49 protein-coding genes and 1 pseudogene are annotated in these 57,671 nt (G+C 49.6%); 39 read left to right on the top strand and 11 right to left on the bottom strand.

The window, feature by feature from the left end; translation table 11 throughout:
• The first annotated feature begins 176 nt into the window (after positions 1-176).
• The 7 genes from EYB31_RS32280 (at position 177) to EYB31_RS32250 (ending at position 10,606) form a co-directional block, all read left to right on the top strand.
• Positions 177-818 (top strand): GGDEF domain-containing protein, encoded by a 642-nt coding sequence (locus EYB31_RS32280; RefSeq protein WP_131017621.1) that lies wholly within the window; start codon positions 177-179, stop codon positions 816-818.
• 410 nt (positions 819-1,228) lie between these two features.
• A complete protein-coding gene (locus EYB31_RS32275) occupies positions 1,229-3,055 on the top strand; it encodes a sensor histidine kinase (RefSeq protein ID WP_131017620.1) in 1,827 nt (608 codons plus the stop codon).
• A complete protein-coding gene (locus EYB31_RS32270) occupies positions 3,048-4,100 on the top strand; it encodes a response regulator transcription factor (RefSeq protein ID WP_131017619.1) in 1,053 nt (350 codons plus the stop codon). The genes EYB31_RS32275 and EYB31_RS32270 overlap by 8 nt, the downstream gene beginning before the upstream one ends.
• Positions 4,101-4,285: 185 nt before the next feature.
• The gene (locus tag EYB31_RS32265) at positions 4,286-5,248 is read left to right on the top strand and encodes an ABC transporter permease (protein ID WP_240763113.1); all 963 of its coding nucleotides are present in this window, start codon (positions 4,286-4,288) and stop codon (positions 5,246-5,248) included.
• A gap of 21 nt (positions 5,249-5,269) precedes the next feature.
• Complete coding sequence (locus EYB31_RS32260) at positions 5,270-6,139, top strand: carbohydrate ABC transporter permease (RefSeq protein ID WP_338120001.1); 870 nt, start codon at positions 5,270-5,272, stop codon at positions 6,137-6,139.
• A 33-nt stretch (positions 6,140-6,172) separates the two neighbouring features.
• Positions 6,173-7,726, top strand: a complete 1,554-nt coding sequence (locus EYB31_RS32255) for an extracellular solute-binding protein (protein WP_131017618.1) — start codon at positions 6,173-6,175, stop codon at positions 7,724-7,726.
• 153 nt (positions 7,727-7,879) lie between these two features.
• On the top strand, positions 7,880-10,606 hold the full coding sequence (locus EYB31_RS32250; RefSeq protein WP_165452730.1) for an MGH1-like glycoside hydrolase domain-containing protein: 2,727 nt from the start codon (positions 7,880-7,882) through the stop codon (positions 10,604-10,606).
• 215 nt (positions 10,607-10,821) lie between these two features.
• On the opposite strand, the gene EYB31_RS32245 is transcribed toward EYB31_RS32250, so the two are convergent.
• On the bottom strand, positions 10,822-11,574 hold the full coding sequence (locus EYB31_RS32245) for an IS1 family transposase (RefSeq protein ID WP_165452729.1): 753 nt from the start codon (positions 11,572-11,574) through the stop codon (positions 10,822-10,824).
• A gap of 356 nt (positions 11,575-11,930) precedes the next feature.
• On the opposite strand from EYB31_RS32245, the gene EYB31_RS32240 reads away from it, so the two are divergent.
• The 11 genes and pseudogenes from EYB31_RS32240 to EYB31_RS32195 all read left to right on the top strand — a co-directional run bounded on the left by EYB31_RS32240 (position 11,931) and on the right by EYB31_RS32195 (position 24,267).
• Positions 11,931-12,521 carry a hypothetical protein gene (locus tag EYB31_RS32240; protein WP_131017615.1) on the top strand — a complete coding sequence of 197 codons (591 nt, stop codon included), beginning with the start codon at positions 11,931-11,933 and terminating at the stop codon, positions 12,519-12,521.
• Positions 12,522-12,587: 66 nt separating this feature from the next.
• Positions 12,588-14,096, top strand: a complete 1,509-nt coding sequence (locus tag EYB31_RS32235; protein WP_131017614.1) for a TIGR02677 family protein — start codon at positions 12,588-12,590, stop codon at positions 14,094-14,096.
• Positions 14,089-15,327 (top strand): TIGR02678 family protein, encoded by a 1,239-nt coding sequence (locus EYB31_RS32230; protein WP_131017613.1) that lies wholly within the window; start codon positions 14,089-14,091, stop codon positions 15,325-15,327. The genes EYB31_RS32235 and EYB31_RS32230 overlap by 8 nt, the downstream gene beginning before the upstream one ends.
• A gap of 8 nt (positions 15,328-15,335) precedes the next feature.
• Complete coding sequence (locus EYB31_RS32225; protein WP_131017641.1) at positions 15,336-19,475, top strand: TIGR02680 family protein; 4,140 nt, start codon at positions 15,336-15,338, stop codon at positions 19,473-19,475.
• Positions 19,476-19,477: 2 nt separating this feature from the next.
• Positions 19,478-20,851 (top strand): TIGR02679 domain-containing protein, encoded by a 1,374-nt coding sequence (locus tag EYB31_RS32220; RefSeq protein ID WP_131017612.1) that lies wholly within the window; start codon positions 19,478-19,480, stop codon positions 20,849-20,851.
• 266 nt (positions 20,852-21,117) lie between these two features.
• On the top strand, positions 21,118-21,459 hold the full coding sequence (locus EYB31_RS32215) for a helix-turn-helix domain-containing protein (protein ID WP_131017611.1): 342 nt from the start codon (positions 21,118-21,120) through the stop codon (positions 21,457-21,459).
• A 223-nt stretch (positions 21,460-21,682) separates the two neighbouring features.
• Positions 21,683-22,066 (top strand): annotated as a pseudogene (locus EYB31_RS32210) (ImmA/IrrE family metallo-endopeptidase); the annotation flags it as partial.
• 99 nt (positions 22,067-22,165) lie between these two features.
• Positions 22,166-22,333 (top strand): PIN domain-containing protein, encoded by a 168-nt coding sequence (locus EYB31_RS40455; protein WP_165452728.1) that lies wholly within the window; start codon positions 22,166-22,168, stop codon positions 22,331-22,333.
• Between the two features lie 163 nt (positions 22,334-22,496).
• Positions 22,497-22,775, top strand: a complete 279-nt coding sequence (locus EYB31_RS32205) for an autorepressor SdpR family transcription factor (RefSeq protein WP_131017609.1) — start codon at positions 22,497-22,499, stop codon at positions 22,773-22,775.
• Positions 22,772-23,419: an SdpI family protein gene (locus EYB31_RS32200; protein WP_131017608.1), complete on the top strand. Its 648-nt coding sequence runs from the start codon at positions 22,772-22,774 to the stop codon at positions 23,417-23,419. Before EYB31_RS32205 ends, EYB31_RS32200 begins: the two co-directional genes overlap by 4 nt.
• Positions 23,420-23,463: 44 nt before the next feature.
• Entirely contained in the window at positions 23,464-24,267 is an 804-nt protein-coding gene (locus tag EYB31_RS32195) for a YhfC family intramembrane metalloprotease (protein ID WP_131017607.1), read from the top strand.
• A gap of 326 nt (positions 24,268-24,593) precedes the next feature.
• Here EYB31_RS32195 and EYB31_RS32190 read toward each other — a convergent pair whose 3' ends face one another.
• The 4 genes from EYB31_RS32190 to EYB31_RS32175 are packed head-to-tail and all read right to left on the bottom strand — an operon-like array spanning position 24,594 to position 28,444.
• Complete coding sequence (locus EYB31_RS32190; protein WP_131017606.1) at positions 24,594-25,331, bottom strand: HAD family hydrolase; 738 nt, start codon at positions 25,329-25,331, stop codon at positions 24,594-24,596.
• A 34-nt stretch (positions 25,332-25,365) separates the two neighbouring features.
• Complete coding sequence (locus EYB31_RS32185) at positions 25,366-26,166, bottom strand: carbohydrate ABC transporter permease (protein ID WP_240763110.1); 801 nt, start codon at positions 26,164-26,166, stop codon at positions 25,366-25,368.
• Between the two features lie 10 nt (positions 26,167-26,176).
• The gene (locus EYB31_RS32180; protein ID WP_131017604.1) at positions 26,177-27,070 is read right to left on the bottom strand and encodes a carbohydrate ABC transporter permease; all 894 of its coding nucleotides are present in this window, start codon (positions 27,068-27,070) and stop codon (positions 26,177-26,179) included.
• 27 nt (positions 27,071-27,097) lie between these two features.
• Complete coding sequence (locus EYB31_RS32175) at positions 27,098-28,444, bottom strand: ABC transporter substrate-binding protein (RefSeq protein ID WP_131017640.1); 1,347 nt, start codon at positions 28,442-28,444, stop codon at positions 27,098-27,100.
• Between the two features lie 360 nt (positions 28,445-28,804).
• Here EYB31_RS32175 and EYB31_RS32170 point away from each other — a divergent pair, with 360 nt between their 5' ends.
• The 4 genes from EYB31_RS32170 to EYB31_RS32155 all read left to right on the top strand — a co-directional run bounded on the left by EYB31_RS32170 (position 28,805) and on the right by EYB31_RS32155 (position 32,143).
• Entirely contained in the window at positions 28,805-29,554 is a 750-nt protein-coding gene (locus EYB31_RS32170; protein WP_131017603.1) for a DUF975 family protein, read from the top strand.
• A 130-nt stretch (positions 29,555-29,684) separates the two neighbouring features.
• A complete protein-coding gene (locus tag EYB31_RS32165) occupies positions 29,685-30,242 on the top strand; it encodes an RNA polymerase sigma factor (RefSeq protein ID WP_131017602.1) in 558 nt (185 codons plus the stop codon).
• Positions 30,199-31,848, top strand: a complete 1,650-nt coding sequence (locus EYB31_RS32160) for a DUF4179 domain-containing protein (protein ID WP_165452727.1) — start codon at positions 30,199-30,201, stop codon at positions 31,846-31,848. Before EYB31_RS32165 ends, EYB31_RS32160 begins: the two co-directional genes overlap by 44 nt.
• Positions 31,849-31,870: 22 nt before the next feature.
• Positions 31,871-32,143 (top strand): hypothetical protein, encoded by a 273-nt coding sequence (locus tag EYB31_RS32155; protein WP_131017600.1) that lies wholly within the window; start codon positions 31,871-31,873, stop codon positions 32,141-32,143.
• Here the strand turns inward: EYB31_RS32155 and argC are convergent.
• Positions 32,116-33,066, bottom strand: coding sequence for an N-acetyl-gamma-glutamyl-phosphate reductase (argC, locus tag EYB31_RS32150; protein WP_131017599.1), 951 nt, complete (start codon positions 33,064-33,066; stop codon positions 32,116-32,118). The two genes, EYB31_RS32155 and argC, sit on opposite strands and share 28 nt — an antisense overlap.
• Positions 33,067-33,261: 195 nt before the next feature.
• Between argC and EYB31_RS32145 the strand changes: the two genes are divergently transcribed.
• Positions 33,262-33,681 carry a GNAT family N-acetyltransferase gene (locus EYB31_RS32145; RefSeq protein ID WP_131017598.1) on the top strand — a complete coding sequence of 140 codons (420 nt, stop codon included), beginning with the start codon at positions 33,262-33,264 and terminating at the stop codon, positions 33,679-33,681.
• A gap of 13 nt (positions 33,682-33,694) precedes the next feature.
• Here EYB31_RS32145 and EYB31_RS32140 read toward each other — a convergent pair whose 3' ends face one another.
• Positions 33,695-34,192 (bottom strand): NUDIX domain-containing protein, encoded by a 498-nt coding sequence (locus EYB31_RS32140; RefSeq protein WP_131017597.1) that lies wholly within the window; start codon positions 34,190-34,192, stop codon positions 33,695-33,697.
• Positions 34,193-34,842: 650 nt separating this feature from the next.
• On the opposite strand from EYB31_RS32140, the gene EYB31_RS32135 reads away from it, so the two are divergent.
• The 5 genes from EYB31_RS32135 (at position 34,843) to EYB31_RS32115 (ending at position 41,366) form a co-directional block, all read left to right on the top strand.
• Entirely contained in the window at positions 34,843-35,202 is a 360-nt protein-coding gene (locus EYB31_RS32135) for an MmcQ/YjbR family DNA-binding protein (protein ID WP_131017596.1), read from the top strand.
• 190 nt (positions 35,203-35,392) lie between these two features.
• Positions 35,393-37,126 (top strand): Rieske (2Fe-2S) protein, encoded by a 1,734-nt coding sequence (locus tag EYB31_RS32130; protein ID WP_131017595.1) that lies wholly within the window; start codon positions 35,393-35,395, stop codon positions 37,124-37,126.
• Between the two features lie 230 nt (positions 37,127-37,356).
• Positions 37,357-38,226 (top strand): YitT family protein, encoded by an 870-nt coding sequence (locus tag EYB31_RS32125; protein ID WP_131017594.1) that lies wholly within the window; start codon positions 37,357-37,359, stop codon positions 38,224-38,226.
• A gap of 186 nt (positions 38,227-38,412) precedes the next feature.
• Positions 38,413-39,357: a glutaminase A gene (gene glsA / locus EYB31_RS32120; protein WP_131017593.1), complete on the top strand. Its 945-nt coding sequence runs from the start codon at positions 38,413-38,415 to the stop codon at positions 39,355-39,357.
• 131 nt (positions 39,358-39,488) lie between these two features.
• Positions 39,489-41,366: a bifunctional metallophosphatase/5'-nucleotidase gene (locus EYB31_RS32115; protein ID WP_131017592.1), complete on the top strand. Its 1,878-nt coding sequence runs from the start codon at positions 39,489-39,491 to the stop codon at positions 41,364-41,366.
• A 361-nt stretch (positions 41,367-41,727) separates the two neighbouring features.
• Here EYB31_RS32115 and EYB31_RS32110 read toward each other — a convergent pair whose 3' ends face one another.
• From EYB31_RS32110 to EYB31_RS32100, 3 genes are all read right to left on the bottom strand, one after another.
• On the bottom strand, positions 41,728-42,642 hold the full coding sequence (locus tag EYB31_RS32110; protein WP_131017591.1) for a hypothetical protein: 915 nt from the start codon (positions 42,640-42,642) through the stop codon (positions 41,728-41,730).
• A 287-nt stretch (positions 42,643-42,929) separates the two neighbouring features.
• Positions 42,930-45,710 (bottom strand): TrlF family AAA-like ATPase, encoded by a 2,781-nt coding sequence (locus tag EYB31_RS32105; RefSeq protein WP_165452726.1) that lies wholly within the window; start codon positions 45,708-45,710, stop codon positions 42,930-42,932.
• Between the two features lie 626 nt (positions 45,711-46,336).
• A complete protein-coding gene (locus tag EYB31_RS32100; protein ID WP_240763106.1) occupies positions 46,337-46,573 on the bottom strand; it encodes a helix-turn-helix domain-containing protein in 237 nt (78 codons plus the stop codon).
• Positions 46,574-46,716: 143 nt separating this feature from the next.
• Here EYB31_RS32100 and EYB31_RS32095 point away from each other — a divergent pair, with 143 nt between their 5' ends.
• The 5 genes from EYB31_RS32095 (at position 46,717) to EYB31_RS40710 (ending at position 49,252) form a co-directional block, all read left to right on the top strand.
• On the top strand, positions 46,717-46,893 hold the full coding sequence (locus EYB31_RS32095; RefSeq protein WP_165452725.1) for an aspartyl-phosphate phosphatase Spo0E family protein: 177 nt from the start codon (positions 46,717-46,719) through the stop codon (positions 46,891-46,893).
• Between the two features lie 132 nt (positions 46,894-47,025).
• Complete coding sequence (locus EYB31_RS32090; protein WP_131017588.1) at positions 47,026-47,433, top strand: DUF6075 family protein; 408 nt, start codon at positions 47,026-47,028, stop codon at positions 47,431-47,433.
• Positions 47,434-47,470: 37 nt separating this feature from the next.
• On the top strand, positions 47,471-47,659 hold the full coding sequence (locus EYB31_RS32085; RefSeq protein WP_131017587.1) for a hypothetical protein: 189 nt from the start codon (positions 47,471-47,473) through the stop codon (positions 47,657-47,659).
• Between the two features lie 116 nt (positions 47,660-47,775).
• Positions 47,776-48,474, top strand: coding sequence for a recombinase family protein (locus tag EYB31_RS40715; protein ID WP_206105514.1), 699 nt, complete (start codon positions 47,776-47,778; stop codon positions 48,472-48,474).
• The gene (locus EYB31_RS40710; RefSeq protein WP_206105513.1) at positions 48,407-49,252 is read left to right on the top strand and encodes a DUF4368 domain-containing protein; all 846 of its coding nucleotides are present in this window, start codon (positions 48,407-48,409) and stop codon (positions 49,250-49,252) included. Before EYB31_RS40715 ends, EYB31_RS40710 begins: the two co-directional genes overlap by 68 nt.
• Before the next feature lie 66 nt (positions 49,253-49,318).
• On the opposite strand, the gene EYB31_RS32075 is transcribed toward EYB31_RS40710, so the two are convergent.
• Positions 49,319-50,257, bottom strand: coding sequence for an aldo/keto reductase (locus tag EYB31_RS32075; RefSeq protein WP_338120000.1), 939 nt, complete (start codon positions 50,255-50,257; stop codon positions 49,319-49,321).
• Positions 50,258-50,549: 292 nt separating this feature from the next.
• On the opposite strand from EYB31_RS32075, the gene iolG reads away from it, so the two are divergent.
• The 6 genes from iolG (at position 50,550) to EYB31_RS32045 (ending at position 57,462) form a co-directional block, all read left to right on the top strand.
• Complete coding sequence (iolG, locus tag EYB31_RS32070; protein ID WP_131017586.1) at positions 50,550-51,563, top strand: inositol 2-dehydrogenase; 1,014 nt, start codon at positions 50,550-50,552, stop codon at positions 51,561-51,563.
• A gap of 39 nt (positions 51,564-51,602) precedes the next feature.
• On the top strand, positions 51,603-52,424 hold the full coding sequence (gene iolB, locus EYB31_RS32065; RefSeq protein ID WP_131017585.1) for a 5-deoxy-glucuronate isomerase: 822 nt from the start codon (positions 51,603-51,605) through the stop codon (positions 52,422-52,424).
• Between the two features lie 122 nt (positions 52,425-52,546).
• Positions 52,547-53,545 carry a 5-dehydro-2-deoxygluconokinase gene (gene iolC, locus EYB31_RS32060; protein ID WP_131017584.1) on the top strand — a complete coding sequence of 333 codons (999 nt, stop codon included), beginning with the start codon at positions 52,547-52,549 and terminating at the stop codon, positions 53,543-53,545.
• A gap of 142 nt (positions 53,546-53,687) precedes the next feature.
• Entirely contained in the window at positions 53,688-55,136 is a 1,449-nt protein-coding gene (locus EYB31_RS32055) for a CoA-acylating methylmalonate-semialdehyde dehydrogenase (protein WP_131017583.1), read from the top strand.
• 134 nt (positions 55,137-55,270) lie between these two features.
• Entirely contained in the window at positions 55,271-56,308 is a 1,038-nt protein-coding gene (locus EYB31_RS32050; RefSeq protein WP_131017582.1) for a zinc-dependent alcohol dehydrogenase, read from the top strand.
• A 14-nt stretch (positions 56,309-56,322) separates the two neighbouring features.
• The gene (locus EYB31_RS32045; RefSeq protein WP_131017581.1) at positions 56,323-57,462 is read left to right on the top strand and encodes a GNAT family N-acetyltransferase; all 1,140 of its coding nucleotides are present in this window, start codon (positions 56,323-56,325) and stop codon (positions 57,460-57,462) included.
• The last annotated feature ends 209 nt before the right edge of the window (positions 57,463-57,671 follow it).

Genomic DNA, 57,671 nt, shown 5'->3' with positions numbered 1-57,671 from the left:
ATGTCGGCCGTTAATCGTGAATTCACTCTAAATTGGTAAGTTAAACCTGAATCTGATGTTGTCAGATCAGGTTTTTTTTGTGATATAATGAAGTGACAGGGTGTTAAGTTTATTGACAAATGTAGCGATTCGAAGTCCCGCCAGCACTAAACCAACCCAGAGAGTGGAGACTGACCATGAAATATACGGGAAGAATCGTTATTATGTCTGTCTTTTTGGTGTTGTATGGGATCGTTAGAGTCTACGGAAATGTATACTATAATTTTCCCTACACTAGATTTCCTTATCTGGGCATTATCGCTTTAGCGATATGCTGGTGGATGGGCGGTCAATACGATAAGGTAAAGTTTTACTCCGAAAAAGATGTTCTTACAGGAATTTGTAACAGAAGACATGTTATCCAAATTTTCCCTAAAATTATCGAGCGAATCGGTAAACGCGACGGAATCTTAAATTTGTTTCTTATCGATGTAGATAACTTTAAGAAGATTAACGATACGTACGGACATGAAACGGGGGATAAGGTCCTCCAATATACTTCCAATATTTTGTTGTCGAATACCGCTAAAACGGATATTGTCGCCCGCTGGGCAGGGGATGAATTTCTAATCATTTCTCCGTATTCAGATGCAAGCAGCGGGGATGCGACCATCCATCGAATCGACCATGCGTTAAAAAAATTATCAGCAGAGATGCGGTTTGAAGTTTCCGTTTCCATTGGAGTTGCAATGTACCCCAATGACGCCAAAACATTGGATGCCCTGCTTCATGTTGCAGATTGTAACATGTACGAAATAAAGTCCAAACAAAAAGCATAACGATAAGCACGTGTTTACAAGAAAGTTGCGGTTTGCAAAAGAAGCGGATGGCGAAGCGGCCTTTGAGCTGAATAAGCAGTTGTCACAGGGATTTTTCTGAGACGGCTGCTTTTTTCTTTGCCTTTCTATGTAAGTTGAACACATGTTTTGGAAGCTCGTTCCATTCCGAAAGGGATTGCCTGGCCGGCTCAAACATCTTGTTTTAAATTCCTTTTATTAAATGGGCCTTCGGATGGCAGGAATTCAAAGCCACAACTCGTCTGCAAGGCAATTCCCTTTCTCCACTGCACTTCGGTTTTTCCCTGAAGTTCTTTTGTTCAACTTATATAGGCGGTTTTTTTAAGCAGGATCTTTCCATCTTAGATCCTTTCATGCTACTTTAGTTAATAATCCGCAGATGAGGGGTGAAAATGTTGTTTTACAGGAAAACGCTTTCAATTAAAGCGAAGCTGGCGAGACTTATTTTATTTATTTTATGTGTGCCGCTTCTCATTTTTGGGACTTTGTGGTATGTCAAAGCTTCAGAAAGTATCGAACGTAATGCAGTCGATTATAACGAGCAATTGATAGGCCAAATCAATTCCCAACTGGACGGTTATTTCACCGATCTGGAGCGGATCACGTATCCGCTGCTGCTGCATCCGCAAATTCAATCGTTTATGAAGTTGTCTCCCGACGAGCAGTACGACCGGTTTTTGATCAGCAAAAAAATATCCGACGAGTTGTTTCCGAGCATTACGTTTGGCCGCCCCGATATTTATGGGTTGTCGATCGTTTCGAACAACGGCATTGCAACCTCCAGCTACAGCGCAGCTGTCGGCAAAGGGAGCTACGAGCAGTATAAAAATGCGGTGCTTGGAGACCGAAATTACCGGATCGCGGGAATTGAATACATGGATTCGATTCCGGTGCTGACGATTGCGCGCACATTTTTGGATACAGTCTCTTATCAATCCAGCGGGATTCTTCTGGTTTACGTACGGCTGAGCGAGATTATCAAAATATGCGAGAAAATCAAGCTGGGGGATACCGGATTTATATGGATTATGGATGCGGAAGGCCGCGTCGTGTACCACCCGCAGAAGGATAAGTGGGGAAAGCAGGCGCTGACGCCGGAACTCAGCGCCAAGCTGACTCATGAAAACGGCCACTATGTGGAAAAGGCGGGGCAGGATAAGCGGCTTATTATTTATGAAAGGTCCGCCAAGACCGGCTGGACGCTGATTTCGGAAGTTTCGCTGAAAGAATTGAACCGGGAAATGATCAGTCTGCGAAATATCACCATCTGGGTTGGTCTTCTTGTGGTTGGGATTGCATTAATTGTTACTGGCGGATTTTCGTTATATTTAACGCAATCGCTGCTTCAACTGCAGCGGCTTATGCGCCGGGCTGAAGAAGGAGATCTCAGCGTCAAAGCTCCTGAACGGAGAAATGATGAACTGGGTGCATTAAATCGCGGGTTTAACCGGATGGTCGGCGAAATCGGCCGTCTTCTCGAAGAGGTGCAAACTTCCCGCATGAAGGAGCAGGAAATGGAAATCCGCCAGCGCGAATCGGCGCTGCAAGCGATGCAATCGCAAATAAATCCGCATTTTTTATACAACACGCTGGAAATTATTAATTCTTATGCCATTATCGAAAACGTCCGGCCGATTAGCCGGATGGCTACGTCACTCGCGGACATTTTTCGTTACAGCGTCGGGAATCCGGGGCAAGCGGTCACGCTGCTGGAGGAAATCCGTTATATTCGGACGTATTTAGAAATCCAGCAGGAGCGGTTTCAAGCTTTGCAGGTCGAGATTGTCACAGATGAAGCGCATCTTCCCAAAGTTCAAGCGGTTCGGTTGATGATTCAGCCGCTTGTGGAAAATGTGTTTAAGCATGGTTATCAGGCGTATAAGCAAAAGCCGAGTTATATCGGCATTTCGGGCATGGTGCGGGACGGAGATTACATTTTACGGATTGAGGATTGGGGGCAAGGCATGGACAGCGGGCTGAAAGAACGCTACAATGCCGCAATTGCAGCGGATGACCGGGAAATGCCGCCACAAACTCAGGAGGTTGGAGGCATGTTTGACGCCATTGGCCTTTGGAATGTACACCAACGCATCCGCATTCATTTTGGACATCCTTATGGCTTGTTTATTGCAAAGTCCGATGAGACGGGCACCATGATCGAAATGCGGCTGAAATTCGTTGCAGGGTCACTTGAGAAGGGGGCGGAAAACGATGTATAACGTATTGATTGTGGACGATGAAATTATGATCAAACGCAGCTTAACCAAGCTGATTAATGAAAGCCCGTACGGGTTTCGCGTCAACGGGGAAGCGGAGGATGGCCGCGAAGCGCTTAGGCTGTGGGAGCAGATGAAGCCGGACTTGATCATTACGGATATCAGCATGCCGGTGATGGACGGTCTGGAGCTGATTGCGGAAATCAGCAAACGGGAAGAGGACAAGGAGATTGTTATTTTGTCCGGTTATGACGATTTCCAGTATGCCCGGCAAGCGATGCAATACGGCGTCATGGATTATGTGCTCAAGCCGGTTAAGCAAGAGCAGCTCGATGAGCTGCTGGGAAAAACGGCAGCCCGTTTGGAGTATAAAAAGCGAACCCGTCAGGAGCGGGGGCAGCGGTTGTGGGAATGCCGGAGCGTTGCGGCCTTGCTAGCAGAGCACTTGTGGATGGTCCGCGAGCCGGAGGCTTTGGAGGTGGCGGCGGACTATCAACAGCAGTTGCTGCACCGCGGATTAAGTGTTGCGAAGTGCTCGGAGCAGCTGGAGGATGTGCTGGCTATGGCGGAAGCGGAGCTGATCGCCCGCAGCGGGGGAAAGCTGCAAGAGCTTCCGAAGCAGCGGCAGCCGGTTTCGTCAGCGGATGAGCTGCTGCTTCGCGTGCGGTATACCATTGCGGCTTTTGCCGGGCAAGTCCGTTTGATCCGCAGTTGGGGACAACATCAGGCGATTATGAAGGCGGTGCAATATATCGGAGCGCATTACACAAACGAGCGGCTGTCACTTTCTCAAGCGGCCAATGAAGCCGGCATGTCGGACTCTTATTTCAGCAGATGTTTTAAAGAGGAGCTGGGAATCGGCTTTACCGAATATGTCATCAAGCTGCGCATGGAAAAAGCGAAAGTATTGCTGGAAGAGCCGGAAAGCAAAACGTATGAGGTTGCCCATGTAGTCGGCTACAGCGACTACCCGCATTTTTCCAAATCATTTAAAAAATACTTCGGTGTTGCCCCCAACGATTATAAAAGGCGGACTACCGGCAAATAAGCCGAGGCTCTATTTTCGTCATCCGGTAGCGTAGATTAGGCGAAAACAGCTGCGAAATTACGGAGGGACCGGCAGCGCGCTTATTTTGATTTAGTCAAAAAAGCACAAGAAGTCACGATGGAACACATGGATGCCGCTATTGAAACCGATTACAATAAAATTCAGGCACAGGAGGGAGAGATAAGATGGAGTTAGGGAGCAAGGGCGCTGTACCGAACCAAACAGCTTCTATTCCAGGGACAGCCGCCAAGCGGAAGCCCTATTGGTTAAAACATTGGCAAATTTATACGATGGTGCTTCCCGGGCTGATTTTTTTTCTGCTATTTAAGTATATCCCGTTAACGGGTATCGTTATTGCGTTCCAGGATTATACGGTGTTCACCGGCATTTTTGGCAGCAATTTTGTAGGTTTCAAACACTTTTACAATTTGTTTACGTACCCTGAATTCCTTCGGGTCTTAAAAAACACGCTGCTCATCAGCATTTATCAAATCGTTCTGGGGTTTCCAGCGCCCATCGCGTTGGCGATGTTAATGAATGAAGTGCGCAAACTGTTCTTCAAACGGGCGGTACAAACCGTGTTGTATCTTCCGCATTTCTTGTCTTGGGTCATTGTGGGGGGGCTTGTCATCAACTTTTTATCGCCAAGCTCGGGCATGGTTAACGATGTGCTCAGGTGGCTGGGCAAGGAGCCGATCTTCTTCATGCAGGAGCCAAATTATTTCCGCTCGATTGTTGTGATCTCGGGGATATGGAAAGAGGTTGGCTGGGGCACGATCATTTATCTTGCCGCCTTGGCGGGCATTAACCCGGAACTGTACGAAGCGGCCGAGGTGGATGGAGCCGGCAAGCTGAAGCAAGCGTTCAGCATTACACTGCCATCGCTGCTGCCGACGATTATGGTGCTGCTGCTGCTGCGGATCGGCAATGTGCTTGATCTTGGTTTTGAGCAGATCTACATGCTGCTGAACCCGCTTGTGACGGAAACGGGCGAAGTGATGGATACCTACATTTACCGCATCGGTCTCTTAGGCGGGCAGTACAGTTACACGACGGCCATCGGACTGTTTAAATCGCTTGTCGGCGTCATTCTTGTTGTCGGCGCCAACCAGTTAAGCAAAAGAACAACCGGAAATTCGATTTACTGATTCGGAAAGGAGAACGGTCATTTGATCAAAGAACATACCTCCAGGCGCATCTTTATATACGGCAACTATTTGTTCTTGACGTTAACGAGCCTTGTGATGCTGCTGCCGTTTTTGCATATTTTTGCAGGTTCTTTAAGCAGCGGAAGCGCCATTTCCCAAGGGAGAGTCAGCGTGATCCCCGTTGATTGGACCTTCATCAATTATCAAGCCGTTCTGAAAAACGCGGCAATCTGGAAATCCTTCGGCGTAACCGTGCTGCTAACGGTAGGCGGAACGGCGTTTAATCTGTTTTTTACCTCGCTGATGGCATACGGCTTATCTAAAAACGAATTAAAGGGCCGTTCTTTAATTCTCATGCTGATTGTATTTACGATGATTTTTCAAGTGCCGCTGATTCCCGGGTATTTGCTGGTTAAAGCTTTGGGCATGCTGAATACGCTGTGGGCGCTTATTATTCCGGGCACGATCAGCGCGTTTAACCTGATTATTATGGTTTCATTTTTTCGGCAAATTCCCGAAGGGCTGGTGGAAGCCGCACGGATCGACGGCTGCGATGAATACCGGACCTGGTGGCGCATCGTGCTGCCATTATCGCTGCCCTCGCTTAGCACGATTGGCTTGTTTTATGCGGTTGGCCACTGGAACGGATATTTCAGCGCAATCATGTATATCCGCGATCCCTCATTATTTCCGCTTCAGGTCAAACTTCGCCAGCTGCTTGTGGAAAGCGATACGGAATCGCTGATGCAAAGCGTAAACGTAACGCTGCAATCGATGGAAGGTATCAAAATGGCGACCATTATGGTGGCGACTATTCCCATCCTGTTGATTTACCCGCTGCTCCAGAAACATTTTATAAAAGGCGCGATGTTGGGGTCAGTGAAAGGTTAATATACTATAACACGTATAAAGGAGACGGGTCACATGAGTAAAAAAATGACGTTGCTTGCATTATCTACGGCGCTTGCTGCAGGGGCTTTGGCAGGATGTTCGTCCGGAGGCGATGCTCAAGGACAAGCCGGTACAAAGGCGGCGGACAGCAAGCCGGTGAAGCTGAAAGTCGGCATCGGCACGGAAGGGCTTCAATATATTGAAGGCTCTGCGAATATTAATGAAGACAAATACACCAAGAAGCTGCGTGAAATGTCCAAAACCGACGTGACACTGGAGTTAATTCCGCACGCTCAGTATGATCAGAAGCTCACGTTATTGTTTGCCGGCGGCGAACTTCCCGATCTGCTGCAAACCCACGGCATTAATAAGCCGGAGGTAGCCCCGGCGGTCGACTCGGGTGTCTTGATCCCGCTGAATGACCTGATCGACAAATACGGCCCGAATTTGAAGAAAAATATTTCCAAGGAAGCATGGGATTTCGCATCGGTCAGCAAAGGCGGCAAAATTTACGGCATTCCTAGCGTAAATGCCACTCCGAACGGCAATGTCATGATGGTCCGTAAGGATTGGCTGGATAAGCTTGGCATGAAGCCGCCGAAAACCGTCGATGAATATATCGAGATGCTGAAGGCGTTTAAAGAGAAGGATCCGAACGGCAACGGCAAACAAGATGAAATTCCGTTCTCCGGGCGCGAGAAGCTGGCTTTTACCGAGGCTTTCTTTGGAGCTTACGATGCGATGCCGGCCGACTGGAAATTTGAAAACGGACAGCTGATCCCCAACATGATCCGCCCGCAAATGAAAGACGCCTTAACGGTATACAAAAGGCTTTATGAACAAAAGCTGCTTGATAATGAAGTGTTCGTGCAAAAACCGAAAGATTGGGATGCCAAAATCAAAGGCCAGGGTATCGTCGGTTTATGGATTCATGGCCCAAGATTAGCTGACAAATGGGCTGCGGAAGTGAAGACCGGGACACCTACCTCGCAGCTTGATATTATTCCGGCTCCGGTCGGGCCTGACGGCAAAGGCGGTCTTAGTATTGGCAGCTCTGTAGGCGGTAATGTATGGGTTATTCCGAAAACGACCAAAAATCCGGAAAACGCGATTAAGTTCCTGGATTGGTTTTATTCCGACGAAGCCCAGAAGTTCCTTACTTATGGGATCGAAGGGGACGATTACACGGTTGAGAGCGGCAAGATCAAGTACAAATATCCGGAGAAACAGGAGGACATTTATCGAGAGGAGATGCATTTGACGTGGCTCCGCCTGATCGGTCCTTCCCACTTGACGGATACGGAATTTATGAAAAACCGTCCGTCCGGCGATCTTGTGCTGAAGGCGATGGATGTGGCTTCCAAGGAAGGCCGGAAAAACGATGGCTTGGGCATGCCGGCGCTGCCGACTCTGCAAGCGCGTCCCGAACTGGGAAGGGACGGTCTCTGGCTGGAGCTTGCGGCGAAAATCGTCACCGGCAAGGAATCGCCCGACGCCTTCGAGAAGTTCGTGGATGATTGGAAGAAACGCGGCGGGGACCAGGTGATCAAAGAAGCTACGGATTGGTATAAAAGCACTCATAAATAATAGCCACACATCATTAAAAAAAGTGCACATCAATATAAAAAATCAGGCAGTTTGAGGCATTGCATTGTGCAATGCCTTCTTCTCTGCATGTTATACTCAAGATGAAGCAAGAAAGCCGGCTTTTCGCATATGTAGAAGGAGCGGATGATAAGCATGGAACAGTTGAGGGGAACACATGATTTAAAGCAGCTGCCCTTATGGGGGCCATACACGAAAAAATATATCGGTATTTCGCATATTGCCGATGCCACACGAGGTTTGCGCTTCGATTTGAGCTTATTTCCCGGCTTTTACCGCAGGAAAGTGGACGTTCCGAATACGATGTGGGAATCGGGATATCATCCGTGGGAAGCCGCACCCGATTTAAGCTGGTACACGCACCGGCATGAGCTGGAATGGAAAGATCAGGTTTACGCGGACATTACCTATGCCGAAAGTTCCAGCAGCTCCAGGTTGATCCGGTGCGAGCTGGTTAATCGGACGCAAGCCAGCCAAAACGTAGTGCTGCATTATATGGCGTCCCTGCATTTCCCTCAGGTGCGAGGGCACGGGGAACGGCTGCGAACCGTTCGTCCCGAACTTCCGAAGGAAGGGGCGTTATGGAAGGATGCGCTGGACTATGAGACGTTGTCGTTTGCAACGCCGCGTCCGAGCGATAATCTGGTTTACGACGGCTTTTTTCGCGGAGAAGAGAGAGTGCAGGATTTCGTGCAAGGTTCGGCCCTTCGATTAGGCAAGGAAACAGGGGATCGGGTATCTTATACGTTCGAATTGGCGGAGCCGCTGAAGCAAGCCGCTCTGCTGCTGCGTTACCGGATGACGGACGGGCAGCGCCTGTGTCTGGAAATCGGCGGGGTGCCGGACACTTCCGTACATTTAGAGGGCACGGGTAAGCCGGAGGCGGCGATTGCGGTATTGGGAGCTTTGCCGGCCGGGCGGCATGAAATTGTATTTATGGCTGCCGAGTCCGATGAGTTCACCACAGACGGCGGCAGCGGTTCCGGCTCGGCAGAGCTGGACGGTTTTGTCATTGCCGAGAAGGATGATCTGGAGCATGTTCGGTTTGAGACAGAGGCAGCTGAGGCGCATCCGCAGCGGTTTGCGGGGCCCGTTCCGAACAGTCTGCTGCTTAAATATGAAGGTATCGATACTTATTATGGACTGCTTTGGGCTTATGAAGACTATGAAATAAGGGAGTTTCATTGCGACGAGCTGGACCGTTTTATGCGGCATAATGTGCATCATCATGTGAATTCGGTATTTCATGGCGATGGGGAAGGCCATTTCACCAATGTATATTTACGGCCGATTCCGTTGGCTCCGCAATCCAGCAGCGTCCTATATGGGCTGGTTTGCAGCGGGACAAGGGATGAGGTGGAGCGGCAGCTGGCTCAATTTAAACCTGACGCCGAGCTGTGCGAAGCGGCTTTTGTGTCGTTGAAGCAAAAATCGCAGGCGAAGCCGTTTAATTCATCCGGGGCGCCATATCGTCTCAGCCAGCAGTTGATGGAGGCCACCTTATGTACCAATGTTGTTTATCCGGTTTATACGAGACGGTCGTATATCCGCCACAATACTCCGGGACGGTGGTGGGACAGCTTATACACGTGGGATTCCGGTTTTATCGGAATCGGATTGGCTGAGCTTAATATCCAGCGCGCTGTAGAGTGCTTGAATGCTTATGTGACAGAACCGGGAGATCCTCATGCGGCGTTTATTCATCACGGTAGTATGGTGCCGGTGCAGCACTATTTATTCCTGGAACTGTGGAACAAAACGCAGTCACGGGAGCTGCTGAACTATTTTTACCCCAGATTGAAGCAATATTACCGGTTTTATGCAGGCAAGCTGGGCAGTTCCACCACGGCGGCTCTTTCTTCACATTTGCTGAAGACGTGGGATTATTTCTACAACTCCGGAGGCTGGGACGATTATCCGCCCCAAGTTGAAGTGCACCGCAGCGGGTTGACCGCTGAAGCGGCGCCTGTCTCCAATACATGCCATGCCATACGAATCGCCAAAATATTAAAAATGGCGGCGTCTGCCATTGGCGGTCTGGAGCAGGACATTGCCGAATATGACGATGATATAACTCGTCTAGGTATTGCCGTTCAGAAGTATGCCTGGGATGAGGAAAGCGGTTATTTTGGTTATGTTTTGCATGATCAGATGGGTAATCCAAAAGATCTGCTCCGGCATGAAAGCGGCCAAAACTACAATATGGGGCTTGATGGAGCTTACCCGCTCGTAGCCGGTATCTGTACATCCGCACAGGAACGGCGTTTATTAGCGTATATAAGCGACGAGAAAAGGCTGTGGAGCCCCATCGGTCTATCGACGGTCGACCAAAGCGCCGCTTATTTTAGAAAAGATGGGTATTGGAACGGCGCGGTTTGGATGCCGCATCAATGGTTTTATTGGAAAATGCTGCTCGGCTTGGGTTGCAGCGAGCCGGCTCACCGCATCGCCCGCACCGCGCTGGATTTATGGCGAACCGAAACAGAGGCTACTTACAATTGCTATGAGCATTTTATTGTGCAATCCGGAAGAGGCGCAGGCTGGCATCATTTCGGCGGGTTATCCGCCCCGGTGCTGAGCTGGTTTGCCGCTTATTACCGGCCGGGTACACTCACATGCGGTTACGATGTTTGGCTGGAGAAGGCGGATTTTAACGACGACAACACGGAGCTGTCGGTCGATCTTCGTTATTTTGGGGCGGAAGGCAAGGAACATGCGGCGCTGGTCTGCATGAAGGCAGGCCGGACGTACCGGGTTGCATGGAACGGGAAGGCCATACATGCAGTAACGAATGGCGACGGATTGTTGGACATCCATTTGCCTGGGGAAAGCAGAGGCAAGCTGACCGTTACCCCGGTGTAACGGCGAGGAGCGAATGCGGAGGCAGCTAATTTTACACTACGCTGTGGTGAACATTACTGCAATGACAAATGTAAAACGGAATGGACCAACACTATTATTGCGCAGATCGGAACGACATTGTGCCCATTGGACGGTAATTGAACAAGCAGTTGTCACAGAGTATCCTTCTGAGACGGCTGCTTGTTCTTTAACGAGTAACTATAGTTAATGATTGATTATATTAATCTTTTTAATAGCCTATTGGATCGTGATAAACGATCCTTATCGAGGCAAAGTTTGAACAATTCATAAGGCATAATAACAGGATTTATGGCTTCCATAAGTTTTAACATGCGAAAAAAGGTCAAATGCATAAAGAGATTTCGGAAAGCAATCCCGCGTTTTTTGGAATTATATGCTCGAAATTCCTGTATTACCTTTGTTAAGGCTTCCGTTTGTGAGGGAGCAGCTTTCAAGGCAACATTGCTTCCAGTGTCTTGATGGATTGTGAAGAGGATATGACTTGGGTTTTCTCGGTTAACAGCTATTGTTACTGGAATAGTAACTGTAGAATTGCTCTCCGCATCATCGGAACTCTCAGGAAACTGACTTTTTTGCCGCAGGGTGTTTCCCTTATCTGTAAGGCTAACCGTGATGGTTGCGCTGTCATGAGAACTTTGGTCTGACTGTTGGAATTGTTTGTTTGGTAGGTAAAGTGCGAAGAATGCCGAAAGCTTCTTATTCCACGTATAAATCGTATTGATATGTAGCTCCAGTTTGGCTGCAATTTGTTTGGCCGGAAGCTTTTCGACCATAACATATTGAATGAATAACGGCCATTTTTGAATGTTGCGGCTGCGATGAAAAAGCGTACGAGTTAGATCGCTAAATACACGTTTACATTGCCGACAACGATATCGCTGCCAATGGGTACCGTTTACAAGTCCAAAGCGAACATAGCTACAAACCATTTTCCCGGTTTCTTGCATGCAGTGAGGACAAAACACTCCTTTTATAAACCGTTCTCGTCTGATGGACTCACAATCCAAATGGAGGAGCTGGTGCGCTTCTGTCAGTAACTCTTGACGTGGGTCACTCTGGTGCTTATTCATCTGAGAGTAGTTTGTTTCAACTTGGGGTCTCATAAAAGTTACACCTCACTGCAGCCCTTTGGGCTTACTATTCAATAAAATTATACAAGAACATCTGTTTCTATGCAATCAGATCAATCATTAACTGTTATTAATTTTACGGCAGGACATGACTGCAGTTGAAAAACTATCCGTTCTGTGGCTAATCTTATATCAATGACAAGTTTTTAAGCTGCGAGGAGGAGAGACGTGCTGTGAAGTGTCCATCTCTTTACCATTTTTACCGTGCATATTATGGAGGAGCAGGTCAAGGAAAAGCGCATTTTGCAAGGGCTATTATTGAGGCTGGAAAACAGTTGGAAAGAATATTTGAAACGCATGATTGGGAGGGATATCATCGTTACGCCTCCCAGCAGTATGCACTTTCTTTGACGAAAGGCTTTCTTCGCAAATTTTATGAACTTGCTGAACAGCACTATGGAGAAGAGCTTTTTGATGAACTGCAATGGTTGAATAATCGAATTATTTTACCGAAAGAGGCTTTAGGGAAAGCTGAAGTGTACATTCCTTTTTCGTTTTGTTTTGCAGCAAAAGAGAAAAGATTTATTTTCATGGAATACGGGAAATTGGATGATGCCGAAAAATGGTTGCCGATTTTTAAAACACTTGTAGAATCGTTTGTAGTGGGCGCCTCACTTCCAGAAGCTGAAATGGTCACATATTGGGATCTGATGAAGGGGACTACCATTGAATTATCGTATCCAGATTCTTTCCTCGCACCTCGGGAACGGGTGCTCCAAACTGCAAGAAGACTTGCTGAACAAGCTAAAAAAGGACGTAGGTAAATTTTAAAGGTTTTCTCACCTAATCACATATCTGTTAAACTATAAGGGTTGAAGGAGGCGTATAACTTGGACCCGATTATAACCCCGGCAGGGCTGCGAGCAGTGCCGGAGCTCAGTTATTTAACTGCAATTAATGTAGCCCGTTACCGCGCAATTATGAAATTTATCTATATGGAATATCAGCGATTGAAGTATTGGCTGCGGCCGGAAGAAATTTACGAGGGAATTGAGGCTTGGGGGGTTCTGGAGGGCTATACGCAGGAACAATGCATTTCCGATTTGGAAAGCTTGAAGGGATGGGGCAATCTGGCCTCTCGCCATGACGGGGGACGCGCGCTGTCAGTGGAAGAATACATGAGGAAGAAAAGCCAGTATTTGCTCACGCCATATGCCATCGAAATTGAACGGATGCTGGAGTCTTTGGAGAAGGTGAAGGGATACGGCGGTTCCTTGGAAACGACGTACTTTGACACGATTGCAGGTTGTGTCCATGAGATTCGAAGCCGGTCAATGGATTTTGAACCGGGGAAGGCGCTGCAAATTTGGGAGAAGCTTTATGAGGCATTTAAGACGATGCATGAGAACGCCGCGGATTTCATCGCCAGCATTCACTCCATTCAGGCAGAAGAAATGATGGCAACGGAAGGGTTTCTTGCATTAAAAGACAACCTGGTCAACTACTTGCAGCATTTTGTAAAGGCCCTGCAACGCAGCGCTTACAGAATTGAAGGTCAACTGCAGCAGATCGGAGCCGGTTTAAGGGATTATTATCTGGAGAAAGTGCTGGCGGACGAACTCGCCAAACCGAGGCTGGAAGAAGGGAAATCGTCGGAAGAACTGTGGCTGGAGCTGCAGCAGGGCTGGAATAATCTGAAACGGTGGTTTGTCGGCGACGAGCAGCAGTTTAGCGAGCTGACGCTGCTCGAAAGAGCGACCAAAGAAGCCATTGCGAAAGTTGTTCGAAGCGCGGTTCGTCTGCAGGAACGGCGGCGTGGCGGCGTAAGCAGGAGGGGAGATTTGGAGGAGCTTGGGCGCAGATTCGCTTGGATCAATAACCTCAATGAAGCGCACCGGCTTGCGGCTTATGTGTTCGGCCTGTTTCCAAGCCGGCATCTTCAAGGGGAAGACGAACGCAGTACAGAGCGGACGGATGCTTCAACTTGGGACGAACCGCCTAATATTCGCCTCATACGGACGCGCAGCCGCAAAAGGTCCGGCCGATCGGCTTCGGAGCCGATGCGGAGTCATTCGGACAAACGCGAGGCCTATCGCGAGCACTTGCTGCTGCAGCTGGAAGAGGAGAGGGCTTTCGTCGAAAAAATGCAAAAATGGGGCGAAATTCAGATAGCCGGATTGCCGAGGTTAAAAACGAAAGAACGGATGCGGCTGATGCAGTGGATTGGACGGTGTACGGCTTCGGCATCAAGATCTTTCGTAACCGCTGACGGGTATCGAATCTCCTTGTCGATCCCAAGCGAAGAGACGCAAGATGCTGTGCTCCACAGCGAAGACGGCAGCTTGACGATGCGGAACTATACGATTGAAGTAGCGGGAGGCGAAACGCTCCATGGCTAGAGGAGGAACGACATCTTATGCGCTTCGGCGGATGCGCGCGAATCGAAAAGCGGATGCCGAGCACTGGAATGAACGGAGGCGTACTTGCGCGCATGCCTTGCTCAATCGGCATTGGGTTACAAAAGAGGAAGACCCTGATTTGTTTTATGCGATTCGGGATCAATATACAGAGTTGCGGGACTGGTTTGCCGAGTTCACCGGATTTTCGCTTATTCTGACGCGTACGATCGCCAAACTGGATAAAGCGCCGGTCGTCGCGGCGTCTTGGATGGGTTTCTCGGAATTTCGGGAGCCGAGGGACTATGCTTTGTTTGCCTACTCGTTATGGTTTTTGGAATCGAAGACGGAGCTGGATCAGTTTGTGCTGACAGAAATCGTGGAGCAGGTCAGCGAACAGCTTGTCACATCGGGCCTTGCGATGGACTGGGAGAACTATCAGCATCGTCTCTCCATGGTTCGGGCGCTAAAGAAGCTAAGGCAGCTCGGCGTTCTTCGGCACATTGACGGAGAGGAATCGGACTGGGCGCATGACAGCCGTTCGAAGAATGTGCTCTACGAATGCTCGCCGTCCGCAAGATACGTATTGCGTTTTTTCCCGAGAGAACTAAAGGCTTATGAACGGCTGGAAGATTTCAATGAACAGGTCGTCTATCCGGCGACGGTCGACGGTGAGCTGCGAAAGCGCCGTCACCGCATTTACCGGCGTTTATTGTTGGAGCCTGCGGTCGCTGACCGCGAGTGGAGCCCTGATGAATTGTATTATGTTCAGACCCAGCGGCGTACGCTGATGGACCAGATGCAGTTTATGTTTGGCATGGAGGGAAGCCGTTACAGGGAGGGGCTTTTCTTTTTCCATCCGGAGCTAAGCGGTGAATGTAGCTTGTTCCCCACGCCTTCGGGCATTTCGGATCTTGTGCTACTCTTCGCAGGGGAGCTGCGGAAAAGGCTGGGCAGCCGCGATTGGTATGTATCGGAACAAGGCACAGTGGAATTAACTCAGACGGACGTTGAAGGAATGTTATACCTGCTCAAACAGAAATATGGGGAGTATTGGGGCAAGGAGCACCGGGAAATGAGCTTGGGCGAGCTTGCGAATGCGCTGACGACGCACATGCAGGATTGGAGTTTGGGGCATTGGAGGGAAGAAGGAGAAGGCGGTCAACGGTTCATCGTATCCGCTGTTGTCTCCAGGTGGAGCGCAGATTATTCATGGGATGAAGGAGAGGACTAAACCGTATGATGGAGGCGGCTGTAGTAGAAAAGAACCGCGACCGCTGGCAGATGAACCGGGCGGGCATCCTTAATTTTTGGTTCTATGAGGATGAAGAATTTATGTTGGAGGACGGACGGCTTGTGCTGCGCGGGACGAATGGCGCAGGCAAATCCGTGACCATGCAAAGTTTTATTCCGCTTGTTCTGGACGGGGATAAGCATCCGAATCGTCTTGATCCTTTCGGTTCGAAGGATCGGAAAATCGAATACTATTTGCTTGGAGACAAGGAGGAGCATACGGATCGCACCGGATACCTGTGGCTGGAATTTTTGCATCCGGTCAAAAACATATATAAAACGATAGGCATCGGCTTGCGGGCAAGGCGAGGGGCGGCCCAGGTAGGCTTCTGGGGATTTGTGCTGGAGGATGGCCGGCGTGTCAATCATGATTTCTGGCTTTACGATCGCGTCATACTGCAGGAGGGTCATGGGAAATTTCCGCTGGACCGCAAAGGTCTGGAAGAACAAATAGGAGCCGGCGGACAAGTCGTTCAGGAACAAAGGGGTTACCGCGACCTCGTGAACCGTGCTTTGTTCGGGTTCCATGACAAGGAAGCTTATATTGATCTGCTGAATCTGCTCATACAACTGCGCAGTCCAAAGCTGTCCAAGGATGTCAAGCCGACCTCAATCTATGAGATTTTGGTGCGGGCGCTGCCGCCGCTGCACGAAGAGGAGCTTCGTCCGCTGTCGGAAGTGATGGAGGATATGGATCAGTTGGCGGACCGGTTGGAAGAGCTCCGATTGCACCGGATCGAACTTGAGAAGCTCAACCGCAGCTACGAGCAATATAACCGCTATTTGCTTTACCAAAGCGGAGATCAACTGCTTTCGGCCAATGCCGAGCAAGAGGAAGTAAAGAGGCAGATCTTCGCAATGTCTGAGGAATTGCAACGAGCTATCAAGAAAAAAACGGATATTGAAGCGGCGCAGGCCGAACATCAGGAGCAGGCGGTTGCGGTGGACACAGAGCTTGAGCTGCTGGACCGCAGCGAGGTGATGGAGAAGCAGCATGAATTGGAGCAAACGGAGCAGCAGCTTAAGGACACGGAGCATTATACCGATCAGGCCCAGAAGCGGTTGACGGCGGCACTGCGCGGAAGCGAGGCGGCGGAGCTTGCGGCGGTTAAAGCCCGGAAGCTGCAGTCCGAGCTGCTTGAGCAGCAGCAGGAGGGACTTGAAGAGCTTGAAGTTTTAGCCGAGGTCATGGAGTTTGATCATCATGGTGTATACGCAAGATATTGGAGTCCCGAACCTCCGGATGAGACGACGTTTCTGCCTGCTTGGCGGCGGGATGCGGAAGCGCATCGCAGCGCGATCGAAGAAGCGATCCGGCTGGCCGAGCAGGAGCGGGAGGCGGCACAACTGGTGGCCGAATATGACAAGCAGCTTGGCGCGATGCGTTCTGAACGTGATCAGGCTGAGCAAACGATGCGGGGAGCGGAGGACGCGTCCGATTCCGCTTTGTATGCCTGGAAAGAAGGGCTGCTGACGTGGAAGCAATCACTGCAACATTTGCAGCTTGGCGAAGCGGCCATCCAAGCTATGTTCGCAGCAAGCAGCGCATTGTCTTATGAGCAACAGAGCATAGAAGCGGTGCTTGAACCGGTGCGAAGCGAGGCCGACCGCAACCGGCAGGAACGCCTGTCGATCAAGCTGGAATTGGAGCAGCAGGTCAAGCAGCTCAAAGAAGAATGGAACATTCTACGCGCAGAGAAGCTGGCTTGGGAGCAGGCTCGCGAACCGGAGCCTGCGCGCAGTTCGTCGCGTATCCAGACGCGTTGCGGATACACGGAGGGGCAGGGGGCGCCGCTCTATGAAGTGTGCGAATTTCACGCTCATATTGGACAAAAACAGCGGGCAAGCATCGAACTCACACTTCTGAACAGTGGGCTGCTTGACGCTTGGATCCGGCCTGACGGTCAAATCGGCACTCTTTCCGAATCGGATGAGGAGGTATGGATTAACCCGCAGCCCATGGAATGGGGGTATACGCTTGCTGACGTTTTGAAGCCGATGCCTTCGGCGGAATCGGGATTGTCCGAGCGGCATGTGGAAGTCGCGCTGCGTTCATTTGCCTGGGACGAAGGATTCGAGCCGCTTACGTCGTCGCAAGATCAGGCGGTGTCCGTTGTCGGGAGCGACTATTATCAGTTCGGCGCCATGGTTGGAAAGGTGAACTCCGCTGCACACCAGGCACAATATATCGGCAAGGAAGCGAGGAATCAGTATAAGCTTGCCGAAATCGCCCGATTGAATCAAGAGCTGACCCGGTGTGAGGGCGGCATGGATGAATTGCGTCTACGGATCGCCGAGTTGGAAGGCGTTATGGATAACCTGCGGCAGGAGTTTGCCCGTTTTCCGATACAAGAAGAATCGCATCGGGTGCTGCGAAGGGCCTGGATAGAGCAACATGAGGCTGCGACGCGTTTTCGCTTGCTTATGGAGCAGGAGAGCAAGCTGGCTGGACAGCTTCGCGCCAAACAGCAGCTATGGAGCGAATTAAAGCAAGCGTTTATCACCATGACTTCCAAATGGTCCCGGCTTAAAACGCTGCGCGATCTCCAGGAGGCGGTCCGGACGGTCGGAAGTTATATGGAGGGTATTTCCCGGCTGAACTCGGATTGGCGGGAATACAGGCAGTGCAGCCAGGAAGTGAAGCGGAATGAGGCGGAGGCCCAAACGCAAGCGGAATTTGCCGAGATGGAAGAGGAACTGCGGGATGAACTGCTCGATAAGCGATATGCCCTTCGGGTGAAGGCCGATCAGCTTCGCAAGCTGATGGACGAGCTGGGGATCAGCGATGTATACGGGCGGATCAGCGGCCTAAAGGAACGCCGTCAGGAATTGGCGAAGGCGCGCGACAACCTGGCCCATGAGTTCACGGATGTGGCTTCGCGCATCGCGGTGCTGCGCGATCGACAATCGGGACTGGCCGAACGAGAACGCGACATCGATGAGCATCTGGGGCGGAGAAAGCGGCAATTTGTCGCGGAATGGCAATTGCGGCTTGTTCCTGAAACTGCGGGTCGGGAGCTGGAAGGCGAGGCCGCCGAGGAATGGCTTGCGGCATGCAAGTCCATTGTGACAGAGCTTGAACCGAACGTTTCCCGTTCGAATAAGGAACGGCTGAGCGGCGTGCTGCAGGATCAGTACAACGCCTCCAAGCATTTGCTGGCCGAATATGTTCTGGAAGCCGACATTAGCGAAACGGGGAGAATTACACTGCTTTCCATGCGGGATCGGACTCGGCCCCAGAAGCCGAGCGCCTTGCTTGCGGAAATGGCCGTTATTTTGACAGAGCAGGAGAATCTGCTGAGCGAGAAGGACCGGGAATTGTTTGAGGAAATTATTTTGCGGAGCGTCGGCAAGTCGATTCGCCAGCGCATCCAACGTGCCGAGCTGTGGCTCAAAACGATGAACAAGCTGATGGCGGAACGGGATACGTCAAGCGGGTTGAAGCTTCAATTGCAATGGCTTCCCAAAGCGGCGCAATCGGAGTCCGAATTAAATAGCGACGAGCTGGTGGAACTGCTCCGCCGGGATGCGCATTTGCTCCGCGACGATGAGGTGGAGCGGCTTATCGGGCATTTTCGTTCCCGTGTTCAATGGGCCAAGCAAGGAGCGGCTGAAGAAAGGGAGGCGCTGCGCAAGCATATTTACGAGATGCTTGATTATCGTTCATGGTTTCAATTTTCGCTGAGGTATAAAAAAGGCGATGAGGCGCAATACCGCGAATTGACCGATCCGCGGTTCAATGTGCTGAGCGGCGGCGAGAAGGCGATGTCGATGTACATTCCGCTGTTTGCGGCAACCTATTCGCGTTATGCGGATGCGAGCCCAGATGCGCCCAAAATTATTTCGCTGGACGAAGCGTTCGCCGGTGTTGATGACGAAAATATTCGCGACCTGTTCGGTCTGCTGACGGAAATGGAATTTGACTACATGATGACATCCCAAGTGTTGTGGGGATGCTACGACACCGTGCCGAAGCTGAGCATTTGTGAAATTTACAGACCGAAAGACGCCAGTTATGTGACGGTGCTCCGCTATCGCTGGAACGGCCGGCGCTTGGAGCCGGTGGCCGATCGTGGGGGAGATGAATAGAGGTGGGGGAAGAGGCGGCAATTCGCGTTTACTTTGGACAGCCGGGATTTGAGCGGTTTCTAAAGCAGCTGCAGCGGCAGTATATGGCCTCCAAGGATGGAGCGAGAGGGTATGTGACGCTTGCGAATATTAGCGATACGGAACGTCATACCCTCGATAGCTTCTACGGAACCTACAGTGCTCCGGTAAAAGGGGAGACGAAGCGGTATTCTCTGAAAAAGTTCGAGCGGCTGCTCAAGAGCAGCCGTTTCGAGCTTACAGTATCGGAGCTGCTGAAGCTGCTGCATGGAGAGCCGGTGCTAACGCGCCGGGAGCACGCCGCGCAAATGAGCGCTTTATGGAAAGAATGCGTTCAATTGGCTGTTGAAGATGCGCATGGAACGGATGAAGTCGAACACCGGATCATGAAATGGGTACAGGGGCTGATCGCAGAGAACTCGCTTGGTTCCCGAACGTTAAAAAATGTGTTTGCCAAGTCGCCGCAAGAGGCTCGATGGTGTCTTAGCCATTGTTTGAAGGCATTGAATCGGATAGCAGCGGGAAAAGAAAACGCACCGATCCGGCTTTCTGTTTTGGCGGCAAACATAACCGGCGATGCGCATGCGCTGGACTTGAAGAATCCACTAGGACGTTTGTTCTGGTGGAGCCTCGCGGCCATTTACGGCCAGCATCCCGCCGCCGGGTTTTCGGAAGAAGGCGAGGGCGACTCCGAACTGGCTGCAATATCCGATGATAGCAGCCCGCAGGCTTATCTGATCCGCGAAGGGTATCGGCGGGGAGGCGTGGCTGACGACGATCTTTCTTCCCAAGTTATGTTTTATGCGCCGGAGTTGTTTGGAATACGCGAAGAATGTGTGCTGACGCTCAGACAAGTAGAGCGGCTGCCTGCGGAGCGGCTTGAACGAATGCGTTATACGCATATTTACATGGTAGAGAACCCATCCGTTTTTGCCGAGCTTATAGATGCCGACGTTCGGAAGCATGAGGAGTGTCAAGCAGATGCCGCAGCCCCTGTCATTATTTGCGGGAACGGTCAGCCCGTTACAGCAGTGGTTAAGCTGCTGGATGCATTGTTAAGCCGTGAGCGCGTCACATTATCCTATGCGGGGGATCTGGACCCTGCCGGGCTCAGCATTGCCCAAAACCTGCAGCTTCGTTATCCGCAAGCTTTTCGAGCTTGGCGTATGGATAAGCAGCTGTTTCTTCAATATGTGCACAAAGGAATACCGTTAACCGAAGCTGAAAGGTCTCGATTGCGGGAATGCCAGTATGGTTGGGACGCAAATCTCGCATGTGTCATGCTGGACAAAGGCGTCAAGCTCCATCAGGAATTGTGGGTGGAAGAGCTGCTGCAAGACCTTTATAGCCGGATATAAGGCCAATGGGGGCTATAGGCACCAGATGGGGGAAATGAGAAATCCGCAGCTCAGAAAAACAGTCCCTCTCCATGGCGTAAGATGGCTTTTTGTCATTTGGCTGAGATGAGTTGGCAGGAAGGTGAAGAGAGGGGCGGAGAGGAGACTCTTCAGGAAGAGTTGATTCGGGGAAAGCTCTGTTGCATAAAGTTTGAATTTTGGGCGAATATCACATTGTGATTTACAATATTTTGCTTTATAATTTTACTGATAAGGAGGTGGATGTCATGGATCGCAAACAATTTGGAAAGAACTTAACCGCGATATTGAAGGTAAGGAATGTTTCGAATAGAAATTTATCAGATTCATGTGGAATACCTTACTCTACGGTAGTTTCCATTGAATATGGCCAATCTGATATATCGCAATCACAATTGGAGGCGATCGCTGATTATCTAGGAATATCTCCTTTGGAATTACTGGGTATAGATTTACCGGAACCATCAATACCTATTGAAGCTAGATTAAGAGTTCAAGGTTATACCAATGATCCTGAAATAAAGAAGGCGCTTGAATTTGCTTCCAATTTCCTTACTCATATTGAAGAGTTAAAACACTTAAGGGGATAGTCTTAGAATGGTGCCAGTAATATACTCGAAGATCTATAAGAACAATGAAAATTATAGGTTAGCCAAAGTAAGAGCAAATTTTGCGAGAGATAAATACGGTATACAAAGCGGGCCTGTTACTAGTCCCGTTTTTTCATATCTTGAAAAGGAAAATTGTTATGTTGTAACTTATGGTTTTGATAAAAAAGCAAAACTTTTAGGAATGTAACTATCTCATGTCTTATTTGACGAAGAAGATATGTTTGATATTTGTTTTCCGGAAGGCTTTAGTAAAGATTCAAATGAAATTTTAGCTGATTTTTTTGCCTCGCACTTTCTGATGCCAGAAGAAAGTATACTAGAAGAATATAACTGGAATTCTTTTGAAGTTGAAAAAGAACATATAATCAGGTTATGTGTTAAATACGGAGTTTCATTTATTGGTATGGCTTTGAGATTACATAACTTAGGGTTAATCACGAACGAATCTTATCAAACATACTTAAGAAAGAGTCAAAAAGGAAATCTGAGACTTAAGGAACTTTGTATCTCTGAGGGTATCGAACCATCAATTTTTGAAGCGCCAAGAGATGCATATATTTCTGAAAATTATATCAATTTAATATAAGTAGGTCGGTACTGGTTGACCATTTTATCGCGTTTCTAGAGGAAAACCTGGAAACCGATCTTAAAGAGCTCGTAATAAAAGCGGATTCTACGTACCCTGATGAAGTCGGGAGAAGCGGCTTCTGTTGTTTATGCAAAGCATAACGGTTTTACTTTAATAACTGATGACAACAGTCCCAAAAAACTTGCACATAAGTTTGGAATTACTACAAGTGGTTCAATTGGTATCTTATATTTAGATATGCCTTATCAGAATACTTTTCTTTAAGTTAAATCCACATCCAATAAAGGGTGTGGGTTTTTGTGTATTCTGAAACTTAACAGCCAACTCAAATATGGTTGACAAAAGATGGTTTATGATATACATTTTTATTAGATATTTAGATAATATTCGAAATATCTAAAAGGTTTTCCGACAGGGGTTGAAACAGTTGAATGAAGCTTTTAAAGCACTTGCTGATCCGACCCGACGGCAAATATTAAACTTGCTCCGGGAGCGGGATCTAACCGCCGGTGAGATTGCAGACCATTTTCAAATTAGCAAGCCAAGCATCTCTCACCACTTGAATTTGCTGAAACAAGCGGGATTGGTTATCGATAAGCGGCAGGGACAAACTATCGTATATTCGCTTCATACAACGGTAATGGAGGATGTGCTGGGTTGGATGTTCAGTATAATGGGCAAAAAGGATAAGGAGGAGCAGACATGAGGGCGAGAGCGATTTTTCGAGAGGTTATTTTATGGATCATTGTATTTTCACCGGTTGTGGGCGCACTGCTGTTTTACAATCAGCTGCCGGAAACGATGGCGACCCATTTCGGGGTTCATAACGAAGTGAACGGGACTATGAGCAAACCTGCTGCCGTTTCGATGATTGCGATCATCGGTTTTGTGCCGGTTTTATTGTCTGCGGTGAGAAAGTTCGACCCGAGAGTTGTCAATGAACCTAAGTTTACCATTGCCTTTCAGGCGGTTCGATACGGTGTAGGGCTAGTGTTGGCAGCTGTCGATTGGTCCATCGTGACCTATAACCTGGGTTACAGCATGGATATGCGCAAACTTGTTTTTGTGTTGATAGCCGCGTTGTTTCTGGTTATCGGCAATTATCTTCCGGTTATGAAACCAAATTTCACAATGGGCATTCGGACGCCGTGGACGCTGACAAGCGATGAAAACTGGCGAAAAACACATCGTTTGGGCGGTCCGGTCATGATGATCGGGGGACTTATTATCCTCGTGGCTGCATTTTTACTGCCTGGGTTGTCAATTGGTATCTATATTGGGGTTATAGCATTAATCGCTTTGCTGCCTGTCGGATATTCGTTTCTCCTATTTATACGCAAGCGCGGCTAGTGCCCGGCGGCGCTATTTAAGCTGAACCCGAAGGAGAACTCGACATGATTTCGAACGTTTCGATAGCAAGCATTGCCCTGCAAGGAATTGTAGTTGTGCTGTTTGTGGCTCTGCTATTTTGGGCGGTACGCCAACGCGAACGTTTTTCGATGCGGCCGGTATGGGTGGGCGTACTTGTGTTTTTCTTGTTTTCGCAGGTGCTGGAAAAGATCATGCATCTTATTGTGCTGCAAGGTCAGGCGGAGCCGCACGGATTACTCGCCAACCCGTTCCTTTTTGCAACATACGGTGCGCTGGCGGCTGGGGTTTTTGAGGAAGCCGGCCGATATCTCGGATTTCGCCTGCTGCTTAAGCGTCATCGCCAGCGCAAGGATGGGCTGGCCTACGGATTAGGACATGGGGGCATTGAGGCGTTGTTTATCGGTGTTGTATCTTCGGTTCAGTCGCTTGTGTTTGCGGTCCTGATCAATACGGGCAAATTCGAGCAGGCGCTGGGCGCGAAGGGGCCGGCGGATGCATTGGCCGATCTGAAAAGCAAGCTGCTGAACGCGTCGCCCTTTGAATTTTTGATCGGGGGATTTGAGCGGATTCCGGCGCTTTTCATTCAAATCGCTTTATCGCTGATTGTCCTTTATTCGGTGCGTTCCAAGCGGATCGCGGTTTTATTTTACGCTATTTTATTACATGCGCTTGTTGACTTTATTCCGGGGTTGTATCAGGCGTATAAAGGGAATCTCAGCTTGTGGGCTGCGGAAGGTGCAATCTTGTTGTTTGGCGTTGCGGCCGTGTGGCTGATCTGGCGCTCCCGAACATGGCGGATTTGGTCGGTTGAGCAGGGGCGGCTGTAGCGGTCGTTCCGGTTCGCAAGTGCTAGCGAAGAAATCACCGCCAAGTCCTTTTAGTGCGATGAGGTACGTTTGGCTCGTTGAATGAGGATGAGTATAGGACTCCGACCGCCAATTAAAATCGTGTACCCTTGAATCATGAAAGCGGTTGGGACACGATTTTAAAAAGCGGACGCTTGCGCTTCTTCGCCCCATACTCATCCCTTATGTCAGCTTTCCGCTAGTTTGTCTGAATCGAAGTTTTTCGACGAAGCACATAAAAGGCACCCTGGCTTGGGTGCCTTCCTATTTCATGTGGCAAGCAGCGGGGCGGCGGCCCCATCCTGCTTTTATAAAATAAACCTTTGAATCACCTTGGCCACGCCGTCTTCTTCGTTGGAGTCGGTTACGGCTCCGGCGCGGCGTTTCACTTCCTCTTGGGCGTTGCCCATGGCGACCCCGAGTCCGGCTTCGACGATCATGGACATGTCGTTCAGGCTGTCGCCCACCGCAACGGCTTCGCGCATCTCAACACCCAGCAAGCGGCATACTTCGCGTAAGCCGTTTGCTTTCGTAATTCCCTTCGGATTCAGCTCGATATTGCAAGGGTGGGAGTTGGTTGCTTCAAACTCCCACGTCTGCGCGATGGTTTCGTGCAGCGCGGCCAGCTTTTGCGGATCTTCCGTATGGTAGCCGAACTTCAGCCATTCATACTCGGAGCAGTTCAGCTCGCCCCACGTATCCCGCTTCACCATCCCTTCCGTCGTATAAGCCCAATACCAAACGTCCATCGTTAACGCCGTTTGCCGCAGCCGTTCGATCACTTCCGCCGGAATGGGACTGCGCTGATATAACTGTTCGGGGCCGCTCCACACTTCCCCGCCGTTAACGGCGACGATCGGCTCGGTTAAGCCGAGCTGCTGCGAATACGGGAGGATTTTTTGAATGCCGCGCCCCGTCGTCAGGATGACATGCACGCCTTGTTCCTTGCATTTGGCAATCCACCGGGCGTTTTCCGGGGATATTTCCTTGCTGTCGGTCAGCAGCGTGCCGTCCATGTCGAGGGCGAGCAGCTTGTAGTTTGTCATGTTGCCTCCTAAATGTGACTGTCGTTAGCAAGCTTTATTTTACACCGGAATGCATAAAGCTGTTAATAAAACCTTTCTGGAAGGCAAAAAATCCGACCAGCAGCGGCAGAGCGATAATTAACGTGGCTGCCGTCACCTCCGCAAATTGAGCGCCGGTTTCCGACGCATGGGCGAAAATCGCCAGTCCGACCGTCAGCGGACGGTTATCCGGCGAGTTGGTTACGATGAGCGGCCACAGAAAAGCGTTCCAATGCGCACTGATAGACACGATGCTAAACGAGATGATCGAAGGAACGGCCAGCGGCGCGTACACCTTCATAATGATCTGCAGCAAATTGCAGCCGTCCAGCCTGGCCGCTTCCTCCAGCTCGTAGGGCACCGACTTAAACGTCTGCCTCAGCAGAAACGTGCCAAACGCCGATGCAAAATACGGGATCATGATGCCAAGTTTCGTGTCGATCAGGTGCAGCATTTTTAACACCTGGTAATTTTGCACGATCAATATATCGGGAGGAACCATGATCTGCACCATCACCAGCATCAGCAGCAGATCCTTGCCCCAAAATTTCATTCGGGCAAACGCATAAGCGGCTAAAATCACGGTAATCAGCTGCAGCGCCAATATGCCAAACACAATTTCGATCGTATTGATATAATAAAGCCCGAATGGAGCCGCGGTCCATGCGGTTTTGTAATTGGCCAGCGTAAACTCAAACGACCATCCCGATGCTACAATCAGATCGCGGGGCCGGAAAGATGTAAAGACGGTCCAAGCCAGCGGGATGACCCAAATGACGGCCAGCACATACATCAGGCCATATTTCAAGTAGCGCATTTCAATCATCCTAACTGTAATGAATTTTTTTGTCCAAACCGAAAAATTGGATGCAAGATACGATCAGCAGCAGGGCGATCAGCACGACGGTTAATGTCGCCGCCATCCCTTCGTCCCAGAATTTAAAGGCCGTCTCATAAATATGGTACAGCAGCAGGTTGCTGGCGTTGTCGGGACCGCCGCCGGTCATAACCGCCAGGTGGTCGACCATCTTGAACGCGCCGGTAGTTGCGATGATAAAAATAAACAAAGTGCTTGGCATCAGCAGCGGGAACGTGATTTTCCAGAATACGTACCACGGCTTGCCGCCGTCCACTTCCGCGGCCTCGTAGAGGTCCTTCGGAATATTCTGCAGACCGGCCAAATAAAACACCATCAGAAAACCGGCTTCCTTCCAGATCGCCATTACAATCGTCGCTCCGAGCACCGTGCTCACATTGCCGAGCCAGTTGACCGATGGGATATGGAACCAGTCGAGAATCGTATTCAAAATGCCGTATTTCGGCGTATAAATAAACAGCCAAATGTTAGCGATCGCGATCGCGGGAATAACCGTCGGGTAAAAATAAAACGTCCTTGTCACGCCTCCGCCCCGGATCGCCTTGTTGACGAATAAAGCCATAGCCATCGCAATCGCCATGGCGGCGGGAACGGTCCCTATCACAAATACAAGCGTATTGCCAAACACCTTCCAAAACTTATCATCTTCCCATAATGTTCTGTAATTGTCCGCTCCGACGAACTGCGGAATCCGGACCGCCAGCTTTTTCATAAAAAAACTGGTATATACGGTTTTATACAGAGGATAAAACGTAAACATGGCAAGGAAGATAAAAGTAGGAAGGAGAAGCAGCCATGCATGCGTGTTTTCACGCAATCTTCTGGCAAATAACCGCTTCTCCATAAATCAGTCCCCCTATTCCGTGTGTCTCTACTTGTTAAAAGGAGCAAGTACCTTCTCGGCCGCTTCCTGCGCTTTCTTGAGCGCTTCGGCCGGCGGCACCGTGCCTGTGATCGCTGCTTGCAGATTGTCGTTCCAAATCTTGCCGACTTCTCCGGAGTTATGGGTGGAGAAGGAAGCGGCCGCGTATTTCAGCTGATCTCTTGCCGTAACCGCTTGCGGGAACGAAGCGATATATTTCTTCATGACATCGGTTTCATTCGAGCTTCTGGATGGCGCGACATAACCCGTATCGATACTGAATTGGGCGAGACGCTCCGGCTGGGTCAGCCAGCGGATATATTTCCAAGCCGCTTCTTGTCTTTCTTTGGCGATGCCTTTGAAAATATACAGATTGGCTCCGCCGACAGGTGTGCCGTAGTTTTTGCCGGCCGGCAGGAACGCTGTGCCGAATTCGAATTTGGCTCCGCTTTTCACGGCTCCGAGGTTGCCTGTCGTATGATACATCATGGCGGTTTTGCCGCTGGTGAAGTCGGAAGGAATCGTCGCCCAGTTGGTGGCGCCTTCCGGCATAACTTTTTCCTTCTTGATCAGGTCGATCCAGAATTGCAGCGCTTCTACGTTTTCAGGCGTATTGAAAAATACTTTTTTGCCGTCTTGGTCCATCAGGTTTTTGCCGTTTTGCAGAGCAAGCGCCTGGAACATCCAGCCGATATAATCCGTCGAAGAGATCTCGATGCCCCAACGTCCCGGTTTGGTCAGCTTTTTGGAATACTCCACCAGCTCTTTGTAGTTTTGCGGCGGCTTCTCCGGGTCAAGTCCTACTTCTTTAAACGCTTCTTTGTTGTAATACAAAATGATAGTGCTGCGTTGGAACGGAATACTGTACGTTTTGCCGCCCGTTTGCGCGTTGGCCATAAATCCTTCGTAAAAGTCTTTAATATAAGCGTCTCCGCCGTCTTTGGCGATCAGATCGTCAAGCGGAATGATGGCGTCCATATCCAGCAAGGTAAACAGGTCCGTCGAGGAAACTAGCATTAGATCGGGAGGCGTGCCCCCCATAACCCCGGTTTGCGCTTTGATCAAGGTGTCTTGGTTGCTGCCGGTATAAATCGGCTTGACGGTAATGCCGTCTTTGTTCTCTTTATTGAACTGATCGGCCAAGCTGTCAAAAATTTTGGTCAAAGGTCCGCCAACCGCTACCGGAAAGAAAAAGGATAATTCGATCGGTTTAGACGGTTTTTTCTCCGGTTCCGGGCTCTTGGCGGCGCTTCCGCCGGCAGGGGCTGAAGAAGGAGCCGAAGCAGGAGCGGCGCTGCTGCAAGCCGACAGCGCTACTAAACAAATGATGAGGACGGTTGTAAGGATAAATCTCATTTTGGATAAGACCATTCCATGTTCATCTCCCTTTAATTTTTGCGAATATTGCAAGTATTCAGAACGCAGGTGCGTGCGGATCCCCCTTTCCCAAAATAAAAACCCCGAACGCAACCATTACCTTCCTAATTAAAATTAGGAAAGGAAATGTGTTGCACTCGGGGTTCTCCTTGTTCTCAGCCCTTGTGAACGCTTACAATATTTTTAACCAATTATAACTTGATATTTCTGTTCCTGCAAGCTTTTTCTTGTCGAGGATGTTTGTGGAATTATGTAATAATATGTATTAATAAATCGGCTTTCGTCTGCCGATAAATACCATATAGTGTTATATTTATATAAATACAGGAGGGGTTGTCTATGTGGGAACGGCACCAATTGAAGAGCAAAGCGAAGGAGGTGCTGCGTACTTCGTATTGGAAAGCTTTCCTGGTCAGTCTGATCTTGGCCGTCGCTGTGGACGGCTGTTCTTATAACTTCAGCGGAAGCTCGTCTTCAAGCGGAAGTTGGTTTGGGGATTTCGATATGGATGATGATTTCTCGATCATTGTCGCGCTGCTTTTACTTATTTTCGGCATTGTGATCTTTTTGCTGACGCTTGCTTTTCGGATTTTTGTCGCTTCTCCGCTGGAAGTTGGGGGGAGAAGGTATTTTGTCAGGGCGGCCGAAGACGACGTCAATCTCAACTACATCGGATACGCGTTCTCAAGAACGAAATATTTGGATATCGTCAAAGCGATGTTATGGCGGGGCCTGCTTAATTTCTTATGGTTCCTGCTGCTAATTATTCCCGGCATCGTCAAATATTACGCTTACAGCATGGTGCCCTACATTTTGGCGGACAATCCGAATATCGGATACCGGCGGGCGGTCGAACTGAGCAACCGGATGACGACCGGGCAGAAACTCCAGATTTGGGTGCTGGACTTATCTTTTATCGGCTGGTATTTGCTCGGAATACTGGCGTTGTTTATCGGTGTGTTGTTTATCCTTCCGTATTACAATGGCACCAAAGCCGAGCTGTACTTGAGTTTGCGGCAGAAAGCATTGGATGAAGGGACAAGCAGCTACGAGGAGCTTAATTTGACCCCGCCGCCTTACAGCTATTAAGATTCGAACCCGGAACGCCTAACGGCTCCGGGTTTTCTTTTTTTGTTGAATGTTAAAGAAGTTTTTATTAAAATGAACCTTTTCGTCTCCTCAGTTGTCTATTGGGTAAAAGCAGAAAGGGGGGAGAGGTTTGACCGAGAAAGATCTGTTTGAAACGTATAAAAAGGACGTTTATCGAACGTGTTATTTCATGCTGCACCATGCCGCAGATGCGGAGGACGTATGCCAAGAAGTGTTTCTGACCGTATTCCGGCACGATTGGAGGCAGGTAGAGCATTTGAAAACATGGCTGATGCGAGTGACGGTTAACCACTGCCTGAACCATTTGAAAAAAAACAGCCGCAAGCTGGCTCACGAAAAACGGCTCCAGCAGCAGACGGCCGGGGCTGCGGAAAAAGCCGCCGAAACTGTCGCCGAGGAGCGGGAGGCCGCCAAGGAGTGCGTGCATTTGTTGAGCCGGCTGCCCGGCAAGATGAGGGCCGTCGTGTCGCTCCGTTTCATCAATGAATGCAGTTTAAGCGAAGTGGCGGATATACTTGGCATTCCGGTAGGAACAGTAAAATCGCGGTTGAACAAAGGGCTGAAGCTGATGAAACGGATGGTACAGCCGAATGGAGAACATAACGGAGAGGAGGGCGGCGCTTATGGAAAAGGCCGAACAAACGTTTATTCGCTTTTTAGAAGATGACAAGCAGCTGGACTACCCGGATTTTGACGCGATGTGGAGCCGTATTGAGCAAAACATGCCCGCTGCGGACGCCAAGCCGTTACCGGTGGATATGACCGCTCCGAAGCGAACCAGGCTGCGCAAAGTGGCGATTGCGGCCTCTTTAGCCGCAGTGCTTGTGGCCAGTCCGGTAATCGCGGCGATTTCGATTAATTGGGATCATATCTTGTCATACCGCAGCGGGGTGCAATCGGCGCTTGAGCAGGGACTCGGGCAAACCATCGAGAAATCGGTTACGATCGATGGCGTGACCATGACGGTGCATACGGCCATCGTGGACGAAAACCGCACGGTGCTGCTGTACAGCCTAAGTGCCGCCGGTGAGCCAAAGGACAGCTTGTATTTTTCCACCATGGAATTAAAGGATGCCAGCGGCGGCAAGATCGAGGGACAGCATAGTCAGTTTTGGGATAAGGATAACAAGACGTTTAACGGCTATTTTGAAACGGAATGGACGCCAAATGGGCTGGAAGCCGATGTGCAGTTGACGGCAAGCCGGCTGCAGTCCTTCTCTTCGGCAGAACGCGATATCACTCTTGATCCGACGAGCGATAAGCTGCAGACATTTGATATTCAGCAGGACGGGATCGGGCAAATGACGGTGCGGCCTTTTGTCCAAGGCGAGAAGATGCTGCTTGATACGGCTGTATCGTTTAACCAGGAGGAAGCCAAGAAATGGGCGTTCCCGCATATCGGCGTGTTTAAGGGCGACACATTGCTCAAGGAGGCATCCCCCGGGGCGTTCGGCAAACCCGGCGAAAACGGGGAATATACCGGTAAACAGTATTATGGGCTCAGCGACCTGTCGGACGGCTCCGCCAAGTACAAGCTGCTGTATACGCGGGAGGAGCGGCGGATCGATAAAGATTGGACGTTTGAACTCCATTTGGATAAAAAGAGTATGCTCAGCGGCACCGTCAAACAAAGTTTGAACGTTCCGGTACCATTTCCGGACGGCGCGATGACGCTGAAGGAAATGATCGTGACGCCAACGCAAATTCGCTTGAAGGCGAGCCATGAGAAATATTTGCGTATCCCTTATCTCGATTTTGCGCTGGATGTAGACGGAACGATTTTAAAAGGCGGAAGATGGGGAGGTTTTGATAATCCTGAAGAAACGACGTTCCGCTTCGAGCTGCCTCACGGAGTCAAGGTGACGGAGCAGACGCCCGTATCGTTTGTGGCCAAATACGAGGTGCTTGAACATAAGGATGCCAAGGAGCCGATCAAGCTGACGAACATTAGCGTGGAGAAGCAGACGCTGACGACAAAAGTCGGAGGATACGACGTCTTATGGACCTACTATAAGCAGGACGGCAAACTTTACGTGCAAAGCGAATGCGCCGATCCGAGCTTTGGCGGAGTCAACCAGACCTATATGGGCAGCGGGGACAGCAGGCTTATCGGCAAGCAGGTGACCACCAACTTCTCGGGCGACGGGAACAATCGCGCGATCGACGAATATGCGGACTTTACCGGAACCGAAGCGGATATAAACATTTTCTGGTATTATACGGAAAGTCCGGACAAAGAGCTGCGGGTTCCGTTCCACGGGCAAGACAAGTAAAAAATAACGGGGATGAACGGTTGTGCTGCTTAAAACTCGAGCGTCCATATTAAAACAATACGAAGCCGATTGCTATAGCACTTGCCTGTATTTGCTGCAGTGCGAACAAAAGGCGTGTGAAGCGGCGCTGAACGCTTTGCTTCAACTGATCGGCTGCGATGCGTTTTTCGCAGCCGATCCGCAAGGGCAAAGATTGCTGCTGCTTCACGTGTCGATGAAATCCGCTTTATCGGTTCTTATCGGAAAAGAGGGAACCGCCGATGAAGACTACACCAAACCGCGCTGCTCGTCATAACCGAGCATCAGATTCATATTTTGCACAGCCGCTCCGGCGGCGCCTTTGCCCAAGTTATCGAATCTGGAGACGATTTTGATATGGCTGTTATCTCCATAGACGAACAGCTCCAGTCTGTTCGTATTGTTGAGTTCGGTAATCTTGAAATAACCGTCGTCAAGGGCGGCATCCGACTCGAAGGGCATAACGCGGACAAACGGCTCGCCTTCATAATAAGCCGCCAGCGTTTCGTGCACCTGCTGAGCCGAAGCTGTTTGGTTTAAGTATCGTGCCGCTAACGGCACTACTACAGCTGAGCCTTGCGCATATCTTGCAATAATCGGAGTAAACTCCGGCTCGTGAGCCAATCCTGAAAATACGCGCATTTCCGGCAAATGCTTGTGATTATGCAGCAGCGCGTAATGTCTAGGGACGTTCAGTTTTTTCTCGGCCGCTAGATCTTCATTTTCGTACATCTCGATTTTGCTTTTTCCCGCGCCGCTATAACCGGATACCGAATGACAGGCAATGGGATAATCCGGAGGCAATAGCCCGGCCTCGACAAGCGGCCTGATGCTGAGAATAAAGCCGGTAGCATGGCAGCCGGGCACGGACACTCTGGCAGCGGAACGGATCCGATCGCGCTGGCCTTTCAGTTCCGGCAGCCCGTACACCCAGCTCGGATCGGTTCTAAAGGCAGTGCTGCTGTTGATGATTTTGGTTTTGGGATTGGTGACCAGCGATACGGATTGCCTGGCGGCATCGTCGGGCAGGCATAGAAATGCGATATCGGCTTCATTCAGCAGCAGACTCCGCGCGGCGGGGTCTTTTCTTTTGGCAGGATCGATTTTGAGCAGTTCAATGTCCGGGAATTTGCATAAATAATCGTTTAGCTTTAAGCCTGTCGTACCTTCTTGCCCGTCGACAAAAACGGCAATGCTCATAATTGGCAATTCTCCTTTTTGAATAAAAATACATTATTTTGTATAATTATATCGTTCCTGATTTATGCAGGCAACCATTTTTTAGCAGCGATGCGGCTGTGGATGAAGGAATTTGCCCTGCCGGCTCGAAGAAGATGGGAGGGCCAATTCCATAAAAGGAATTCAAAACAATGAAAACAAAGGACTGATTGCGATATGTCGATAATAAGGGAAATGACGATTCAAGATTACGAAGAGATGATCCGGTTATGGAACAAGGTGGAGGGGCTGGCGATAAGCGAGGCCGATTCGAAATCGAACATTGAAAAATATTTGACCCGCAACCCAGGATTAAGTTACGTATGCGAGCAGGACGGCGCCATTACCGGCACGATTTTGTGCGGACACGACGGGAGAAGGGGCTACATTTATCATGTGGCGGTGGATCCCGATTGCCGCAAGCAGCGGATCGGCAACAAGCTTGTGCAGGCCGCTCTGGAGAAGCTGGCAGGGGAGGGCATCGATAAGTGCCACCTGTTTGTCCTCGAAGACAATGTCGTCGGCAACCGTTTCTGGGCATCCGTCGGATGGGAGAAGCGCAGCGGATTTTACGTGTATTCGAGGAATGTGTACTGACGCAAGTCGCGCTTTACTTAATAAAAGGAACACCTTGAAATGATCGAAGGTCCGAGAATACTTCCTCCTGATGTTCGCTCCAATATCCCGGCGATGTCTCCGGAAGGTTATCTGCCAGGAAAAACCGGGCCCCCGTAGTTTCGTCCGTCTCGTCGGTTATGGTGCCGGACCAGCGGTCGACCCGGTATAAAAATTCAAATCCCTGGTATGCGTCGCCATAGGAATTAACCGTAGAAAAACGCGGTCCCGTAGAAACCGATATCAGCGTGGCATCTTCTGCGATGAGGCCCGTCTCCTCGCGGACCTCACGCTGCAAGCACTCAAAAATGGACTCGCCCAGCTCGATGCCCCCGGCAGGCAGCGCCCAGCTTCCGTCTTCGCGTCTCCGAGTAAACAGGACCTCTCCAGCGGCATTGCGAATGATGGCACGTATGGAAGGGATAATCAATTTACGGTGGCCTACTTGCTGGCGAAGCTGCCCAACATAAGAATCCAGCCATTTTGCCGACATGTTTGCTCGCTCCTTTTTTGAAATCTTGGCTTTATATTTGGATACATTTGTTGATTTGAAGATACCTCATTCCATTTATAATGAAAAATACTTGTTATAGGTTGGAATCATCTACAAGTGAGATGAATTGGAGAAAAGTGAAAACAGGGTTAGAAAACTGACTAATGGAGCAATGTGATGGAAACGAGAAGAGCGACTGAAATTCCGCCATGTCCGATATGCGGCTTTGCGATGAAATGGTGGTTCGCCAAGTGGAAATGCTTTAATTGTGGCCAATGGAACGGCTGCTGTGGAGATAGTACCGGCGACCCTGGGGGACTGTGGTGCGAGCCGAGGGAAATTACGAAGGACCCCAAATAGCGATGCCCCTTGCGGGATAAGAAAAAAGCCACCGCGCGGCAGTTGGCTTAATCTATATATGTCGATATCCACCATGTATTTCCGAACGAATCTTGAACACCGGCGGACTGCTCGCCGTATGGCTTGTCCTCCGGTGCGGCCAAAGAGACCGCGCCTTGTTCCATTGCATTTCGGTAAGCATCGTTGACGTGCTGTGGTAAAATAACAATGCGGAACGTATGTTCTTTTTGAACGGGCGGCCCTATTTTTGGCAGACTCGAATTTTAAAAGCCGTGAGGTGAACCCGACGTATGAATCATAAACAATTAATCGAGCTGGGACTTAGCTATTACGGCACCAGCCTGTTGTATCCGTTTGACCCGGAAATGCCGGTCCTGTTTGTCCGCAAAAAAATGTTCGCTTTGCTCTTCACCCAGCAGGGCTCGGAGCGGATCAACATGAAGACCTCTCCCGATGAAGCATGGCTGCAGCGCGAAAGCTATCCCGGGTCTGTCATTCCCGGATACCACATGAACAAGAAACACTGGAACACCGTTGTCCTTAACGGTTCGGTGCCTGACGACGTTATTGCTACGATGCTTCGCGAATCCTATCAGCTCGTTGTTGCGAAGCTCCCGAAGTCGGAGCGGCAGGGACCTCTCGGTTGGTAGGCGGCAATCAAGGGCTATTGGCCGCAGTACTAAAAGCATGCTGGGCGCATGGTGGCAACCGCCGCCATGCCATGCCAGAGCTTGAGCCTATTCGAGAGTTCGGACGCTGGCATCTTCGGTTTTCTGCCTGAAGCGAATTTTCTATTGTATACTGAAAGAGATGGAAAAACATGGTGAAGGAGGCGTGGGAATGGGCTCGGAAGAATGGATTTATGCGGGGACGTTTGAGGAGCTGAAGCAGGTGCACTCCAAAATCATTAGAGGAGGCATTGCGGTTTTCTATCACGAAGATGAGATAAGAGCGATCGATAACCGGTGTCCCCATCTTGGTTTTCCGCTTCATTTGGGAAGCGTTTGCGATGGCATCTTGACGTGTCATTGGCACCATGCGCGTTTTGATATTTGCAGCGGAGGGACATTGGATCCTTGGGCGGACGATGTGCCGGCTTACGATGTCAAAGCCGAAGACGGGCAAGTTTGGGTTAGCTCAAGATCAAGGAACGTCGGAAGTGTAGAGAAGCTTAAACGACGTTTGCGGGAAGGACTGGAGCAAAACATTGGCATCGTAATCGCCAAGGCGGTTGTCGGTTTGGTCGAATCCGGAGTTCCGTCAGATGACATCGTTCGTATCGGCGTTTCGTTTGGCACATCGCAAGGCAATGGCTGGGGGGCCGGCCTGACGATTTTGACGGCGATGAGAAACGTGCTGTCCAAGCTTGACCCTTCGGGGCAAATTCTCGCCTTGTATCATGGCTTGGTTCACGTTGCCAGAGCCAGCTCCGGCCGGGCTCCCCGTCATCTGCTTAGTACGCTGCCTCCTTCACCTGCGCCGATCGAAAGACTTATGGAGTGGTACCGCAGCTGCGTCGAGGTGCGGGATACTCAAGGGGCCGAAAAGGTGCTCCTGACGGCGATTGCCAATGGCGCTTCACCCGAACAACTGGCGGATATGATGCTGATTTCGGTGACGGACCACTTTTATTTAGACGGCGGCCATACCTTCGATTTTCATAATAAAGCTTTTGAGGCGCTGGCAAGTTTGGGGCCTTCGTTAACCGAGCCGATCCTCGCCTCGTTAGTCCCGCTTATCGGGTCGCCAACCCGCAGCGAAGAGCTTCATCATTGGCAGGCGCCGGTAGATTTGGTTACGCCGCTGCGGCAAGCTTTCGAGAGGCTCCGGCAGCCTGCGGCCACAGCGGCAGAAACTGTTCAATGGGATGAGCAGCAAGTATTGGATCAACTGTTGAGCGATAAGCCAATTGAAACCATTGATCTGTTAACCCGGCTTCTGCTGGGCGGAGCGGCACCCGATCAATTGGCGCGGCTGATGTGCCTGGCGGCCGCCGAACGGATCGTCCGTTTCCACACGCAAAACGACTTCGGCGATTGGGTGGCCGTTCTTCATTCTTTTACATACGCTCATGCGGTGCAAGTACGATTGCGCAGTTCCAAAGAACCGCTTTTGAATAGAGCGCTGTACTATGGAGCGATGGCGATATATCATGACCGGTTCCTGAATGTGCCGCGGGCACCGAAGCCAAAGCCGGCAAGTGGATGCGGCTACGAGCCGCAGGAACTGCTGGATCTGATGGACCGCAGACAGCAGGTAGACGAGGCTGCGGGTTGGGTAGCCGGATATTTAAAGGAAATGCGCGATCCCCAGGTTCTGCTTGGCACATTGGGTTTAAGCCTGCTGCGCGAAGATGCGGAATTTCACTCATTCCAGCTTTATGAGGCCGCCGTTGCCGAATATGATGGTTGGGAAGCGCGGTCGGACGCCTTTGCCAACCAGGCAAAGGAGACTTACCTGTTTGCCTGCGCCCGATATTTGGCGGCCCATGCCCCAAGCGCGCGAGAGCTGCCGCACACGGCAAAAATCGCGTGGCGCCTGCTCCGCGGCGAGAAATTGTTCGAGGAAGAGTAGCGGTCAGAAGAGCAGAAATTGCCGCGCCTTTTTACAATAAAAAAACTTTCATTTCCGCTTCCATTGCGGTTTTGAAGGTTTTTTTGCGTCATATAGGGGACTCGCTAACTTGTGTAGAAACGTGATATTTGTTCGGATATCAAGTAAAATAAAACAAGCCTGTAAGTTGCATTAAGAGAAAGCAAATAATGAGGATGCGGGACTATGAGAACACGAAATGAGGTCGCAAAATGAAGACAGGGCACAAAAAATCTCCAGCGTTAAAAAAAGTTGTACGAGGATTAGCGGTGGTCATCGGAGCATTTATCACAGCATATGGACTTGAAGCCGTATTGATCCCGAACAGCGTATCCGACGGCGGTGTCACCGGCTTAAGCATCGTTGGATCGGAACTGATCGGCTTACCGCTGGGACTTTTAATTGCGGTGCTGAATATTCCGTTTATATTTCTGGGATATAAGCAAATCGGAAAAAGCTTTGCGATTTATTCCGTGTTGGGCATTGCCTCGCTGGCCGTCGGTACGTCCGTTATGCATCACATTAAACCGATCATTGAAGGCGATACGCTGCTCGTAACCGTTGTCGGCGGTATTATTATCGGTTTTGGCATGGGTCTGGCTTTGCGGAACGGCGGCGCTTTGGACGGTATCGATATGCTCGCCGTCCTGCTTTCGCGAAAATTGCCTTTTGGTACAAGCGATCTGATTTTGTTTCTGAACACCTTCGTGTTTGTCGTTGTTTCGTCTGTTTTTGGCCTGCAAGGGGCTATTATGTCAGGTATTGCTTATTATATCGCTTCCAAAGTGATTCATATTGTGGAGGAAGGTTTAAGCGGCGCCAAAACGTTTAAAATCATTACCAGACATCCCGAAATCATGGTGGAGACCATTCGCGACCGCTTAGGCCGCGGCGCTACATATAATATTGTGCAAGGCAGTTATTCCAACGAACAATTCAAAGAAATTACTTGTGTCATTAACCGGTTGGAAGAAAGCAAAATGAAAGAAATCATTCAGGCGATCGACCCCAGTTCCTTTATTATGGTGTACGACGTGGCGGAAGTAAAAGGCGGAAACTTCAAAAAGCACGATATTCACTAGAGGATTATTGCAAGAAAACGCGGTATCGTTTAATTCCGCTTATTTGGTAAAGCTTGAGGTTCCGCAGGGCCTGTTTCGTTATCGCGCTGCGGGCATTTTGCTTTTTGACTTGAAGCGGGGGGATAGCTTACATTGAGGATAGATGAAATGACCTGCGAAGAATGAGACAAAAAGGGTGGAAACGACATGGTTTTATCGACAGAGCTTGCCCAAATGAAAGAACGCCTTCCCGAATGGCTTGAAGCAAGCCGGGCACTAACGGCGGAAGGGAAAACGGCGGCATATATTCCTGAGCTGGCGAAAGCGCCCAAAGAGGCGCTGGGAATTCATATTTTGAACATGAACGGAGAATCTGTTTCGGCCGGCGACTGCGGGCTTGTTTTTACGATGCAAAGTATTTCCAAAGTGTTTACGCTGCTGCTCGCGTTGATGGACAACGGGGAAGAGGTGGTGTTTGCCAAGGTCGGCAAGGAGCCGACGGGGGACGATTTTAATTCGATGCTCAAGCTGGAGCTTGTCGAGCCGGGCATCCCGTTTAATCCGCTGATTAATGCCGGTGCGATCGTCATTTCTTCTTTGATTCACGGCGCTACGCCGGAGCAAAAGTCGGAGCGCATTCTCCGCTTTTTCTGTGAGCTGTCCGGCAACGAAACGTTGGGTTACAACCTGGACGTATGCCGTTCCGAATCGGCTACCGCGCACCGCAACCGGTCGCTTGCCTATTTTCTAAAAGATAACGGCGTGCTCGATGATGACGTGGAGGAGGTGCTGGACGTATACTTCCATCATTGTTCGGTGGAAGTGACATGCGCCGACCTCGCTCGTATGGGGCTGGTGCTGGCATGCGGCGGCAAAGACCCGGTCACGCAAAAGCAGCTGGTGCCGCGCCGGTATGTGCAGATCGCCAAGACGTTTATGATGACGTGTGGCATGTATAACGCCTCGGGCGAGTTTGCCATTGCCGCGGGATTGCCGGCGAAAAGCGGCGTGGCCGGCGGAATCATGACGATGGTGCCCGGCAGGCTTGGCATCGGCGTCGTTGGCCCGGCACTCAACAGCAAAGGCAACAGCGTTGCCGGCGTTCATCTGATCGAGACGTTGTCGCGCGAGTTCGACTGGAGCATGTTTTAAAATAGCACCGCAGCTTTAGTCACAGTACCCCAGCTTGATCAACTTTACAAAAACATTACACCCAGATGATCTTCCTCTAAAAAAGCGTTGTTATTGTAAAGTAAAAACAGATTATGCTGGAGGTATTCGGGATGAGGATGCTGCCGACGATCGGCGTTTTGGCCGCGGGAATGATTGCGGTTTGTTTATTTGCGGGAAACGGGGCTCAAGCTGCGTCCTTAAAACCGGTTAAGCACCTAGAATGGATGCAGAAGCAGGGCATTATCGAAGGCGCAGCCGGCGGGGATATGGCGCTGGACCGGGGCATTACGGCAGCGGAAGCGGCTACCGTGATGATGCGCTTGAAGGGCGAGAAGCCGCAATCGGCTTCAGCCGGGTCGCATTGGGCGGCGGCTCAGCTTGCTTGGGCTGAAAAGTCGGGCGTATTCACCTCCGAAGAAGTGAAAGCCCCGGACAAAACGCTGTCCTCCGCGCAGGTGAAGAGCATATTCGCCAAGGCGGGTTACAACATCACGCTGCCTGATCAAACGTCCGTGAAGCGCGGCGAGCTGTTTCCGGCTTTGGCTGACACGATGACCGTACATGTGACAATCGCCCATATGAACGATTCGCACGGGCATATTACCGAAAATAAATCGGGCGGCGAGTTTGGTTACGCCAAAATCGCATCGCTGCTTAAGCAGTGGCGCGCGGAAAATCCGAACTTCCAGCTTTTTGACGCCGGGGATACGTTTCAAGGCACCGTTTTTGTCAATCAGTTCAAAGGAGAATCGCTGCCGCCGCTGCTGAAAGCGCTGGGCATCAACGTGATGGAAGCGGGCAATCACGAATTCGATTTCGGCCAAGAACAGACGCTTAAGCTGCGCAGCATGCTGCCTTATCCGATGCTAGGAGCTAACGCGGTCAAAGCAGACGGCACGCCGCTGCTGGACAAGGTGTATCGTTTTGAAGCGGGCGGACAAAAGTTCGTCGTATTTGGACTCGTAACACCGGAAACCGCCATACTGACCCACCCGGACAACGTCAAAGGGCTTACTTTCCAGGATCCGGTGGAAACGGCCCGCAAAATGGTAACCGAGCTGCAGGGCAAAGGCGAGCACATCATATTGCTGTCGCACAGCGGCATTGACACCGACCGGGAAATCGCCAAAAAGGTGCCGGGCATCGAGCTGATCATCGGCGGCCATTCCCATACGCGGATACCGGAACCGGAGCTCGTAGGCGGGACTTATATCGTACAGGACTGGGAGTATTTCAAATCGCTTGGACGCGCCGATCTTTATTATTTGAACGGCAAACTGGTCACGTTAGCCGGCGGATTGCAGGAATATGATGAGAAAGTGCCCGCAGACCCGGAAATGACGCAGCTCGTCAAGCAAGTGTCCGACCGTATCGACCAAGCGTTAAATGTGACGATCGCCCATACCGATGTGCTGCTGGAGGGAGACCGCACTGTCGTGCGCGCCCGCGAATCGAATTTCGGCAATTTGATTACCGACGCCATGCTGGCCCGTTCCAAAGACATTCAGGGTTATGAAGGGGATGTTGCGATCACCAACGGTGGCGGCATCCGGACGGAAATCAAAGCGGGAGATATTACGAAAAAAGCGCTGTACGACGTGCTTCCGTTCCCGAATACGGTTGTTGTCCTTGAGGCCAAAGGCAGCGAGCTGAGAGCCGCGCTGGAAAACGGCGTTTCCCAAGTGGAAAGCGGCGCCGGACGGTTCCCGCAAATCAGCGGCATCCAGTTCTCATGGAATCCCGCCAAACCTGCCGGCTCGCGTGTCGTTCAGGTAAGCGTGGGCGGAAAGCCGCTTGATCCGGACAAGACGTACCGCATTGTCACAAACGATTTTATGGCGGCGGGCGGCGACGGCTATGAGATGTTCACAGACAAGCAAGCTTACAACACCGGCATTACGTTGTATGAGTTGGTAGAAGAAGCGATGATCAAACAAAAGACCGTAGCCCCTCAAGTCGACGGCCGAATTACGGAAGTTAACCAATAATAGCAAAAAAGCGGTCTGTCTCGAAGTGCTTGAGATCAGGCCGCTTTTGGTTTAGCAAAGTCAGGGGTATCGCAAATCGCCGTCGTGCGACGGATATCCGGTGTTCTGTTTTTTACGAGGTAAGTTTGAAAACATGGGAATCAGCAACTGATCGGCTTAAAAGTCCACCTTCGAAAGCAAACAAAGGTGGACTTTTATAATCTGTTTCTATTTAAGGAAATTATCCCGTTGCTGATAAGGTTTGTACGTTTCATAGAGAGTCGTAACGAAAAAAGCATCTGCAGTAGTTGGGCTGGAGATGCCGATGTTGATATTTCAATATCATTCACTGAACTAATGAAGGGGTCATCACTTTTAGTACTCAATTCGCACCATCTATATGCACTCCATTGAACAGGTTAGGGTAAATATCAAACACATGCAAAATTTTATTTATTTTTGATTTAGAGGTTACTGAAGCCAAACTTGGTATATCACTAAATGTAAAGAACTGATCATTTATTCTGCCGGAATACTGCTGTAGTAATAACGATAAAAAAAACTTCTCACCAGAAGATATTGATCGTGCTGATTTTTTTAGATGTTCAAAATTCAATCCAACAACATTTGTTTCCATATCCATTGTACTCTTTCTAATTTGTATACAGTCTTCGAATTTTAATAAGGGAGTCTTGAATATATCTTCCCACAGGTCTTTTATAAGTTTGTATTTTGTATATTTTTGGTATTTCGCATTTAAAACCATCTCCAACTCAGATAACACATTCATTAGTACATCCATGAGGGTCTTCGCTTTCTCAAGTGAAAAACCATCGTTCTTCCTTCCTCCACTACCTAAGATGTATTCCCTATTTGAAGCTGTATTATCATGTGCAAGTCTGTTCCTATACTTAGATACCTCATCGATAATAATTTTATTATATGACAATTCAATCGATATAAGTTTTTGAATTTTTTGCAGTAGTGTGACTGCATCTCCTTTTGAAATAGATTTTATTTCAGCATCAATTATACTATAGAGAATGTAATTTGATGAATAGATATTCTTAAATATATCTGAATACTTGAGTTTAGGCTGCTTTTCATCTGATAACTTCTCTGGGAAGGCAGCGAGTATTCGTCTTAAAATCTCACAGATACTGCTTTCAAACAAAGCAAATGAATAAACAAAAAAGGCTTCATAGTTTTGTTTATTTAACTGCCCGAACATTTCTTTAATTTTCTCAAAGTTGGCTCTGAGATCATTGATCAGTTCTTCACAAACAAATACTCGCATGAATTTTCCACACCCTTTTTTCAAACATCAAAAAAGTTATCGTGAGCAAAAGATTTGCAATGACTCTATAGCTTATCTATGCAACAGTGCTTTAGCTTATTGCCACTGCCACATGGAGAAAGATCATTCCTGCTAATTTTCTTTTTTCCACTCTGCTCTTCTTCGCTGGTTAGGTGTCCGTTTTTTGACGCTTGACGTACTTATTGGATCTTTTGATCATCAGCAACCCTAGTTAACTTAAATGAAAAAATAAGGCAGTAAGTGGAGATTCACTTCCTGCCTTATTTTTAGTCGATGCGGTACCTTTTAGAACGAAGTTGAAAAGCATCTTCCCCTCCCTCCATAACTTCACAAATCTCTTTATTTATTTCAAGTTCTTCTATGGCACCACAATGGAGTAAATCTACTGTTCGCAATTCTGGATCGAGAGCGACAACAAATTCCGCATCACCATTAACTGGGATGTTTGCATTATGCGTAATGATGATAATTTGTCTATGTTCTTTTGATTTTCTTAATCTCTTAACGATGAGTTCATATATAAGATGATTATCTAAGTCATCCTCGGGTTGATCCAACAATATAGGATTATTACCATATGATAATATAAATGTTAGAATCGCAGAGGTCTTTTGCCCCGCAGAAGCATTTGAGAGTGGTTTAAATGGGCTCTGTTTGTTTGGTTTATAAAAAACTTGCATATCGTCTTCTGGATATAACAAATCGATTTCATCTATCTGTGACTCACTTAAATTATTTATTAGAGTCTGAAATCTTCCTCCAAAGATTTGTCCTTTAGCTGTGCCATTCCGTAGTTCTTGAAAATGAGTTCTTAAATCCACTAATTTGTTTTCGATGTTGCCATTGAAACAGTAGTCCACTAGCTTATCAACATCTTCTTCAAATCCGCTTTCTCTTTGAATAATTGATCTAAATTGGGCTTTTAGTGATTCTTTATCTCTGAATGGTTTTATTTCTAGCTTAACACTCTCAGTGTTCAGATACTCCCTAACAAAATTTTGCCTCATTCCAGTAATTTGCTTGCGAATCAGTAAATAGTCGTATTTTAGTTGTTCCTTCTTTGCAACTTCTTTTTCAAATTCTGCTTCAAGTTCAAGCAATTTAGATAATTCTTCTTTCTTCGCAACCCCATCACTGTGAAGTTTTTCAATATTTAGAAGATCATTAACCCCTTTATATTGTAGCTCTTGTTTCCTTTGGTCAAATAAAAATTTCGCTTCAATATATTGCTTCTGAAATTCAGAACTTTTTATATTCTTATTAAATTCATCAACAATATTTTCCAGATTTTTACCTATCTTCTCGAGTTCGAACTGAACTGCCCTTATTTTTCCAAATAAATCTTCTGTGAAATATGTTAATTCTTCTTTAGATTGCTCAGAAAAATCGATTATCAAAGTGTGGTAATCAAATTTCATCATATTACTATAAAATTCTAATAAAAGTGTTTTTTGGTGCTCCATTTCTTTATTTACTTTATCAATTATTCTTTGATCGTTGTTGTGAATATTGATCTCGCTGTAAAGGTGTTCAATTCCACTTTCCTTGTATGAACTAATTTGTTTCTCATTATCTGTCAACTCTGTTTCAAGTTTTTTTCTAGATGCTGTTTTTTGTAGAATAGTTCGAATTTTAGCGGATTGCTCAAAGTACTTGTGTTTAGTAGCTGATAAACTTTCAGATAAGGTACCATAATCTTCAATTGAGCTATCTATACGATTCCTAAGAGCATTTGGAGTTTGTGCAATTTCATAAATTTGTTTCTGTGAAAATATATCAAATTTAAAAAAATCAATAAAACCATTCTGATCGATTTTTTCAAAATTACCTGTTTCACTACTCCATTCTTCAATCGTTGTTTTAAACTGTCCTCTATTGAATTCTTTTGCACTAACTTTATATCTAGAATTATTTCGAATAAAAATAACTTCTATTAACGAATCATTCTTAAGAATTCCCCTCTTATCACGAGCATCTTTCAATTTAAAGAAATCTGAGTGTTCTCTAAGTATGTCCTCAAGTTCCCTGATGTCAGCAGTTCTATTAAACGCCCCACGTAAAAATCTAAATAGGCTTGATTTCCCAGTACCTCTTCCACCAATTATGGTTGTTAATTGTGGACTAAATTCTACCAATAATGGTCTTATTGAGTTTGTTATCTCTGTATTCCATATTTTAATACTCTCAATCCATTGATCAGGAATTTTATATGGACTATTTTTGCTATCAAAATCATTCCTAATCCTAAACTTTGGTACAAGGAGTGCTTGGCGAAGACTTTCTAAACTTACATTTTCGTTCATTTTTATCCAAGTGTATCTATTCCCAATCCCCCATAATCCGTGTTCAGACATTCCTTCACTATGTGGATTATCAGAAAAAGTTAGGATTGCTTTATTTTTCTCAACTGCTAAGGCAACAGTTGATTTCCAATCCTTTCTACTGTCTTCACTAATAGTCTTACCGTAATATTGGATTAGCAATGCCAAAACTTCACTATTTGTTAGTCCACTAGGCGATACAAATTCCTTATGGACTACCTGAACGGCATTGATGCCATCTGCTTCTAGAAACTTTTCCCTAATGGCATAAGCAACATTCGATATACTGTTAAACTCGTCAATATGCGCAGGGATAACTACTGCGTGCTTTTTCAAAGCTTCTTCTGTCACCTGTTGTATAGATAAATTTGAGTATGCAGTTTCTTTCGAAAAATCATTACGGTTAATTCCAATAGAAATCAGAAAATCTTCTATTTCAATTTTACCCTTATCAACATCAAAAAGTACTAACAAATGAACTTTCGCATCACTACAAGTTATCTCGACTCCAGGAATAACAACTAATCGTTTATCTTGTGCTTCCTCTTTTATTAAATCAATCCATCCACCCGTATTATGGTCAGTCACGGCAACGCAATCTAAACCTTGATCTATTGCCCTTTGCACCCATTGTTGAGGTGTAACATCTCTATCTTTAAAACACTTGCTTGCTGGTGTATGTAAATGAAGATCACATTTATACCATCTTGTTCCTCTGAATTCCACGATCGACACCTCTTTATAGATAATAAATTTAATACAGAATTCTACAAATAATTCCAAATTCCTTTATTATACGCCACCATATTATGCTGGAATTGGTATAGATTTATTGAGTAAGTTAAATTAGTTGCTCCTGAAAAAGTCCAACTCTAAAAATAGGGGTTGGGTTGGGGCAGTCAGATCCCTCTGTCTCGGAGTTCACCTTAATTCAGGAGGAGCTTTCAGATCAATCGACCACAAGGACGGCTAACGATTGAAAGCATCGTCGCTCGACCTTCCATCATTTTTTCGGCAGGTCATTTAAGGGCTATGTGTAACGTTGTAGCAAGCACTAAATTTGGCTGGCCGCCAAACTCGCTTGTTAGGGGCGAAGTCCCTAATACCCCCTTGGCTGCCCGATTCATCCATTCATTCCTCATCGCTCTTGAATCGGTTCGAAATCATCCATTCACACTTTCTTCCAATACGGTAAGATTCGATAGCATCACAACGCAATCGCCGGGGGCTTGGGGGCGCAACCCTCAACAAGCGAATTTGGGAGACCAAATTCAGTGCTTGCTGCAACTTAGGACAGCGTCCTAAGTTGTCCTAAGAACACTTGCCGGGAACAATAGGAAGGGCTGCCGGAGTCAAGAGCGTTTCTTCGCGCGGGGCGGATAAGACGTTTTTTGATCGGTACGGCCAAGTAAATAATCAACACTCGTTTGATGGAAGTCAGCTAATGCGATTAAGAGCGCTGTCGGAATATCGAGCTTTCCCCGTTCATAATCGCTATAGGTCCGCTGTTTGCAATTCAGATGCGCGCAAAGCTGCTCCTGTGATAAATCCTTATCTTCACGCATATTTCGTATTCGTTCGTAGACCACAAGTACTCACCTCAGGATGAGTATAGTTCAGTGGATAATCCGCTATTTACTTTCAGTGTGTTATACACTAGAATTTTCTATACACGCCTTTACTCATGCCGGGGCGAGCCAGAGCGATGTGGTCGGCGAAGGGGGACATCATAGTGAAAGGAGTCGAAGAACTGCTGGCGCGTATCGAAAGCGTTCGTCGGGAACTAAATGAGCAAGCCCTGCATGACAGTCTTCCAAGCCCGGCGATGCTTGAAAAATCCAGGGAACTCGATCGTCTGTTGAATGTGTATCAAGCCTTCAAAACGGGAGCGCAAATCACGCAAGGCTGAGATCCCTGCTTTTTTTCAGATAATCGGCACAGAGGTATCCGATTTAGTCGCGAAAATGAAACGGTTAGTAGAGGGCTTTGTTTGAGGAAGCCCTCCGACTAACCGTTTTATTTTGGAGAGGAGAGCGAGAACATGAAGTCCCCCGTCTTTCGTGACGACCGGCAGGAAGCTTTTTACTACCGAATGTTAGCCGAACGTCGTTGTACCGACAGCTACCATCGCGCCTTGTTTTATACGCTGGGACTGTCGAAGGATACCCGCGCCCATATTCAGGAATTGTTCGACTTTTCCGATGGCGGCATCAAACCGGAAGGCATGTCTGCTTCCTGGCAAACCGGAGGTTCTCTCCGCGTCTGTCGTTTGGCGTTTAATCTCTGGAACGGCTGGAGCCAAGCGGGCGAGGAACGGTATTCAACCTCGTATGAGCTGTTTGATTGCGAAGCTGCTCCCTACTTTTTTGAAGCAATACGGCTGCGCTATCCGGAATATGCTCGTCAACTGACACCCGCCATCAAGCCTCACGTTGAACGCACGCGGTGAGCCGTGTTTGGGGGATTTACGGAAGGGAGAGACGCGGATGAACGAAGAGAAGCTTCCTTTGCCATCGGCTCAGGCAGACCGCGACCGCGATCCGATACACGAGATGCAGTTGGGGAAAAGCTTGTATATCGTGCAATGTCACTTTATCGGCAATGAAACGCTCGGTGATAAAATCGAACGGCTTGTTTTGCGAACGTGGGAGGAAGAAGCGTTCAGGAGCCGATGAATCCGGAAGGGAATCCTCGCGATTCCCTTTTCTCATAGACGCGGGACACCCTACCTCAACCTTCCAAAATTCGGTATACTGAAATCAGCCGATTTGTTGCTGGGAAAGGACGGAGGATGAAAAAACAACAGCAAACCCGAACCGCAATTTACTGCCGTTTGAGCCGGGACGATGAACAGAGTGGCGAAAGCATGAGCATTGAAAATCAACGAATTTTGCTCCGGCGCTATGCAAAGGAGCAAGGCTTTGAAGTAGTTGAGGTGTACACGGATGATGGCTGGAGCGGCACCAACTTTGATCGCCCCGACTTCCAACGAATGAAGCGAGACATTGAGAGCGGCCGCATTGATATTGTGCTGGTCAAGGATTTGAGCCGCTTGGGCCGCAACCAGATCGAAACGAGCCTGTGCATTCAGGTGTTTTTCCCGGAGCATCAGGTACGCTTTATTGCCGTCAGCGAGAACATTGACACCGCCAAGGGCGAAGACGATTTCATGGAGCTGCGGAATCTGTTCAATGAATGGTTCGTCCGCGACACAAGCCGGAAGGTCAAGAGCGGCTATCGCCAGCGGGCGTTAAACGGCGATTACACGGGAGCCTTTGCCCCCTACGGCTACCGCAAGGACGAGCAGAACAAGCATAAGCTGATTCCAGATGAAAAGACCGCCGCGATTGTGCAACGCATTTTCCGATTAGCGGTGGAAGGTCACAGTCACTTTAAAATCGGCAGACTGCTGCGGGCAGATCGTGTTCTCACTCCTCGCGCTTACTTGGCGGAGCAGCGTCGTCGCCGTGCCCGAGGACGAATGGATTGAGGTTCGGAATACGCATGAGCCGCTGATTGACGAGGAAACCTTTGCTTTGGCACAGAAGGTCATTCGGGTGAGGAAGCGTCCAACCAAAGAGGGCGAGCATCAGATCTTCGCCGGATTGCTGAAATGCTCGACCTGCGGCCAAGGCTTGTCCTTCGCTCGCGGAGGCAGCAGCAAGACCAGCGGCGGTAAAGGCGGTCGCGGCAGCTTCGCTTGCAATCAGTCGCGGACGCGCGGCAAAGCGTATTGCAGCTTCCATTACATCAGCTATGTGGATATCTACGAGATTGTATTGGCCGACATCCGGCGACACGCGCAGACCGCCAAGGAGAAGGAAAGCGCCTTTGCGGAGAAACTTGCCACGGCGAGCCAGAACCAGCAGAAAAAGCAATGGAGCGCCGCGATGAAAGAGCGCGTCAGGTTGAACAGCCGGGAAAGCGAGTTGCAAACCATTCAGCGGAAGCTTTATGAGGACAATGCTTTAGGAAAAATCACGGACGAGCAGTATGCGGCGTTGTCGCGAGATTTTACAGCAGAGCAAGCTCATTTGAAGGAACGGCTCAAGCTGCTGGATGATCAGCTTAACCAGGCTGAGAGCAGGCAGGAAAACACGACTCGATTTTTGGAACTGGTTCGCGAGTACACGGATATGAAGGAATTAACGAAAGCGATTTTGAATGAGCTGATTGACAAGGTTGTTGTGTATGATGCCGAGAAGATAAACGGCAAGCGCGTACAGCGCATTGATATTTATTACCGATTCATCGGTCTAATTTCGTAAACAACAGAGGTCATTACCTCGTTAAAAATAGATTACTCCGTTATTATGCACAGAGGTGCCGGTTCTTCACTGCTCGCCGTATTCGAGCCAGCGGACTTCTTCCGGGCTCAACGTAGTGTCGGTGGCAGCCAAGTTGTTGTGCAGCTCCTGGGCGGAGTAGGCGGCTACCAGCGCGCACGTCGGGAAGGGCTGATGCAGCACATAAGCAAGAGCAAGCTGAACAAACGGGATGCCTTTTTGCGCGGCCAGCTCTTTGGTGCGTTCCAAGCGCTGCCAATTGGCTTCGCTGTAATAGGTGCGGACCATTTCTTCATTATCGCGCTGCTCGGGGGAAAAACGTCCGGCCATGAAACCTCCGCCAAGCGAAGACCAGGACAGCAGCGGCAGGCCGGTTTTGGCGTGCCATGCGCAGGTCGCTTCATCGGCGGCGACGCAGCCCTCCCAGCGCGGCACGATCATTTTGGCCAAACTTAAGTTCGTGCTGCTGAACGTAAAGCCCTTCATTCCTTGGCTGCGGGCATATTCATTGGCGGCTTGAATGCGCTCGTACGACCAGTTGGAGGCTCCGATCGCCCGAATGCGTCCTGCATTCATATGTTCGTTCAGCACATCAATGACGACTTCGACCGGTACATTCGGATCGTCCCGATGGAGGGCCCACATGTCGAGGTAGTCGGTTTGCAGCCGTTTTAAGCTTTCGGTAATATCGTGTGTAATCGCTTGCGGATTGACGCGGCGGCCGGTTTCATCGTGATGTGCGCCTTTCGTCAAGATGACAACTTGCTCGCGGTTGCCCCGCTCTTTCATCCAGCGGCCGATCGCTTTCTCGCTTGCGCCGTCTTCTCCATATTGATGCGCGGTGTCTACGGTATTGCCGCCGTTTGCGAGAAACGTATCAAGCAGGCTGCTGACAAGGTCGTATTTGGATTCGCTAAAATGGTCCCCGCCCATAATGAGCTGGCTGACGGTTTTGCTGCTGCCTTCGATGGATATATGCTTCATCATGCCGTATTTCCTCCTGAATTATGAGTAGGGTAAGTGCTTACCCTTCCAATCTCTGATAAGTATAACGCAGCTTAAAACGATTAGGCAATATGGGATTTCGGATCGAAGCCCCTCCGGTGAAGTACTTCCATGTCCTAGCGGAAGCAATTCTTGCGGGCAAAAAGTTTAATGAGTGCTTTTTGGATATTTAAACTTTCCTTACTCTAAAAAAAGCATCTTCCTTTTCTTGCGGAAGTCCAGTATAATATGGATTAAGCGCTTAACCAAATTGAGCTATGCGAGGGCAGAGAATATGGCAAAATTAACAGTAGGCATTATCGGCGCAGGCCGAATCGGGCGATTGCACGCGGAGCACCTCAGCCGTAACGCCCAGGTGGAAATCCGGATGATCTCCGACGTGTTCGTCAGCGACGAGTTGTCCGCATGGGCGGAAGGACTTGGCATCAGCCGCGTTACCAGCGACTATAAAGAAATTATGCAAGATCAGGACATTCAGGCTGTTTTCATCTGTTCATCCACCAATACGCATGTACCGTTTATTACCGAAGCGGCCCAAGCCGGCAAACATATTTTCTGCGAGAAGCCGATCAGCCTTGATTACCGGCAGACAATGGAAGCGCTTCAAGCAGTGGAGCAAGCCGGCGTATTGCTGCAAACCGGCTTCAACCGGAGATTCGACCACAATTTCAAAAGAGTGCGCGAACTGGTGCAAGGCGGCAAAATCGGCCAGCCTCATCTGATCAAAATCACCTCCCGTGACCCGGCGCCGCCAAGCCACGATTATGTGAAAGTATCCGGCGGGCTGTTTATGGATATGGCGATTCACGATTTTGACATGGCGCGTTACGTTTCGGGCAGCGAAGTTGTGGAAGTATATGCGCAAGGAGCTGTGCTGGTCGACCCGGTGATCGGAGAACTCGGCGATATCGATACGGCGGTCATCAGCCTGAAATTTGCCAACGGCGCGCTTGGCGTCATCGATAACAGCCGCAAGGCGGTGTACGGTTACGATCAACGCGTGGAAGTGTTCGGATCGGAAGGCAGCGTATGCACAAACAACGACTTCCCGAATACGGCGGAAATCAGCACGCAAAACGGGATCTACCGTGATAATCCGAAGTTTTTCTTCTTGGAAAGATACCATGAATCCTATATCGACGAAACGGCTCAATTTATTGCCAGCATCTTAAATGGCGAAAAAGTGCCGGTGGACGGTCACGACGCGCTGCAGGCGGAAAAAATCGCTTTTGCGGCCAAAACGTCCTTGCTCGAAGGCAGACCTGTCAAGCTGACGGAAGTTCAATAAGAAAATGAGATAAACGTGAAACGAGAGGAGGAGGCGTCTATGTCAGCCTCGAATTTAATTGTAAGCAGCGCGGCGGCGCGAAGCGATAACGGCAACGTGCTCACCATTACACCGGAGTCTGCGGGTTGGACGTACGTCGGGTTTGAGGTATATAAACTGCAGGCGGGCGAACATCTGAAGCAGGAGACGGGGGAGCAGGAAGTGTGCCTCGTCTTGATCACCGGGAAAGCGAATGTAGCCACCAAAGAGGAAAAATGGGACGGGCTCGGCAATCGGATGAACTTGTTCGAGCAGACTCCTCCTTATTCCGTCTATGTGCCCAACGGAGACAAATATGACGTAGAAGCGCTGACAGAGCTTGAAGTCGCTGTTTGCCGGGCTCCCGGCAAAGGGACTTATCCGGCGCGGCTGATTCCTCCTTCCGAAGTGGGAGTGGAGGTTCGCGGCAAAGGTAACGCGCAAAGGTTCGTTCATAACATTTTGCCCGAAGATAAACCCGCCGACAGCTTGCTTGTCGTAGAGGTTTTCACGCCAAACGGACATTGGTCGAGTTACCCGCCGCATAAACACGATCAGGACAATTTGCCCGAGGAATCCTATCTTGAGGAAACCTATTATCACAAAGTGCAGCCGGAACACGGCTTTGCCGTGCAGCGGGTATACACCGACGACCGTTCGCTTGACGAAACGCTGGCGGTATGCAACGGAGATGCGGTGCTTGTGCCGCGCGGTTACCATCCGGTATCGGCACCGCCGGGTTACGACGTCTATTATTTGAACGTCATGGCCGGCCCGACGCGGGTGTGGAAATTTAAAAACGACCCGGATCACGAGTGGATTTTCAACGAGTGGAAGAAATAAATGTGTAAGGCTTTCCTGCGGAAAACTTAAGCCAATGCTTACGATGCTGGCTTTGCTAACGCAAAGCCCAGTCTATGCTTACGATGCTAGCTTTCCTTCGGAAAGCTTTTAGGAGGATCCCAATGAGCTACTTTACTTTTGACGAAAGCCGTCCGATGGATTTTATCGCCATTGGCCGGTTGTGCATCGATTTGAACGCCAACGAAATTCACCGCCCGATGGAAGAAACTAGAACGTTTACGAAATATGTCGGGGGTTCCCCGGCCAACATTACGATCGCCGTGGCCAAGCTGGGCAAAAAGTCGGGTTTTATCGGCAGGGTGTCGGACGATCAGCATGGCCGTTTCATCACGAATTATTTGCAGGAGCGCGGCATCGACACCTCGTGTGTCATCACCGACAAATCGGGTACGGTGACGGGTCTTGCGTTTACGGAAATTAAATCGCCTACGGAATGCAGCATTTTGATGTACCGCGATAACGTGGCCGACCTCAAGCTGGAGCCGGCAGACGTCAGCGAAGAATATATCAAAAATGCCAAAGCAATCATGATCTCCGGCACGGCGCTGGCTGCCAGCCCATCACGGGAAGCGGTGCTCAAAGCGGTTGATTTGGCGAGAAAAAACGGCACCGTCGTTTTCTTCGACATCGACTATCGCCCGTATACTTGGAAATCCCGTGAAGAGGTCGGCATCTACTGCAGCCTTGTAGCGGAGAAAAGCGACGTCATTTTGGGCGGCCGCGAGGAATTCGATCTGCTCGAGGAGCCGTACGGACCGCTGCAAAACGACGATCAGGCGACTGCGGACCGCTGGTTCGCCCATCATGCCCAAATCGTGCTCGTTAAGCGCGGCGGCGACGGGTCGACCGCGTTTACGAAGGACGGCCAAAGCTTTAAGGGCACGACATTCCCGGCCAACGTGGTGAAGACGTTTGGGGCGGGCGATTCTTTTGCCGGCGCATTTATATACGGTTTGATGAACGGTTGGGACATTGCCAGATGCCAGCAGTTCGGCGCCGCTTCGGCTTCCATCGTTGTTTCCAGCCACAGCTGCTCGGATGCGATGCCGTCCGCCGAAGAAATTCAAGCGGTCATCGATAAACATACGACAACCGTATAAGGGCGGTTGTTAATATGCAAGGAGTTTGTCTGACGAATTTACTTTCTTGAAAATTTATTCATGCTGGTCTACGGAAGGCAAGGGCCACACTCATGAATAAATATTCACAGGATGAGATTACGGAAAGCAAGGGGAGAGTCCAATGACGACAGTTTTGAAAAATTTTATCGGCGGTCAGTGGGTGGAGGCGACTTCCGGCAAATCGGAAAGCGTTCCGAATCCGGCTACCGGAGAAACGATTGCAATTGTGCCTTTGTCCTCGAAGGAAGATGTCGCGCACGCGGTTTCCGTCGCCAAAGCGGCTTTTCAAGAGTGGAAGCAGGTTGCCGTTCCGCGCAGGGCGCGTATTATGTTTAAATACCAGCAGTTGCTTGTTGAGCATTGGCAGGAGCTTGCTGAGCTTGTGACCAAGGAAAACGGCAAAAGCTACGGCGAAGCTTACGGCGAAGTGCAGCGCGGCATCGAATGCGTAGAATTTGCGGCCGGCGCGCCAACGCTGATGATGGGCAGCAACTTGCCGGACATCGCTACCGGCATCGAATCGAATTTTCACCGTTATCCGATCGGTGTTGTTGGGGGCATCACGCCGTTTAACTTCCCGATGATGGTGCCATGCTGGATGTACCCGCTTGCGATCGCAATGGGCAACACGTTTGTGCTGAAGCCGTCCGAGAGAACACCGCTGCTCGCTAACCGTTTGGCGGAGCTGTTCAAGGAAGCGGGGCTTCCCGACGGCGTGTTCAACATCGTGCACGGGGCGCACGACGTAGTAAACGGGCTGCTCGAGCATCAGGATGTGAGCGCCATCTCGTTTGTCGGTTCTCAGCCGGTAGCTGAGTATGTGTACAAGACGGCCGCGGCACACGGCAAGCGGGTTCAGGCTTTGGCCGGAGCGAAAAACCATTCCATCGTAATGCCGGACGCCAATCTGGATCTCACGGTGAAGGAAATCATCAACGCATCGTTTGGCTCCGCAGGCGAACGCTGTATGGCGACGTCGGTTGTCGTAGCCGTTGGCGGAGTGGCCGACGCATTAGTCGAACGCCTGGTTGAAGCAGCCAAAGCGATTACGATCGGCAACGGCCTTGACGAAGGCGTGTTCCTTGGACCGGTAATCCGCGATTCGCATAAAACGCGCACGGTGCAATACATCGAAACCGGCAACAACGAAGGCGCGATCATGCTGCTGGACGGCCGCGAAGCTCCTGCGGCAAGCGGCAATGGATATTTTGTCGGGCCGACGATTTTCGATCATGTTAAACAAGGAATGAAAATTTGGTCTGACGAAATTTTTGCGCCGGTGCTTTCCATCATTCGTGCGGAAACGCTGGACGAAGCCATTGCGATCGCCAACGCTTCGGAATTTGCGAACGGCGGCGTCTTGTACACCGACAGCGCAAAAGCGATTCGTCACTATCGCGACAACATCGACGCCGGCATGCTTGGCATCAATGTGGGAGTGCCTGCTCCGATGGCTTTCTTCCCGTTCTCGGGCTACAAAAAATCGTTTTATGGCGATTTGCATGCCAACGGCAAAGACGGCGTAGAATTTTATACACGCAAAAAGATGGTTGTGGCCCGTTACGTTTAAAGGCTATCTAATCTATAAGAAGAACAAGGAGATTGAGCCTCAAGCTGCCGGCTTGCGGGAACAAGCTCCTTGTTCCTTTTCCTTTTTAATGCGACAATTTGTGTATCGCGATAATGGATAAGGGGTGTGTTTGAATGAAAGCGTTAGTCAAAACGGAGCCGGGCCCCGGACATGTTGAGCTCGTCGACATTCCCGAACCTGCTTGCCGGCCGGATATCGGCGTCAAAATCGAAGTGAAGTATACCGGCATATGCGGTACCGATCTGCACGTGCTTCACGACACGTTCAAAAATTATCCGCCGGTCACGCTTGGACACGAGTTCTCCGGCGTTGTCGTGGAGGTAGGCAGCGAAGTGCGGCGTGTGAAGTCGGGCGACCGGGTGGCGGTCAATCCGTCTACAGCGGTCGTTTGCGGCACTTGCGAGTATTGCCTGCAAGGCTACTACATGTTTTGCCCGATTCGCCGGGGTATGGGTCATGGGGTAAACGGCGCTTTCACCAAGTATGTAGCGGTGCGGGAAGACCAAGTGTACAAGCTGCCGGATCACGTAACGCTGGAGGAAGCGGCGCTGGCCGAACCGCTCGCCTGTGCGGTGCAGGCTATCGAAGAGCTGACGGACCTCCATGCCGGCGACGTTGTGCTGCTGTCCGGCCCGGGGCCGATCGGCATGTTGTGCCTGCAGCTGCTTGCAGCGAAGGGCTGCCGCGTCATCGTGGCCGGCACAAGCCAGGACCGGCTGCGTCTGGATATGGCGCTGCGGCTTGGAGCGAGCCTGGCCGTCGACGTGACGGCGGAAGACTTGCAGCAGATTGTGCTGCGCGAAACAGGCGGAATCGGAGTTGATGCCGCGGTGGAGTGCGCCGGCGCCGGACCGTCGGTGCTTGCTTGTCTGAACGCCGTGAAGCGGCTGGGGCGGCACATTCAGGTCGGGATTATCGGCAAGGAAGTGACGCTGCCTTTTGATACGATTTTGTACAAGCAGCTTCAGGTTGTCGGCACACTTGCCCATTCCCAGAAAACGTGGGTTCGCGTTATCAAGCTGCTGAACCAGCAAAAGCTGCCGCTGACCGATACGATCACGCACAAGCTGCCGCTCAGCCGCTGGCAAGAAGCTTTTGATTTATGCGAACGGAAGCAAGGGCTTAAAGTATTTCTTTCATACGACGAATAACGGGGGAAATCCACATGGCTATATTGCGTACCGCTAGAGCGGACGAGTTGGGGGCGCTAGTTGCGTTGTCGGACCGCACCTTCCGCAGACCGGGACAAACATCGATGGGAACCGCATACGCGCAGCTTTTTTCCAAGGACAATACGGATCATCTGCTGGTGATGGAAGAAGACGGCATTCCTGCCGCGCTTGCCGGACTCTTGAAGTCGGAGCTTTCCATTGAAGGCTGCGACGTCACCGTAGTCAGCATGGGTTCGGTTTGTACGGAACCGGAGTACCGCGGCAGGCATTATGCCGATAAGTTGGTAAAGATGAGCTTGGACAAATGCCGCGAGGATAAGGCGCATCTGCTGCTGGTGTCCGGCAATCTGAGCATTTACTTGCGCAACGATTGCATGGAGGTTGGCAGCTATAGAAGTTTTACGATCGCTTCTGAAGTTGAATTAGCAGCGTTTACGAACGGCGCGGCGGGCATGGGCATGACCTTCGATTGTTTTGACGAATCGCGCGATCTGCCAGGGATGCTGGCTTTGATGCAAGCGGAGCAGGCATATTACAAAAGAACGGCAGACCAGCTTGCGCTATTGATCCGCAGCGCGGCGGTGCTCAGCAACAAGCCCGCCGAACAACACGTATTGCTGGCCTATGATGCCTCGGGAGTCGCAGCCGGATACATCGTATTTGGCTTCGTCGACGGCAAAGCCGTTGTGGTAGAGTTTGCGGGAGGCGACGATGCAATCATCGGTTTGCTTGGCGAATTGTTCCGGCGGTTCGGGGACTGCCGCATCCAGCTTCCTGTCATGGGAGACCGCCACCTGCTGGCGGAGCAGCTGGCCGCAGCGGGCTGCGCATTTACGGAACAAACCATTCCCGGCACGATCCGGATGATTGACTTCCCCGGCTTGTGGGAAGCGCTGGAGCCTTACCGCATGCGCAGACTCCAAGGGCATGCCGCGGCCGACTTGACGCTTGCCGAATGCGGCAGCGGTTACCGGCTGCAGTTTGGAGAGGAGACGCTGACACTCGATCTGCGGGGGGCGACGAATCTCGTATTTAACGGTCCGCAGCTGCAAGCGCCGGGCGAGCTGAGAAGGCTGCTCGGGCTGCTTTTTCCGCTGCCGTTTGTCAATACAAATAATTTGAATTACGTGTAATAAACAAGGGAAATAGATAAACCGCTTACCCCCTTCAAATGCCGGCTACTTAATTCAGTTAATGAACGTTCTTTATTAGAATTTATTAGTAGCCGGCTTTGAAAAAAGGATTGACAAAACAAGACAAATTAAGGATAATCAAGTCAATTGAGTTAACCGCTTACCCCTTTTTATGGGGCAAGTTAAACCGGTTTAACTTGTATTCATTA

The organism is Paenibacillus thalictri, assembly GCF_004307995.1.
Classification (GTDB): Bacteria; Bacillota; Bacilli; order Paenibacillales; family NBRC-103111; genus Paenibacillus_AF; species Paenibacillus_AF thalictri.
This window is presented reverse-complemented; position numbering and strand designations above follow the sequence as displayed.

Coding starts and splice junctions, on each gene's coding strand:
- iolC (WP_131017584.1), top strand. CDS start 52,547: ATGAGCTACTTTACTTTTGACGAAAGCCGTCCGATGGATTTTATCGCC.
- EYB31_RS32135 (WP_131017596.1), top strand. CDS start 34,843: ATGAATCATAAACAATTAATCGAGCTGGGACTTAGCTATTACGGCACC.
- EYB31_RS32050 (WP_131017582.1), top strand. CDS start 55,271: ATGAAAGCGTTAGTCAAAACGGAGCCGGGCCCCGGACATGTTGAGCTC.
- EYB31_RS32170 (WP_131017603.1), top strand. CDS start 28,805: ATGTGGGAACGGCACCAATTGAAGAGCAAAGCGAAGGAGGTGCTGCGT.
- EYB31_RS32145 (WP_131017598.1), top strand. CDS start 33,262: ATGTCGATAATAAGGGAAATGACGATTCAAGATTACGAAGAGATGATC.
- EYB31_RS32085 (WP_131017587.1), top strand. CDS start 47,471: ATGAACGAAGAGAAGCTTCCTTTGCCATCGGCTCAGGCAGACCGCGAC.
- iolB (WP_131017585.1), top strand. CDS start 51,603: ATGTCAGCCTCGAATTTAATTGTAAGCAGCGCGGCGGCGCGAAGCGAT.
- EYB31_RS32160 (WP_165452727.1), top strand. CDS start 30,199: ATGGAAAAGGCCGAACAAACGTTTATTCGCTTTTTAGAAGATGACAAG.
- EYB31_RS32175 (WP_131017640.1), bottom strand. CDS start 28,444: ATGAGATTTATCCTTACAACCGTCCTCATCATTTGTTTAGTAGCGCTG.
- EYB31_RS32110 (WP_131017591.1), bottom strand. CDS start 42,642: ATGCGAGTATTTGTTTGTGAAGAACTGATCAATGATCTCAGAGCCAAC.
- EYB31_RS32245 (WP_165452729.1), bottom strand. CDS start 11,574: ATGCAAGAAACCGGGAAAATGGTTTGTAGCTATGTTCGCTTTGGACTT.
- EYB31_RS32280 (WP_131017621.1), top strand. CDS start 177: ATGAAATATACGGGAAGAATCGTTATTATGTCTGTCTTTTTGGTGTTG.
- EYB31_RS40715 (WP_206105514.1), top strand. CDS start 47,776: ATGAAAAAACAACAGCAAACCCGAACCGCAATTTACTGCCGTTTGAGC.
- EYB31_RS32225 (WP_131017641.1), top strand. CDS start 15,336: ATGGAGGCGGCTGTAGTAGAAAAGAACCGCGACCGCTGGCAGATGAAC.
- EYB31_RS32185 (WP_240763110.1), bottom strand. CDS start 26,166: ATGCGCTACTTGAAATATGGCCTGATGTATGTGCTGGCCGTCATTTGG.
- EYB31_RS32125 (WP_131017594.1), top strand. CDS start 37,357: ATGAAGACAGGGCACAAAAAATCTCCAGCGTTAAAAAAAGTTGTACGA.
- EYB31_RS32275 (WP_131017620.1), top strand. CDS start 1,229: ATGTTGTTTTACAGGAAAACGCTTTCAATTAAAGCGAAGCTGGCGAGA.
- EYB31_RS32045 (WP_131017581.1), top strand. CDS start 56,323: ATGGCTATATTGCGTACCGCTAGAGCGGACGAGTTGGGGGCGCTAGTT.
- EYB31_RS32075 (WP_338120000.1), bottom strand. CDS start 50,257: ATGATGAAGCATATATCCATCGAAGGCAGCAGCAAAACCGTCAGCCAG.
- EYB31_RS32265 (WP_240763113.1), top strand. CDS start 4,286: ATGGAGTTAGGGAGCAAGGGCGCTGTACCGAACCAAACAGCTTCTATT.
- EYB31_RS32090 (WP_131017588.1), top strand. CDS start 47,026: ATGAAGTCCCCCGTCTTTCGTGACGACCGGCAGGAAGCTTTTTACTAC.
- glsA (WP_131017593.1), top strand. CDS start 38,413: ATGGTTTTATCGACAGAGCTTGCCCAAATGAAAGAACGCCTTCCCGAA.
- EYB31_RS32255 (WP_131017618.1), top strand. CDS start 6,173: ATGAGTAAAAAAATGACGTTGCTTGCATTATCTACGGCGCTTGCTGCA.
- EYB31_RS32200 (WP_131017608.1), top strand. CDS start 22,772: ATGAGGGCGAGAGCGATTTTTCGAGAGGTTATTTTATGGATCATTGTA.
- EYB31_RS32250 (WP_165452730.1), top strand. CDS start 7,880: ATGGAACAGTTGAGGGGAACACATGATTTAAAGCAGCTGCCCTTATGG.
- EYB31_RS32115 (WP_131017592.1), top strand. CDS start 39,489: ATGAGGATGCTGCCGACGATCGGCGTTTTGGCCGCGGGAATGATTGCG.
- iolG (WP_131017586.1), top strand. CDS start 50,550: ATGGCAAAATTAACAGTAGGCATTATCGGCGCAGGCCGAATCGGGCGA.
- EYB31_RS32140 (WP_131017597.1), bottom strand. CDS start 34,192: ATGTCGGCAAAATGGCTGGATTCTTATGTTGGGCAGCTTCGCCAGCAA.
- EYB31_RS32215 (WP_131017611.1), top strand. CDS start 21,118: ATGGATCGCAAACAATTTGGAAAGAACTTAACCGCGATATTGAAGGTA.
- EYB31_RS32055 (WP_131017583.1), top strand. CDS start 53,688: ATGACGACAGTTTTGAAAAATTTTATCGGCGGTCAGTGGGTGGAGGCG.
- EYB31_RS40455 (WP_165452728.1), top strand. CDS start 22,166: ATGAAGTCGGGAGAAGCGGCTTCTGTTGTTTATGCAAAGCATAACGGT.
- EYB31_RS32180 (WP_131017604.1), bottom strand. CDS start 27,070: ATGGAGAAGCGGTTATTTGCCAGAAGATTGCGTGAAAACACGCATGCA.
- EYB31_RS32190 (WP_131017606.1), bottom strand. CDS start 25,331: ATGACAAACTACAAGCTGCTCGCCCTCGACATGGACGGCACGCTGCTG.
- EYB31_RS32195 (WP_131017607.1), top strand. CDS start 23,464: ATGATTTCGAACGTTTCGATAGCAAGCATTGCCCTGCAAGGAATTGTA.
- EYB31_RS32230 (WP_131017613.1), top strand. CDS start 14,089: ATGGCTAGAGGAGGAACGACATCTTATGCGCTTCGGCGGATGCGCGCG.
- EYB31_RS32270 (WP_131017619.1), top strand. CDS start 3,048: ATGTATAACGTATTGATTGTGGACGATGAAATTATGATCAAACGCAGC.
- EYB31_RS32130 (WP_131017595.1), top strand. CDS start 35,393: ATGGGCTCGGAAGAATGGATTTATGCGGGGACGTTTGAGGAGCTGAAG.
- argC (WP_131017599.1), bottom strand. CDS start 33,066: ATGAGCATTGCCGTTTTTGTCGACGGGCAAGAAGGTACGACAGGCTTA.